This window comes from Cellulosimicrobium funkei, assembly GCF_004519295.1.
Lineage (GTDB): Bacteria > Actinomycetota > Actinomycetes > Actinomycetales > Cellulomonadaceae > Cellulosimicrobium > Cellulosimicrobium funkei.
Window position 1 is genome coordinate 1 of sequence record NZ_SOZH01000014.1, and the last position, 43,408, is coordinate 43,408.

Consider the following 43,408-nt stretch of genomic DNA (forward strand, 5'->3'; position numbering starts at 1 on the left):
TCGTCAACTGGTCCGACGCCGAGGCCCGCCTCCAGCGCGCCAAGACCCAGACCGCCGGGCTCATCGTCCCCTGACGATCCCGCCGCACGACACCCGGTCGGCGAGCACGACCCCGCTCCCCCACCACAACGAGGTTGGTCCCGCTATCCGGTGGATAGCGGGACCAACCTCGTTCTCGGCGGCCGCCCTGGGCCACGACCCGGTCAGTCCGCGGTCGCCAATAGGTGCCGCGTCGTGGCGTCGGCCCCGGGGGGCGTCGCCGGCAGCGTCTCCGGCCGTCACGACGTTCTGGCGCGCTCCGTCGCCTGCCCCACACACCGCCCCTCACACTGCCCCGCACCGCGACCACGCACCGTCCCGCGCTGGACCACTGGACGAAGACGCCACACCCGTTCAGCGAGCGAGCCGGGCGCGTCCGGGCCGCCGTCGTCGTGACGGCTTCCCCGCTCGACGTGAGGCCGCCCTGCGAACCTGCAGCCCTGCCCTGCCCTGCCGTGTCCGCTCCCGTCCGCGCGTGTGCGCTCCCGTCCGCGCGTGTGCGCTCCCGTCCGCGCGTGTGCGCTCCCGCCCGCGCAAGGGCGCTCCCGCCCGCGCAAGGGCGCTCCCGTCCGCGCGTGTGCGCTCCCGCCCGAACGGGGGCGCTCCCGCCCAGGCGTTGGCGCCCCATTCCGGCCTGGGACGCTAGAACGCCGTCAGAGCGCCACAGAGAGCGACTCCGGCACTCGGACGTGTCCCCGCAGCAACGAACGCCCTACGCCCCCGCGCAGACAGCAGGACGGCCCGACCCCCCGCGAGAGGGGATCGGGCCGTCCGGAAGCGGTGCGTCAGTGCGCGTGCTGGCCGCGGGAGAACTCGAAGACCCAGCCGACGAGGGCGATCGCACTGAGCGCGATACCCACGTAGACAAGCCACCAGCCGACCGCGAGGCCGAGGAAGACGACCGCCGCCGAGCCTGCGATCGCGAGCGGCCACCAGCTCCACGGGGCGTACACGCCCTGGTCGCCGGCACCCTGCTCGATGAGGCCGTCCGGGTCGTCCTCGGGCCGCGCGTCGATCCGCTTCGCGGTGAGCGCCAGGTACGCCCCGATCATGCCCGACAGACCTGCGGTCAGGAGGAGCGCGGCGCTGCCGACGGGCTCCCAGCCGCTCCAGAACCCGTACACCACGCCGATGAGCGCGAAGAAGGGCGTCAGGAAGATGAACAGCTTGTACTCGACCTTCACTTGCCGGCCTCCTCGTCCGTGTCACCCGTGCGCGGCTCGTCGATGATGATCGTCGACGTCGAGTCGCTGCCTGCCTGCTTGTCGCCGAGGCGGTCGAGCGCGACGCTCTTCTCACCGCGGCGGTCGGCCTCCCCGTAGACCTTCTCCAGGACGTTGGGGTTCGGCTCCGCGTGGTCCATCGCGGCGACCTCGGGGTGGTGCAGGTCGAACGCGGGCGACTCGGAGCGGATGCGCGGCAGCGACGTGAAGTTGTGCCGCGGCGGCGGGCAGGACGTGGCCCACTCGAGCGAGCGGCCGTAGCCCCACGGGTCGTCGACCTGCACCTTGGGCGCGTTGCGCCAGGTCGTGTAGACGTTCCAGAGGAACGGCAGCGTCGACGCGGCGAGGATGAACGCCCCGACCGTCGAGACCTGGTTCTCCCACGTGAAGCCGTCGGACGGCGCGTAGTCCGCGTAGCGGCGCGGCATGCCCTCGACGCCCAGCCAGTGCTGGATGAGGAACGTCATGTGGAAGCCGATGAAGAGCAGCCAGAAGTGGACCTTGCCGAGGCGCTCGTTGAGCATGCGCCCGGTGAACTTGGGCCACCAGAAGTAGAAGCCGGCGAACATCGCGAACACCACGGTGCCGAACACGACGTAGTGGAAGTGCGCCACCACGAAGTACGAGTCGGACAGGTGGAAGTCGAGCGCCGGGCTGGACAGGATGACGCCCGTGAGACCGCCGAAGAGGAAGGTCACGAGGAACCCGATCGACCACAGCATCGGTGTCTCGAACGTCAGCTTCCCTCGCCAGAGGGTCCCGATCCAGTTGAAGAACTTCACGCCGGTCGGCACGGCGATGAGCATCGTCATGAAGGCGAAGAACGGCAGGAGGACCGCGCCGGTCACGTACATGTGGTGGGCCCACACGGTGACGGACAGCGCCGCGATCGCGATCGTCGCGTAGACGAGGCCCTTGTAGCCGAAGATCGGCTTGCGGGCGAACACCGGGAAGATCTCGGACACGATGCCGAAGAACGGCAGCGCGATGATGTAGACCTCAGGGTGCCCGAAGAACCAGAACAGGTGCTGCCACAGGATGGCGCCCCCGTTCTCGGGGTTGAAGATCTGGGCACCGAGGCGCCGGTCGGCACCGAGCGCGAAGAGCGCGGCGGCCAGGGGCGGGAACGCCATGAGCACGAGGAGGCTCGTGATGAGCGTGTTCCACGTGAAGATCGGCATGCGGAACATCGTCATGCCGGGCGCGCGCATCGTGATGATCGTCGTGATGAAGTTGACCGCACCGAGGATCGTGCCGAAGCCGGCGAGCGCGAGCCCGAACACCCAGAGGTCTCCCCCGAGCCCTGGACTGAACGTCGTGTTCGACAACGGCGCGTACGCGAACCACCCGAACGAGGCGGCGCCCTGCGGCGTGAAGAAGCCGGCCGAGGCGATGAGACCACCGAAGAGGTAGAGCCAGTACGCGAACATGTTCAGTCGCGGGAACGCGACGTCCGGCGCACCGATCTGCAGCGGCATGATCACGTTCGCGAACCCGGCGAAGAGCGGGGTCGCGAACAGCAGCAGCATGATCGTGCCGTGCATCGTGAAGAGCTGGTTGTACTGCTCCTTGCTCTGCACGATCTGGATGCCGGGCTCGAAGAGCTCCGCACGGATCACGAGGGCCATGAGGCCGCCGATGCAGAAGAAGATGAACGACGTGATCAGGTACATGTACCCGATCGTCTTGTGGTCGGTGGACGTGACCCACTTGATCACGGTCCGCCCGAGGGTCTGACGCCGCGGCGCGAGACCGGGGATGACTTCGGCCTGCGCGACCATCAGTTCTCACCCTCCGTGGTAGCGGTGACAGGGTTCGGGTCCTGGAGACGGCTGAAGCCCTCCACCGGGATCTGACCCTCCTGGCCCTTCTCGCGGAGCGCCTCCATCTGCGCGTCGTACTCCGCGCGGTCGACGACCTCGACGTTGAACAGCATGCCGGAGTGGTGCTCGCCGCAGAGCTCGGCGCACTTGCCGGCGTAGACGCCCTCGCGCTCCGGGGTGACCACGAACTCGTTCGTCCGGTGCGGGATCATGTCGAGCTTGTAGAGGAACGCGGGGATCCAGAAGGAGTGGATGACGTCGCGCGACTGCAGCTCGAACCGCACCGACTCACCGACGGGCAGGTAGAGCGTCGGCAGCGCCGCCGCCGTGCCCGGGGCACCGTCGATCGTCGCGTCGTCGGTCATGGTGTCGCCGACGTCCGCCAGGTGCTGGCCCGTCTCGTAGACGTCGTCGTCCACGTAGTTGAAGTCCCAGCTCCACTGCTTGCCGATGACCTGGACCGTGAGGTCGGACTCGACGTCCTTGTCCACGATCGCGCTCATGTCGCGGTCCGTGTAGAAGAAGAGGACGAGGACCATGAGGATCGGCACGGCCGTGTACATGATCTCGAGCGGCAGGTGGTAGCGCGTCTGCACGGGGAGCTGGTGGTCGTCCTTGCGCTTGCGGTACGCGGCGACGCACCACAGCATCAGGCCCCACGTGATCACGCCGACGATGAGGGCCGCGATCCAGGAGCCGGTCCACAGCGACGTGATCCGGGCGGTCTGGTTGGTCACCTCCCCGTCCTCGTAACCGGGCAGGAACCCGCGCTGGACGGTGTCGGTGGCGCAGCCGGACGCCACCGCGGCGACGGCGACGGCGAGGGCCGTCGCCCGCAGGATGGTGCGCCGTGTGCGGCTAGGGGGTTGCGAGTGCAAGGGGGGCCTTTCACGTCACGTCCTGCCCGTGCCCGTCTTTACGAGCCCAGCACAGGACCTTCGTCCTCGACACACGAAGCCTAGCGCGGGATTCCGCCCTTCGTGGCCCGGAACGCGCTGCGGACGGGCGAGATGCGGCACACGTCGTGGCCGGTCAGGGGTGGGTTCGGCACACCCGTCCCGAGTCTGTCAGATCCTTGCCACACCGTCGGCCCACCGGGCAGCACGGTAGCGTGCCGGTGGGACCTTCGGACTCCCGGAGGCACCTCGTCGCGGGGCGCGCGAGCGCAACGATCCGACGCCGTGCGCCGGACCTCGACCGGCGCCCTGCGCCCGCTCGGGCCGTCTCAGCCCGGCCGTCCCCCGCTCCGCGACGGCCCCGCCCGCGCCCTGGAGGCCATGTGACACACACCACCCCCGATCGCCGGGTCCTTCTCGACAACGGGGGGCGCGCCCCCTGGCACCCGCTCGCGCGCGAGGCCTTCGACCGCGCGCTCGACGACGGCTGGGCCGACCCCCGACGCCTCCACGCCGAGGGCAGGCGTGCCGCGGCCCTGCTCGACGGCGCCCGCGAGGCCGTCGCCGCCGCGCTCGACGCGCGCACGGAGGAGGTCGTCTTCACCGCCAACCACACCGCGTCCCTCCACACGGCCGTCGCCGCGCTCGCCGGCGCGCGTCACCGCGCGGGGCGACGGGTCGTCGTCGGCGCCGTCGAGCGTGCCGCCGTCCTGCACGCCGCCGAGCACGGTGGCCTGGAGCGGGAGGTCGTCGGGGTGGACAGGTCCGGCCGCGTCGACGCCGCGGAGATGACCGACGCCGTCGGCCGCCCGGGCGTGGCGCTCGCCGCGCTCCAGGCCGCCAACGGCGAGGTGGGGACGCGGCAGCCGGTCGCGGCCGTGCACGAGGCGGCGCGGGGGGCGGGGGTCCCGCTGCTCGTGGACGCGGGGGCCACGCTCGGGCACGACGTCGTCCCCGAGACCTGGGACGCGCTCGCCGCCGACCCGGCGGACTGGGGCGGCGGGCCCGGCGTCGGTGTCCTCGCGGTGCGTTCCCGCGTCCGACGGCGCAGCCCGTTCCCGGAGGACGCGGACCCGTGGGCACCCGGCGGGGTGTCCGTCCCGGCGGCGTTCGCCGCCGCAGTGTCGCTGCAGGCGGTGCTGGCCGACCGGGACGCGCAGGACGCGCGGCGCCGGGCGCTCGTCGACCGCGTGCGGGCACAGGTCGCCCAGATCCCCGACGTCGAGGTGGTCGGCGACCCGGTCGACCGGCTCCCCCACGTCGCGACCTTCTCCTTCCTCTACGTGGACGGCGAGGCGCTGCTCACCGACCTGGACCGCGAGGGCATCGCCGTCGGCTCCGGGTCGGCGTGCACGTCGAGCTCGCTCGAGCCCTCGCACGTCCTCGCGGCGATGGGCGTGCTCACGCACGGCAACGTGCGCGTCGCCCTGGACCGCTCGACGACGGAGGACGACGTCGAGCGGCTGCTCGCCGCCCTGCCGGACGCCGTCGCCCGCGTGCGCGCGGCGCTGGGGGTGCAGGGCCTGTGACCGGCGATCCCCCGCCCGCGGCGTCGTCCGGCACGTCCGGCGACGCGGGCGCGGCCGGCGACGTGGTCGACGCGCGCGGGCTGCGCTGCCCGCTGCCCGTGATCCGGCTCGCGGCGGCAGCGCGCGACCTCGCACCGGGCGCCAGGCTCACGGTGTGGTCGACCGACCCGGCCGCCCGCCTCGACGTCCCCGCGTGGGCGCGGATGCGCGGGCACGCGGTCGTGGGCGAGGCGCAGCTCCCCGGTCAGGGAGAAGCCGAGGCCTGGGCGATCACCGTCGAGATCGGCGGCTGACCCCGCCGCGAGCGGGGCGCCACGACCCGCGGACGACGCGAGCCCGGCCACCCGCGGACGGGTGACCGGGCTCGTGCGGTCCGGTGGCGTGCGCGCGGCACGCCGGACGGCTCAGCTGAAGGAGCCGCCGCAGGCGCAGGCGCTGCCCGCGTTGGGGTTGTCGATCGTGAAGCCCTGCTTCTCGATCGTGTCGGCGAAGTCGATCGTCGCGCCCTCGAGGTAGGGGACGCTCATCTTGTCGACCACGACCTCGACGCCGTCGTAGTCGCGCAGCGCGTCGCCGTCGAGCACGCGCTCGTCGAAGTAGAGCTGGTAGATCAGGCCGGAGCAGCCGCCGGGCTGCACCGCGACGCGCAGGCGCAGGTCGTCGCGACCCTCCTGCTCGAGGAGCGTGCGGACCTTGTCCGCGGCCTCGTCGGTCAGGTTGACGCCGTGCGTGGCAATGTCGGTGGTCTCGCTCATCTCGTCTCCGCGCTGTCGGGGGCAGTGCTGCCCCGGTGGTGGCCGGCTTCTCGGATCTCTCGAGAGAGATCCCGTCAGGTCCTCAACACCACACGTGCCGGTGGTGTTCCCGAGTCTACGACCCCGCGCGGCAGGAAGGTCGAACGGGCCTCGCCGCACGGGGTGCGAGGACGACGACGGAGGAGCCGCACGGGCGGCGCCGTCGACCTCGGCCGACGCGCGCCTCAGCCGCGCGACCACGTGCGCGCGACGCGCTCCACGAGGTCGCGCGGGTCGCCGTCGCCCCACGCGTACGCACCGCTGAGCCCCGCGGCCGCCTGCTCGCGACGGCCCGCGACGACCGCACGCGCGACGACCACCACCGGGAGCGCGTGCCGCGCCGCCCGGCCGGCCACCTCGCGGACGGTCCCCTCGCCGAGCTCGTGCGCGCCGAGCTCGTCGGCGAGCACCACGACGACGTCCGCGTCCGCGAGCCGCGCGTCGAGCCCGACGTCGTCCGCCACGACCCGGAGCGCGGGCACGAGCCTGCCGCCCAGCGCCGCGACGGCGAAGCCCAGCCCTCCCCCGCTGCCCGCCCCCGGCAGCGCGGCGAGGCGGCGGCCCGTCGTCGCGCCCGCGAGCAGGTCGCGCCCGACGATCCCGTGCTCCCCCGGCCCGGCCGCGTCCGCGCGGTCGACGGCGGCGGCGACGTCGTGCGCGACCGCGCCGAGCGCGCGCTCGAGGTGCTGGGCCACCAGCGGGTCGACACCGCGCGCGTCGAGGGTCGCGCTCGCGCCGTGCAGACCGAGGAGCGGGACGTCGGACGCGACGGCCGCCACGAGGTGCGTGCCGCCCAGCGCGGCGCGCGCGGCGCGCACGACGTCCGCCAGCCGGACGGGCGCGACGTCCGGCGCGCCCCCGGACGCCGGCGGCTCGCCCGCGAGCGCGAGGAGCGCCCCGAAGCCCGCGTCGTGGCTCGTGCTGCCCCCGGTCGCGAGGACGACCCGGCCGGGATCCGACCCCGCCCGAGCGGCGTCGACCGCGAGCGCGAGCAGGTGCCCGACGGCGGTCGACGAGCGGGCGGGCACCGTCGTCGGCGTCCCGTCGGCATCGACGACGACGGCCTCCCCGGTGGCCGGGACCTGGGACGCGTCGACGACGACGGTCCGGGCCTGCACACCCTCGCGCGGCGAGGACGCGCGCCGTCGGACGGCGACCGGGACCTCCGCGCCGCCCGGGCCCGGCACGACGCCCGCGAGGACCTCGGGCGCGACGGGAGCGACGGCGTCGAGGAACGCGGGCCCCGACGCCGCGAGGGGCACGGTGTCCACGGCGCCGTGCGCGGACCACCACGAGGCGACGTCGGCGAGGCTCGGTCCGGCGGCAGCCGGCACGACGTCGCGGCCCGGCCACGCGCCGTCGGGCGGGGGCGGGGCGGCGGACCCGGTGAGCAGCACGCGCATGCCCGGATTGTGCCAGCCCGGGCGCGGTCCGGCGGGTCGCGCCGGGGCGCGCGGAGTCAGGGTGGGAGGGCCCTCTCCGTCTCCGCGGCGCTGTGCGACGATGGTCCCGTGAGCACCGGGAGCACCTTGCTGTCGTCCGTGGGCGGTCCGAGCACCGCACGCCCGGGCGGTTTCGTCGAGCCCAACCCGTCCGCCCTGCTCCTGCTGGGGCAGGGCCGCGACCTCGCGTCCGAGCGGGGCGTCGAGTGCGTGGGCGACCTGCCCGCGCCGAGCGACCCCGACCTGGTCGAGCGCGCCCGCGCGGCACGCGCCGCGCTGGGCGAGCGGGCGTTCGTCCTGGGCCACCACTACCAGCGCGACGAGGTCATCGACTTCGCCGACGTCACGGGCGACTCCTTCAAGCTCGCGCGCGAGGCGGCCGCCCGCCCCGAGGCGGAGTTCATCCTCTTCTGCGGCGTGCACTTCATGGCCGAGAGCGCGGACATCCTCACGTCCGACGCGCAGCAGGTCGTGCTGCCGGACCTCGCGGCGGGCTGCTCAATGGCGGACATGGCCGCAATCGACCAGGTCGAGGACGCGTGGGACGTGCTGCAGGAGGTCGGCATCGCCGACTCGACGATCCCCGTGACCTACATGAACTCCTCGGCCGCGATCAAGGCCTTCACGGGGCGCCACGGCGGCACGGTGTGCACGTCGTCGAACGCGGAGGTCGCGCTGCGCTGGGCGTTCGACCAGGTGGGCGGCGTGGACGGCACGGGCAAGGTCCTGTTCCTCCCGGACCAGCACCTGGGGCGCAACACCGCGGTCCTGAAGCTCGCGATGTCGCTCGACGACTGCGTCGTGTTCGACCCGCGCAAGCCGAACGGCGGCCTCACCGACGCCGAGCTGCGCGACGCGCGCATGATCCTGTGGCGGGGGCACTGCTCGGTCCACGGGCGGTTCTCGGCGAAGAACGTCGACGACGTCCGCGCGGCCGTCCCGGACGTCAACGTGCTGGTGCACCCCGAGTGCAAGCACGAGGTCGTCACGGCGGCGGACTTCGTCGGGTCGACGGAGTACATCATCAAGATGCTCGACGCCGCCGAGCCGGGCTCGGCGTGGGCGATCGGGACCGAGCTCAACCTCGTGCGCCGCGTCGCGCGGGCGCACCCGGACAAGCAGGTGCACTACCTCGACTCGACGGTGTGCTTCTGCTCGACGATGAACCGGATCGACCTGCCGCACCTCGTGTGGGCGATGGAGTCGCTCGTCGCCGGTCGCGTGGTGAACCGAATCGTCGTGGACGCCGACGACGCGCACTGGGCGCGCGTCGCGCTCGACCAGATGCTCGCCCTGCCGGGCCTCTAGGCGCGCGGGCAGGAGCGGTCGAGGCCCTCGGGACGCGGGGGCGCGCGGAGGTGGCCATGGGAACGGGCAACGGGACGAACGTCGGGATCTTCGTCTTCGACGAGGCCGAGGAGCTCGACGTCGCCGGGCCGTTCGAGGTGCTGTCGGCCTGGGCCGAGCACTCCGCGCTCAAGCCCCAGGTGTCGACGTTCTCGTGGGACGGCGGCGGCGTGCGGCTCGCGAAGGGCCTCCGCCTGCTCCCCGACCGCTCGGCGGACGACGTCGGCCCCCTCCACCTGCTCGTGTACCCCGGCGGTCGCGGGACGCGCCCGCTGCTCGGCGACCGCGTGCACCTCGAGTGGCTGCGCGCGATGCGGGCGCGCACCCCGGTGATCGCGAGCGTCTGCACGGGCTCGCTCGTCCTCGCCGCGGCGGGGCTCCTCGGGGGCCGGCCCGCGACGACGCACTGGGCGCACTACGACGAGCTCGCGCGGATCGACCCGAGCGTCGTGGTCGACACGGAGGCGCGCTACGTCGACGACGGCGACGTCGTCACGTCCGCCGGGGTGTCCGCGGGGATCGACATGGCGCTGCACCTCGTCGCGCGCCTGGAGAGCGCCGACGTCGCGCGCGCCGTACGGCGCGGGATCCAGTACGACCCCGACCCGCCGGTCTGATCGGGCCGAGCGGTCGGCGAGCCTGGGGTCAGCCGACCCGAGCGGTCAGCGGCGCGCGTAGCGGCCGGTGCGGTGCGCCCACACGTCGAAGAGGACGGTGCAGAACGGCGGGACGGTCGCGGCGAGCGCGAGGAAGATCGTCCAGAGCGACCAGCGGACGCGCACGGCGGCGAGCACGGCGAGCGCGACGTACACGAGCACGAGCACGCCGTGGACGGGCCCGAAGATCTCCACGCCGCGCTCGGTCGTCCCGGCGACCCACTTGAGGTACATGCCGACGAGCAGGCCGGCCCAGGAGAACGCCTCGGCGATCGCGACTGCGCGGAACGCGCGGACCTGCCACGGGTGCGGGGCGGGCGACCCGGTGTCGGCGGTGGCGGTGGGGCGAGGGGCGGGGCTCGTCGTCGTCACGGCGCGCATCCTCGCACACCGACCTGGAGGGGCGTCCCCCGCCGTCGGTGCCGGATACCCGATACCGCTGGTGCGGGGTAGTAGCCTGCCCCGGTGACCCGCCAGATCCAGCTCCTCGTCGCCAGCACGTTGCCGCGCAAGGCCGTGCCGGGGCGCGGCGTCCTCGAGCCGTCCGTCACCCGCATGCGCGTGCGCCCGGGCGACCTCGACTTCTACCTGCACGTGAACAACGGCGTGTATCTCCAGATGATGGACGTCGCGCGCAGCAACTTCATCGCCGACCTCGGCGGGTTCCCCCTGCTCAAGGACAAGGGCTGGTACCCCGTCGTCGCGGCGTCGACCATGAAGTACCGCCGCTCCCTGCAGCTCGGGGACCGCTTCGAGATCACGACGCGCGTGCTCGGGTGGGACGAGCGCGTCGTGTACCTCGAGCAGGTGTTCACACGCCGCGGGGACCTCTGCGCGCGCGGGCTCGTCGCCGGGCGCTTCCTCGCGCGCGGGTCCGGCGACCGGATCGCCGCGCCCGACGTCGTCGGGCTCCTGGGCGGCGACGTCACCTCCCCCGAGCTCCCGGACGACGTCGCGCGGTGGGCCCGGGCGGTCGACGTCGCCCACCGTGCCTGACGCCTGACGCCGCACGGCGGCGCTCCCCGGCCGACCGGGGAGCGTCGCCGCGTGCGGTCCGGCGGGCGCGGGTCAGGCGACCGCGCCGCCGAGCCGGGCGAGCAGGAGCGCCTCGGCGAGCACGACCTTCTCCAGCTCGCCGAGGTGGACCGACTCGTTCGCGCCGTGCGCGCGCGAGTCCGGGTCCTCGACGCCCGTGACGAGGATCGCCGCGTCGGGGAAGACCTCGAGCAGGTCGGCGATGAACGGGATCGACCCGCCGATGCCGATGTCGACGGGGTCCGTGCCCCACGACGTCGCGAACGCCCACCGCGCGGCCCGCATCGCCTCGGAGTCCGCCGGGGCGAGGAACGGCTTGCCCTGCTCGCCGTCGCGCACGGTCACGCGCGCGCCGAACGGCGCGTGCGACTCGAGGTGCCTGCGCAGCGCCGCCATCGCGGCCGCCGGGTCCTGGCCGGGCGCGAGCCGCACCGAGAGCTTCGCGGTCGCGCGGGGCGTGAGGGTGTTCGACGCGTGCGCGACGCTCGGCGCGTCGAGCCCGATCACGGCGATCGCCGGCTTGGTCCACAGCCGCCCGGCGATGCTGCCCTCCCCCGCGAGGACGGTGCCGTCGAGGAGCGAGGAGTCGGCGCGGAAGTCGGCCTCCGCGTAGTCCACGGTCGGCTCGTCCGCGGTGGCGAGCCCGGGCACGGCGACGTTGCCCGCGTCGTCGTGCAGGGTCGTGATCAGCCGCGCGAGCAGCGTCACGGCGTCGAGCACGGGGCCGCCGAACATGCCCGAGTGCACCGCGTGGTCGAGCACCGCGACCTCGACCTCGCAGTCCACGAGCCCGCGCAGCGACGTCGTGAGCGCGGGCACGCCGATCTTCCAGTTCGAGGAGTCGGCGACGACGATGACGTCGGCCGCGAGCAGGTCGCGGTGCTGCGTGAGGAACGGCAGGAACGTCGGCGAGCCGATCTCCTCCTCGCCCTCGACGAACACCGTCACCCCGACGGGGAGGTCGCCGATCTCCAGGAGGGCACGCAGCGCACCGAGGTGGGCCACGACGCCCGCCTTGTCGTCGGCCGCGCCGCGGCCGTAGAGGCGGCCGTCGCGCTCGGTCGGCTCGAACGGGTCGGTCTCCCACGTGCTCGCCTCGCCCGGGGGCTGGACGTCGTGGTGCGCGTACAGCAGGACGGTCGGGGCGCCGTCGGGCGCCGGGCGGCGCGCGACGACGGCGGGCGCGCCCTCGGTGCCGTCCTCGGCCCGGGCGCGCAGCACCTGGACCTCGGGCAGGCCGGCGTCGCGCAGGAGCGCGGCCACGGCGTCGGCGCTGGCGGCGACGTGCGCCTGGTCGAACGCGGCGTTCGAGACGCTCGGCACGCGCACGAGCGACTCCAGGTCGGCGCGCAGCGCCGGGAAGAGCCGGGCGACGGTCTCGCGGAGCGTGGTCGCGAGGGCGGTGCCGGGCGCGGGGGCGGTGGGTTCGGGTGAGTTCGTCACGACCAGCACGGTACGACACCGTGCGGCCCCGGACCCGCGTCCGGGCACCCCGTCGGCTCGACTACCCTGGAGGGGTGTTCTCCCGCAACAAGGCCGCCGCGACCCCCGCCGCCCCCGACCCCGTCGAGGAGGCGGCCGAGATCGAGCGCGCCGGCAAGGGCCGCCCGACCCCCAAGCGCAAGGTCTCCGAGGCCGCGAACAAGCGTCCCCTCGTGCCGAACGACCGCCGCGCCGCCGCGAAGTCCGCACGGGAGAAGCAGCGCGAGATGCGCGACCGCCAGTACCAGGCCATGCAGACCGGCGACGAGCGCTACCTGCCGCCGCGCGACAAGGGCCCGGTCAAGCGCTACGTGCGCGAGTACGTCGACGCCCGTTGGAACCTCGGTGAGTTCTTCCTGCCCGTCGCCCTCGTCTTCATCGTGTTCTCGTTCCTCACGGCGCGGAACCAGGAGCTCGCGTTCCTCACGGTCATGACGCTGTACGTCATCGTCCTGCTCACCGTCGTCGACGGCTTCATCATGTGGCGGCGCCTGCGCAAGCGCCTCCTCGCGAAGTTCGGCGACATCCCCAAGGGCACGGTCATGTACGCGGTCATGCGCGCGTTCCAGCTCCGCCGCGCGCGGCTGCCCAAGCCGACGCACAAGAAGCACGGCGTCTACCCCGAGTGACGACGGCGCCCGGCCCCGCGAGCGGCCGGGCCCGCGGCTAGGTTGGGTCCATGCCCACCTACCGCTACCTCGGCAACTCGGGTCTCAAGATCTCCGAGATCACCTACGGCAACTGGCTCACCCACGGCTCCCAGGTCGAGAACGACGTCGCGACCGCGTGCGTGCACGCAGCCCTCGACGCCGGCATCTCGACGTTCGACACCGCGGACGTCTACGCCAACACGAAGGCCGAGCAGGTGCTCGGCGACGCCCTCAAGGGCCAGCGACGCGAGTCGCTCGAGATCTTCACGAAGGTCTACTGGCCGACCGGCCCCGGCGGCCCCAACGACACCGGCCTGTCGCGCAAGCACGTCATGGAGTCGATCAACGGCTCCCTCAAGCGGCTCGGCACCGACTACGTCGACCTCTACCAGGCGCACCGGTACGACACCGAGACGCCGCTCGAGGAGACGATGCAGGCGTTCGCCGACATCGTGCGCCAGGGCAAGGCCCTGTACATCGGCGTCTCCGAGTGGACGGCGGACCAGATCCGCGCGGGCCACGCGCTCGCGCAGGACCTCGGGTTCCAGCTCATCTCCTCCCAGCCGCAGTACTCGATGCTGTGGCGCGTCATCGAGGACGAGGTCGTGCCGACGTCGCGCGAGCTCGGGCTCTCGCAGATCGTCTGGTCGCCCATGGCGCAGGGCGTGCTGTCCGGCAAGTACCTCCCCGGGCAGCCGCTGCCGGCGGGGTCGCGTGCGACCGACGACAAGGGCGGCGCGCGCATGATCCAGCGCTTCCTCACCGACGACGTGCTCACGCGCGTGCAGAACCTCCGGCCCGTCGCGGACGAGCTGGGCCTGAGCATGGCGCAGCTCGCGATCGCGTGGGTGCTGCAGAACGACAACGTCGCCGCGGCGCTCGTCGGGGCGTCGCGCCCCGAGCAGGTCGCGGAGAACGTCAAGGCGTCAGGCGTGACGATCCCGGCCGAGCTCATGGCCCGGATCGACGAGATCCTCGGGGGCGCCGTCGAGCGCGACCCGGGCAAGACGGCGGAGAACGCCCCGCAGGGCCGCGTCGCCTGACGCACGCCACCGCGCGCGACGACGGCCCCGGCGGCGCGCCGGGGCCGTCGTCGTCTCCTCACCGGCCGGACGCGGGCATGCCTCCCTCGTCCGGCCGGGGGCCTGCGGTCGCGGGGACGGGCTCCCGCGACGCGGTCCCGACGTCCGACGCAGGCTCGCCGTCCGACGCCGCCACGATGTCCGTCGCCGCCTCGGAGGCCGCGGCGGTGACGAGCCCGCGCGGCGCGAACCACCGCGCCGTGAGCTGGACGATCGGCCCGACGGCGAGCGCGTAGGCGACCGTCGCCCAGCCGAGCGTGCCGCCGAGCGCCCAGCCCAGCGTCACGACGACGACCTCGAGGAGCGTCCTCACGAGCCGCACCGACCAGCCGGTGCGCGCCACCAGGCCGGTCATGAGTCCGTCGCGGGGTCCCGGGCCGAGCCGCACGCCCAGGTAGGCCGCCGTCGCGAGGCCGTTGAGCACGATGCCCCCGACGGCCAGGGCCACGCTCGCGGCGACGCCCGGGTCGGGCACGAGGCGCGTGACGAGCGCGATGGCCGGGTCGATCGTCAGCGTGATGACGACGACGTTCGCGACCGTACCGATCCCGGGCCGCTGCCGGAGCGGGATCCAGGCCAGCAGGACCAGCACGCTCAGCGACCCGACGACGACACCGAACGGCAGCCCCGTGCGGCGGACGACGCCCTGGTGCAGCACGTCCCACGGCATCCCGCCCTGGCCCGCGTGGATCAGCAGCGCCATGGACAGCGCGTAGCCGAGCAGGCCGAGGAGGAGCTGGACGGTGCGGCGGGTGGGGCTCATGGGTGTCATCCTGACCGCCGAGTGGCATCGACATCCATAGCCAATCGCGAGAGAGTGGCCCCATGAGCCTTGCCCCGGCCGGGACGGTCGACGTCCACCGCCACCTGTCCCCCGCTGCTGCCGCGCGGCTGCTCGGCCGGTGGCACGCGGGCGGCCCCGCGTACACCGCCCTCGCCGACGCGCTGCGGGCCGCCGTCCTCGCGGGAACCCTCGCGCCGCACACGCGCCTGCCGTCCGAGCGCGACCTCGCCGTCGCTCTCGGCGTCTCGCGCACCACGACCGCCGCCGCGTACGGGCGCCTGCGCGAGCTCGGGTTCGCGCGCTCGCGCACCGGCTCGGGCACCGTCGTCGTGCTCCCCCGCCCGAGCGCGCGCCGGCCCGCGGACCGCGCGGCCGGCGGCGACGCCCCGCCCGGGCCCGCGCCGCGCACCGCGCCGATCGACCTCGCCGACCTGTCGCAGGCGACCTCCGCCGCGCCGAGCGGCCTGCACGCCGCCTACTCGCGCGCGCTGGAGCGGCTGCCCGAGTACCTGTCCGGCGGCGGCTACGAGCCGTACGGCCTCGGCGTCCTCCGCGAGGCCCTCGCCGACCACCACACACGCCGCGGCACGCCCACCACGCCCGACGAGGTGCTCGTCACCACGGGCGCCCAGCACGCCATCACCACGCTCGCCGACACCCTCCTCGGGGCAGGTGACCGCGCCGTCGTGCAGTCGCCCACGTACTACCACGCGATGGAGTCGCTGCGACGGGCGGGCGCGCGGCTGGTGCCCGTCCCCGTAGGCCGGGGAGGCCACGGGGCGCGGGGCAGCGACGACCACGACGCGCCGGGGTTCGACGTCGACCTGTTCGACTCCACGCTGCGCCAGGTCGCGCCGCGGCTCGTCTACCTCGTGCCCGACTTCCACAACCCGACCGCCTACACCCTCACGCCCGAGGAGCGGGCGGGCGTGCGCGACGCCGCGGCCCGCCACCGCGTGACCGTGGTCGGCGACGAGACGCTCACCGACCTCGACCTCGACGGCGACCCGGACGCCACCGGTCCGGTCGTGGAGCCGCTCGCGGGCGACGGCACCTCGCCGTACGTCGTCACGGTCGGCTCGGCGTCCAAGTCGTTCTGGGGCGGGCTGCGAGTCGGCTGGGTCCGCGCCCACCCGGACCTCGTCGCGCGCCTCGCGCGCACGCGGCAGTCGGCGGACATCGCCACCGCGGTGCTGGAGCAGCTCACCGTCGTCGAGCTGCTCGACGACGCCCCCGCGGTGCTCGCCGAGCGCCGTCGGACGCTCCGCGCGCAGCGCGACCTCCTGTGCGGCCTGCTCGCACGGGCGCTGCCGCAGTGGCGCGTGGACGTGCCCGAGGGCGGGCTCTCACTGTGGGTCGACCTGGGCGCGCCGGTCGCGCAAGCGCTCGCCGCCGCCGCGGCGGCCGAGGGCGTGCTCGTCAACGCCGGCCCGACCTTCACGCCCGACGGCAGCGCGGCCGACCGGCTGCGCCTGACGTTCTCCCGACCGCCCGAGCAGCTCGAGCACGCCGTGGCACGGCTCGCCGCCGCGTGGGCCCGGGTCGCGGGCTGACGGTCCCCCGGGGCGACGGCGCGCGACGGGCTCGCGCGCCCGTGTCGCCCGGGCAGGACCGGCCGGCCGTGCGTCCAGGTCAGGACGCCGACGACCCGGTCAGGGGACGCGCAGCTCCACCGTCGCCGTCGCCTGGCTGCCGTCGTGCAGAAGCCGGGCGGCGGCAGCGCCCTCTGCGGCGAGGCTCCGCCAGCTCTCGCCGAGCCACTGCTCGGCGTCGTACTGCGTCGTGAAGACGGGGCTCACCGGCGAGGCGAGCGCGCGCCCCTCGGCGTCGTCGAGCTCCCAGACCCACTGCGGCCGGATCATCGTGCCTCCTTCGCGTCGGCGCCCCGCACGTGCGCGCCGGGCTCGGGGTGCCGCGCGAGCGAGCGGTTGATCCGCGCCGCCCACAGCGGGCCCTGGTAGAGGAACCCGGTGTACCCCTGCACGAGGTCCGCGCCCGCGTGCAGGTAGTCGCGCGCGTCGTGCGCGGTGGTGATCCCCCCGACGCCGATGATCGCGCGCTGCGGCCCGAGCCGCTCGCGCAGGCGCGCGACGACGGCCAGGCCCCGCGCGCGGATGGGCGGGCCCGAGAGGCCGCCGGGCCCGCGGTCGTGCCCGATCGTCGTGTTCACGGCGACGACGCCGTCGAGGTCGAGCTCGTCCACGAGGTCAGCGACGGCGTCGACGTCCTCGTCCGCGAGGTCCGGGGCGATCTTGACGAGCAGCGGCACCCGGCCGACGCCCGCGTCCGCCGTGGCCGCGTCGGCCGCCTCGCGCACGGCCACGAGGATCGGCCGCAGCGACTCGACCTCCTGGAGGTCGCGCAGGCCCGGGGTGTTCGGGGACGACACGTTCACCACGAGGTAGTCCGCGTACGGCGCGAGCAGGCCCGCGCTCGTCGCGTAGTCCGCGGCCGCCTCCTCGGCGGGCGTGACCTTCGTCTTGCCGATGTTCGCCCCGACGAGCACGGCACGCCCGCCCCGCGTCGAGCGCAGGGCCGCGAGCCGGCGCGCGGCCGCCGCGGCGCCCTCGTTGTTGAACCCCATGCGGTTGCGCACGCCCTGGACGTCGAGCTCGCGCCACAGGCGCGGCCGCTCGTTGCCGGGCTGGGCGTGCGCCGTCACGGTGCCGATCTCGACGAACGCGAAGCCGAGCATCGTCAGCCCGCGCACCGCCCGGGCGTCCTTGTCGAAGCCGCCCGCGAGCCCGAACGGCGCCGGGAAGACCTTGCCGAGCACCTCGACGCTCCCCCGGCCCCCCGCCGCGCGGCCCAGGTAGGGCGCGAGCGCCCCCTGGACGACGTCGCGCAGCACGGGCACGCGCCCGGCGAACCCGATGAGGTCGAACGCCACGTGGTGCGCCCGCTCGGGGTCCATCCGGCGGAACACGGTGTCGAAGAGGAGGCCGTAGAGGAGCGGTCGGCGGCGGGTCATACGGCGTCCTCCGGGGCGTCGGTGACGGGGGTGGTGGGGGCGGCGGGGGGCGGGGTGGTCACGCCGGGCGCGGCGGGCCGGGTGCGCCAGAGCCACCAGAGCCCGACGAACGGCAGCACGAGCGGGACGTAGCCGTAGCCCTGGCCGAAGCCCGACCAGACGGTCGCGCGCGGGAAGGCCTCGGGGTCGGCGAGCGAGAACGCGCCGACGGTCAGGACGCCGACGAGCTCGACGCCCACGGCGAGCCACGCCATGCGGCGCGCGACGCGGCCGCCCCGCGCGAGGGCGATCGTCGCGACGACGTAGACCGCCGCCGCGAGCGCCGACAGCGCGTAGGCGAGCGGCGCCTCGTGCCAGTCGCGCAGGAGCTGGACCCCGGCGCGGGCCGTCGCGGCGAGCGCGAAGATCCCGTAGACGGCGACGAGCACCCGGCCGAAGCCGCCGTTGGTGCGGCGCTGGCCCGAACGGGGGTCCGGGCGACCGCCCGCTGCGGGCGTCGCCGCCGGGTCCGCCCCGTCGGGGGCGGCAGGTGCGCTCATGGCGAGGGCCTCCAGGTCAGGCGTTCCAGATCTGCCACAGCCGCCACTCGAGGAACGCGACCGTGAGCGCGGCGACCGCGAGCACGACGGAGCTCCAGCGCGAGCGCTCCGCGAACGCCCACAGCGCGGCGACGGGCAGGATGACGAGTGCGGTCACGAGGTAGCCCCACAGCAGCACCGGGTCGGTGGGCGCCGTCCCGGTCGCGCCGAGCACCCCGAGCACGACCGCCTGCACGAGGATCAGCCCCTCGATCACCGCGGCGCCCCACAGCTGGCGCAGGATCACCGCGCGGTCGCGCGCGACGAACACGACCGCCCAGGCGGCGAGCGCGACGCACGCCGCGACCACGAGGAGCAGGAGGGGGAGGACCACGCCGCCGAGCGTACCGGGGGCGGTGGGCGCCGCGGGAATCGTCCACAGGCCCGGCGGACCCCGCGGGCGGCCGGGGATAGCATCGCGGGGTGGCTGAACTGACCGTCTCCAGCAAGAATCCCGCCGGTGCCAAGGTCGACGCGCTCGTCGTCGGCACCCACACGACGTCCGACGGCGTCGCGATCGTCGGGGGCGACCTGCCCCGTCCGGTGGTCGCCGCCCTCGAGGACCTCGCACCCGCGCTCGGCATCACGGGCGCCGCCGACGAGGTCCGCAAGGTCCCCGCCGGTCCCGACCTCAAGGCGGGCGTGCTCGTGCTCGTGGGCCTCGGCGCCCGCCGGGCCGACGGCACGTTCGGCGCCGAGGCGCTGCGCCGTGCGGCAGGGGCCGCGCTGCGCGCGCTCGCCGGCACCGCGTCGGTCGCCGTCGCGCTGCCCGTCGAGGACGACGCGCAGCTCGCCGCCGTCGCCGAGGGCGCGCTCCTGGGCACCTACACGTTCGCGCGCTACCGCACGGGCGAGGCCGCGACGTCGGCCGGGAGCCGTCCGCCCGCGACCGTCGAGATCCTCGCGGCGAACGCGCGCAGCGCCGCCGCGAAGGCCGCCGTCGAGCGCGCGACGGTCGTCGCCGCCGCGGTCAACGCGACGCGCGACCTCGTGAACGCGGCGCCGAACGACCTGTACCCGGCCGCGTTCGCCGACGTCGCGAAGCAGGCCGTCAAGGAGTCCGGCGCCAAGGGCCTCAAGGTCACCGTGCTCGACGACAAGGCGCTCGCCGCGGGCGGGTACGGCGGTCTGGTCGGCGTGGGCCAGGGCTCGGCGCGCGGGCCGCGCCTGGTCAAGGTCGCCTACACGCCGTCGCGCCCTGCGGCGAAGGTCGCGCTCGTCGGCAAGGGCATCACGTTCGACTCGGGCGGCATCTCCATCAAGCCCGCGAAGGGCATGGAGGCGATGAAGTCCGACATGGCCGGCGCCGCCGCGGTGCTCCAGACCGTCGTCGCCGCCGCGCGCCTGGGCCTGCCCGTGGCGGTCACGGGCTGGCTGTGCCTGGCGGAGAACATGCCGTCCGGCACCGCGCAGCGCCCGTCCGACGTCATCACGATCCGGGGCGGCAAGACGGTCGAGGTGCTCAACACCGACGCCGAGGGCCGCCTCGTCATGGCCGACGGCCTCGTCGCCGCGGTCGAGGAGAAGCCCGACGTCGTGCTCGACGTCGCGACGCTCACCGGCGCCCAGATGGTCGCGCTCGGCAACCGCGTCTCGGCGGTCATGGGCGCCGACGACGTGCGCGCGGAGGTCGTCGCGGCGGCCGACGCCGCGGGCGAGCAGTTCTGGCCGATGCCGCTGCCCGAGGAGCTGGGCGCGTCGCTGAAGTCGAAGGTCGCGGACCTCGCCAACATCGGCGACCGGTTCGGCGGGATGCTCGTCGCCGGGCTGTTCCTCCAGGAGTTCGTCGGCGAGACGCCGTGGGCCCACCTCGACATCGCCGGCCCCGCGTTCAACGAGGGCTCCGCGCACGGGTACACGCCGGTCGGCGGCACGGGCGTCGCCGTCCGCACCCTGCTGGGCCTGGTCGAAGGCCGCGCCCGCCGCTGACCCGACCCCGCCGAGCAGGTGGTCCTGGTCCGTCCGGTCGCCCCGACGGACCAGGACCGCCTGCTCGCCCGGCGGGCGGCCCGGTCAGGAGCTTTTGCGCTGGCGCGAGTTCCAGTCGCGCATGCGCTGCGGGTAGCCGGTGAAGCGGACGTTGTAGACGGGCACGCCCAGCGAGCCGGCGACGTCGAACGCCGTCTTCTCGTCCGGCACGCGGCGCCGTGTCCACTCCCCCGTCGTCGCGATGAGCAGGAGCGTCGCGCCCGTGTCCGGCGTGGGCGGCTCGACGTACGCCTCGACGCCGACGCGCGTGCGCACGAACTCCTGCAGGTGTGCGAGCGTCGCGCGGCGGGCGTCCGACGGCGCGGCCGCGGCGCCGCCCGGCGACGAGGTGGTCGCGGGACGGCGGGAGAACAGGCTGGACAGCTTGGGCAGCCGGGGCACAGCGGCAGGGTACAGCGTGACCCTGGTCATACGGTGGGCGCGCTGTCTCCAGCGTCACAGCCGTACGGCCCAGGTTTCGATTGGGGAGCCCGTCCCCGAGGTGCCAAGATGGCTCCCGGAGAACGTTCACGCACCGTGGGTCAGCGGTTCCCGTCCGGCCCGCCGTCGTGCCGTGGACGCCCGCTCTCGCTCTCCCCTCGCTGAAGGAGTCGCACGTGGCCGAACCCGGCACACCATTCGACGTCGTCGTCCTGGGCGGAGGCAGCGCCGGCTACGCCACCGCGCTGCGTGCCGCCCAGCTCGGTCTCGACGTCGCGCTCGTCGAGTCGGGCCGGCTCGGCGGTACCTGCCTGCACAACGGGTGCATCCCCACCAAGGCGCTGCTCCACGCGGCCGAGCTCGCCGACGGCGCCCGCGAGGGCGCGAAGTTCGGCGTGCGCAGCACGCTCGAGGGCATCGACATGGCGGGGGTCAACGCGTACAAGGACGGCGTCGTCGCCGGTCTGTACAAGGGTCTCCAGGGACTCGTCTCCTCGCGCGGCATCACGTACGTCGAGGGCCACGGTCGCCTCGTGTCGCAGGACACGGTCGAGGTCGACGGCACCCGCTACACCGGCCGCCACGTCGTGCTCGCCACCGGCTCGTACGCCCGGTCGCTGCCCGGTCTCGAGATCGGGGGCCGGGTCGTCACGTCCGACCAGGCGCTGCGGCTCGACCGCGTGCCGAAGTCGGTCGTCGTGCTCGGCGGCGGCGTCATCGGCGTCGAGTTCGCGAGCGTGTGGAAGTCGTTCGGCGCCGACGTCCAGATCGTCGAGGCGCTGCCCCACCTCGTGCCGAACGAGGACGTGGCCCTGTCGAAGGCGCTCGAGCGCGCGTTCCGCAAGCGGGGCATCGCGTTCTCGCTCGGCGACCGGTTCGCCGGCGTCAAGGAGACCGACTCCGGGGTCACCGTGACCCTCGAGTCCGGGAAGACGTTCGAGGCCGAGCTGCTGCTCGTCGCCGTCGGGCGCGGCCCGCGCACCGCGGACCTCGGGTTCGAGGAGCAGGGCCTCACGCTCGACCGCGGCTTCGTGATCGTCGACGAGCGCCTGCACACGGGCGTCGGCAACATCTGGGCCGCGGGCGACATCGTCCCCGGCCTCCAGCTCGCCCACCGCGGCTTCGCGCAGGGCATCTTCCTCGCGGAGCAGATCGCGGGCCTCGACCCGACGCCGATCGTCGAGTCGTCCATCCCCCGGGTCACGTACTGCGAGCCCGAGGTCGCGTCCGTCGGCGTCACCGAGGCCGACGCCGCCGAGACGTGGGGGGCCGACCAGGTCGAGTCCCTCGAGTACAACCTCGCCGGCAACGGCAAGAGCAAGATCCTCGGGACGAGCGGCTTCGTCAAGCTCGTGCGCCGCAAGGACGGTCCCGTCGTCGGCGTGCACATGATCGGCGCCCGCGTCGGCGAGCTCGTCGGCGAGGGCCAGCTGATCGTGGGCTGGGAGGCGTACCCCGAGGACGTCGCCGCCCTGGTCCACGCCCACCCCACCCAGAACGAGGCACTCGGAGAGGCGCACCTGGCCCTGGCCGGCAAGCCTCTGCACGCCCACAACTGACCCCAACGATCGAAGGAGACCAGGCAGGTCATGTCTGAGAACGTGCAGATGCCGGCCCTCGGCGAGTCCGTCACCGAAGGCACCGTCACCCGTTGGCTCAAGTCGGTCGGCGACACCGTCGCCGTCGACGAGCCGCTGCTCGAGGTCTCGACCGACAAGGTCGACACCGAGATCCCGTCGCCCGTCGCGGGCACGCTCGAGCAGATCCTCGTCCAGGAGGACGAGACCGTCGAGGTCGGCGCGAACCTCGCCGTGATCGGCGACGGCTCGGGCGGTGGCGGCTCCGCGCCGGCCCCCGCCGAGGCCGAGACCGAGGCTCCGGCCCTGCAGGCCGCGCCGGAGCCGGAGCAGCCGGCCGCCCAGGAGGCGCCCGCCGCCCCCGCGCCCGCCGAGCAGCCCGCGCCGTCCGGCGACTCCGCCGGTGGCGGCGAGGAGATCAAGCTCCCGGCGCTCGGCGAGTCCGTCACCGAGGGCACCGTCACGCGGTGGCTCAAGTCGGTCGGCGACACCGTCGAGGTCGACGAGCCGCTGCTCGAGGTCTCGACCGACAAGGTCGACACCGAGGTCCCCTCGCCCGTCGCGGGCACCGTCCAGCAGATCCTCGTCCAGGAGGACGAGACGGTCGAGGTCGGCGCCGTGCTCGCGATCGTCGGCTCCGGCGCCGCCCCGGCCGCGGCCCCCGCCGCTCCGGCCGAGCAGCCCGCGCAGGAGGCCCCGAAGCAGGAGGAGGCGCCGACCGAGGCGCGCACCCCGGCGAGCGAGGCGGACGTCCCCGCGCAGGCCGCGCAGGAGGAGACGCCCGCCCCCGCGACGAGCGCCCCCGCTCCCGCCGCGGAGAAGCCGTCCGCGCCGTCGGCTCCTGGTGCGACCCCGGCCCCGGCCGCCAAGGCCGGCGGCACGTACCTCACGCCGCTCGTGCGCAAGCTCGCCGCGGACAAGGGCGTCGACCTCTCGTCCCTCACGGGCACGGGCGTCGGCGGCCGCATCCGCAAGGAGGACGTGCTCGAGGCAGCCCGCAAGGCCGAGGAGGCCAAGGCGGCGCCCGCCGCTGCCGCACCGGCCGCCCCCGCGGCCGGTGGCGCCCCGAAGAAGGCGTCGGTCCCGGCGGTCTCGCCGCTGCGCGGCACGACCGAGAAGACGAGCCGCCTGCGCAAGCTCGTCGCGAGCCGCATGGTCGAGGCGCTGAGCACACAGGCGCAGCTCACCACGGCGGTCGAGGTCGACGTCACGCGCGTCGCCGCCCTGCGCAATCGCGCCAAGGCCGACTTCAAGGCGCGCGAGGGCGCGAACCTCACGTTCCTGCCGTTCTTCACGCTCGCCGCGGTCGAGGCGCTCAAGGCCTACCCGAAGATCAACGCGACCTTCGCCGAGGACGAGATCACCTACCACGGCCAGGAGAACGTGGGCATCGCGGTCGACACCGAGCGCGGCCTCGTGGTCCCCGTCATCAAGGACGCGGGCGACCTCAACCTCGCCGGCATCGCACGCAAGATCGCCGACCTCGGCGCGCGCACGCGTGCCAACAAGGTCGGCCCGGACGAGCTCGCGGGCGCGACGTTCACGATCACGAACACCGGCTCGGGCGGCGCCGTCTTCGACACGCCGATCGTCCCGGTCGGTCAGGTCGCGATCCTCGGCACGGGCACGATCACGAAGCGCCCCGTCGTCGTGACGGACGTGGACGGGAACGACACGATCGGCATCCGCTCGACGTGCTTCATCTTCCTGTCCTACGACCACCGCCTGGTCGACGGTGCGGACGCCGCGCGCTTCCTCACCACCATCAAGAACCGCATCGAGGAGGGCGCGTTCGAGGCCGAGGTCGGCCTCTGACGGACCCGCTCCGCGGCACCCGCCGCGGACGGCGCCGGCCTGCTCCGGCGCGACGCTGACGAGGGCCCCGACCGCACGCCGGTCGGGGCCCTCGCGCGTTCTCCTTTTCCGTCCGGGGCGTGCCCCGCGGACCGTGCCGAGTCCGCCGCGGACCCGTAGCGTGTCTCCCATGGACATCGTCGTGGCGGGCTCGCACGGGCTCATCGGCACCGAGCTGCTCGAACGTCTGCGCGCGGACGGTCATCACGTGCGCCGCCTCGTGCGCCGCGCACCGCAGACCTCGGACGAGCACGAGTGGGACCCCGACTCCGGCCGGCTGGACCCGGGCGTGCTCGCGGGGGCGGACGCCGTCGTCAACCTCGCCGGAGCGGGCATCGGCGACCACCGCTGGACGACGGCGTACAAGCGGACGCTCGTCACGTCCCGCACGCGCACCACCGGGTTGCTCGCCCGCACGATCGCCGGCCTCGACTCGCCGCCGCCGGTCTGGCTCCAAGGCTCCGCCATCGGGTACTACGGCGACCGGGGCTCCCAGGTGCTCACGGAGACGTCCGCGTCGGGAGACGGCTTCCTCGCGCGGCTGGTCCGCGAGTGGGAGGCCGCGACCGCTCCCGCGGAGCAGGCGGGGGTCCGTGTGGTGCACGCCCGCACCGGCATCGTCCTCTCCCCCGACGGCGGCGCGCTCGGCCGGCTGCTGCCCCTCCTGCGGCTCGGGGTGGGCGGGCGCCTCGGCCCCGGGACGCAGTACTGGAGCTGGATCACGCTGCGCGACGAGGTCGCCGCGCTGCAGCACCTCCTCACCGCGCCCGTGCACGGTCCCGTCAACCTGTCCGCCCCGCACCCGGCGACCAACGCCGAGATCACCCGGGCGCTCGCGCGGGCGCTGCACCGTCCTGCCGTGCTCGCGGTGCCGTCGTTCGCTCTGCACGTGGCGCTCGGCGAGCTCGCGTCCGACATCCTCGGCTCCCAGCGCGCCCTGCCCACCGTCCTCGAGGCGAGCGGGTTCACGTGGTCCGACCCCGTCCTGGAGGACGCCGCGCGCGAGGTCGTCGAGAGCCGCTGACCGGCGGTCCTCACAGCCGGGCCTCCCCGCGGACGGGCCCCGTCGCGCTCGTCGACGGCTCGCTCACCCTGCGGCGCGAGCGAGGTCACCGCGCCTCGGCGACGCGCCACCCCGCGTCGGTCCACCGCACCACCAGGACGACCGTGGTCCGCGGCGTGGCGGGCACCTCCACCTCGCCCGCGGCCGTGCGCTGGTGGTGGGCCAACACCGCGTAGTCCACGGCCACCGTCGCGGCCTCGGCCCCGTGCCCCTCGTCGGCATCCGGCGGCCGGGGATCGGCGTGCCGGGCGTCGAAGACCTCGGCCCGTGCCCCGACCACGTCGACGCCGTCGAGCGCGGCGAGGAGCTCGGCGTCGCGAGCCTCCGCGGCCGAACCGGCGACCACCACCGCGGACAGGTCCCCCGCACCGTCCGCGAGCAGCTCGAGCCGCCGCGCCGTGAGGGTGCGCGCCGCACCGAGCGGGTCGGCACGGTCGAGCGTGGGGTCGGTCGCCGGGTCCACGGCCGACGCCGTGCGGGTGGTCGCGGGACCGTCGTCGCGCACGGGCGAGGGCCACGGCGTGCCGACCGCGAGCGCGACGACCACCGCCACGATGAGCCCCGCGCCACCGAGGAGGGCCGTCGTCGTGCGGCCGGACCACGGGAGTCGCTGCCGGTCCGGCCGGCGGGCGTGCGCACCGGCCCTCGCCCCGCGCCCGAGGCCGGACGGCCGCGCCGACCGCCCCGGGACCCCGCGCGGTCTACGCACCCCACGGCGGCCGGGCACCGCGGCCACGTCCTCGCGGGCCGCTCGCCGCCCCGGCACCGCTGGGCGGGGAGCTCGCCGACCCGCCAGGGCGCCGGCGACGAGGCGCGCGGGGTCCGGCATGACGATCGGCTGCGGCTCGACGGCGTCGTAGCAGCGCGCGGCGAACGTCCCGACGGCGGGACGGGCGGCCGGCTCGTCACGGAGCGCGACGGCGAGCTCCGCGTGCAGCGCAGCGAGGGCCCGCGCCTCGTCGGGGTCGGGCGGCGCCGCGTGCGCGGGGTGGCTCGACGCGGGCGGAGGGACGAGACCGAGGACCGTGCGGGCGAGGTCGCGGACGTCGTCGGCGCTCGACGCCGTCGTGGGCGCCAGCGACGGGCGCAGCACCGTCCGGCCGTCCGGGGCGACGACGACCGACGCGGCGTCCAGGGCGCCGTGGCTGCGACCCTCGCGGTGGAGCGCCGTCAGCGCCTGGGCGACCGGGACGAGGACCGTCACCGCCTCCCCGGCGCGGAGCGGCTCGCGCGCGGCGGCGAGCTCGTCGAGGCGCAGCCCGCCGAGGTGGTCGACGAGGACGGCGAGCGACGACCCGTCCGCCGCCACGACGCCGCGCACCGCCGCGAGGTGCTCGTGCTCCCCGCCGAGCCCGCGCAGGTGCTCGACGAGCGCGGCCCGTGCGCTCGGGTCCGCGGGCGCCGTGAGCAGCGCGACCTCGCACACCGTGCCGGCGGCGTCGCGCGCGACCACCCCGCCGACCGCACCCGGCTCCCGCCGCAGCGACCAACCCGCCGCCGCGAGCGCCGGCGCGAGGTCGGCGACGGACGGCCCGGGCGGGCGCGGGCGGCGGGACGACGACGGCATGCCCCCATCCCACCGCACGACACGCCCGCGCGAGCCGTCGTCCACAGGACCAGTCTGCCCTGGGCCAGGTCGGGGGCAGCGCGCCCCGTCACACGTCGAGCAGGCGACCCTCCCGCGCGCTGCGGCGCGCGGCGTCGAGAACCTCGGCCGTGCGGACGGCGTCGCGCGGGTCGACCGGCACGGGGCCGTCGTCGAGCAACCACGCGGCGACCGCGCGGTAGAAGTCCGCGTGCCCGCCGGGGGCCTGCGGCACGGGCTCGCGCTCGCGACCGCGCGTGACCCAGCCGAGGGTGCCCGCGGGCGCGGCGTCGTCGAACACCTCGAAGGGCGACGCGTCGTTCTCGAACGTCGTGACGACGTACGCCCCGCCCGTGCCGAGGACGCGCGTGCGCGGGCCGGGCGCGCCGACGACGGACCCCGCCCAGAGGCGGCTCACGACGGCGTTCCCGTCGGCGTCCGGGGCGTGGTGGAGCACGAGGAACACGTCGTCCTCGGTGGGGGTCGTGTGCGAGCGGAGCTCGGCCCACACGCCGGTGACGGGACCGAAGAGCTGCGTGGCGGAGTCGACGAGGTGCGGCCCGAGGTCGAGGAGCAGGCCGCCCCCGACGAGGTCGTTCTCCTTCCAGCGCTGCTGCGGCACGGGACGCCAGCGCTCCCAGCGGCGCTCGAACGTGTGGACCCGGCCGAGGTCGCCGCGGTCGAGCACGGACCGCAGCGTGAGCTGCTCCGGGTCCCACCGGCGGTTCTGGAAGACGGTGAGCGGCGTCCCCGCCTCCTCGGCGGCGTCGACGACGGCGCGCGAGGCCGTGGCGCCCAGGGCGAGCGGCTTGTCCACCACGACGGGGACGCCTGCGCGCACGAGCGCCGTCGCGTGGTCCGCGTGGAGCGCGGACGGGCTGGCCACGACCACGACGTCGTAGGCCGCGCGGTCGGCGAGGAGCGCCTCGACGTCGTCGTGCAGGTGCACGCCGGGCCAGTCCTCGGCGGCGGCGGCGCGTCGCTCCGGCGAGCGCACGACGACGGCCGTGACGGTGTGCCCGGCCTCGCGCACGAGACGGGCGTGGATGCCGCGGCCGGCCCCTCCGTACCCGACGATCCCGACCCTGAGCGTGCGTGCGGCGGTGTCCATGCCGACCAATCTAGCGGCGTCGCGGCCGGGCGCCGGGGGTGCGCGGGGCACGTCGGGCGCGGCCCGGAGCACTCCGGGCGACCTGGCAGAATGTGCGCGTTGGTCCGATATGGAGCGCTGCGTACCGTCTCGCGGGGGTCGGGCCGAGAATCGGTTTCGGGAAGGTCGACCCTTGAGCACCACGAGCCGCCAGGTCCCTCGTCGGAGCGTCCTGCGCTACGTCCTCATCGCCCTGGCGATCGCGATCGTCGTCGCGAACGTCATCAACCAGCGGTCCGTCGCGGCGGACACCGACCCGGAGCCGGTCGCCGGGAGCGCGCTCGAGGCCCTCGCCGGCCTCGAGGTCAAGGGCCCCGGCCCGGACACCGGCTACGAGCGCGCGCTGTTCGGTCCGGCGTGGGCCGACGTCGACGGCAACGGGTGCGACACCCGCAACGACATCCTCGCGCGCGACCTCACGGACCTGACCTTCTCGACCCGCGGCGACGTCTGCGAGGTCCGGACCGGGACCTTCCACGACCCGTACACGGGCGAGACGATCGACTTCCGCCGCGGCAACACCACGAGCGCGGCGGTCCAGATCGACCACGTCGTGCCGCTTCTCGACGCGTGGCGCAAGGGCGCTCGCGCCTGGGACGACGAGACGCGCCGGCAGTTCGCGAACGACCCCCTCAACCTGCTCGCGTCCGACGGCCCGGCGAACCAGTCGAAGGGCGCGCGCGACGCGTCGGCGTGGCTGCCCCCGAACCACGCGTTCCGGTGCCCGTACGTCGCCCGGAAGATCGCCGTGAAGGCGGCCTACGAGCTCTCGGTCACGCCGTCGGAGTCCGAGGCGATGGCGCGCGTGCTGGCGGACTGCCCGGCCGAGCCGCTGCCGGCGGGCTGAGCCGGTTCCGCCGGTCCGCGGTCCAGGCGCCCGAGGGCGCTCGGCCACCAGGCGCGACGTCCGACGTCGTGCACGAGGGCAGGCACGAGGAGCGACCGCACCACGAGGGTGTCGACGAGGACGCCGAACGCGACGATGAACGCGAGCTGGGCGAGGAAGAGCAGCGGGATGATCCCGAGCGCGGCGAACGTGGCCGCGAGCACGACGCCCGCGGACGTGATGACCGACCCCGTGACCGCGAGGCCGCGCAGCACGCCGCGCCGCGTCCCGACGCGCAGGCTCTCCTCGCGCACCCGCGTCATGAGGAAGATCGAGTAGTCCACGCCCAGCGCGACGAGGAAGCAGAACGCGTAGAGCGGGACGGCCGGGTCTGCGCCGGGGAAGTCGAGCACGTGGTTGAAGACGATCGCGGCGACGCCGAGGGCGGCCCCGAACGAGAGCACGTTCGCGAGCATGAGCAGCACGGGCGCGAGCACGGACCGCAGCAGCAGGATGAGGATCAGCAGGATCACGACCAGCACGACGGGCACGATGACCCGCAGGTCGCGCTGCCCCGCGAGCTGGGTGTCCAGGCGCTCGGCCGCGGCACCGCCGACGACGGCCTCGGGCGAGACCTCGTGCACGGCGTCGCGCAGCGCCGAGACCGTCTCCACGGCCTCCTGGCTGTCGGACGGCGCCTCGGTCGTGACGTCGACGCGCACCTGCCCGTCGACGACGAGCGGGTCGCCCTGCGCGGGCGCCCCGGGGGCGACGGCGGGCTGGTCGGTGACGGGCGTCGCGGCGGCGACGCCGTCGGTGCCCTCGGCCGCGGTGACGACGGCGTCGAGGTCCGCCTCGGGCGCGATGACGGTTGCCGGCTGCGCGGACACGCCCTCGAAGTGCGCGGTGAGCGCCTCCTCGCCCGCGACGGAGTCGACGTCCGCGAGGAAGACCTCCGAGTCGCCGGTCCCCTCGGCGTCGAGCGTCGGCACGAACGCCGCGCACGCGGCCAGCACGAGCGCCGTGACGATCCACACACGCCGGTCGTGCCGCCCGACGAAGCTCGCGACGCGCGACCACACGCCGTGCCCGTCGATGCTCACGCTGTTCTCGTTCTCGGGCGACGCCTGGGCGACGGCGGCCTCGTGGGCCGCGTGGTCGGCGTCGTACCGCGGCATGCGCGGCCAGAACAGGGCGCGCGACCGCTGCCCCGCGACGAGCAGGAGTGCCGGCAGGAGCGTGAGCGCGGCGACGAACGCCGCGGCGATGCCGATCGCCGCGACGGGGCCGAGGCTGCGGTTGGACGACAGGTCGGACAGGAGCAGGCAGAGCAGACCCGCGATGACGGTGCCGGCGCTCGCCGCGATCGGCTCGACCGAGGCCCGCACGGCACGACGCAGCGCCGTCGCCGTCGACCGGACGAGGCGCAGCTCTTCGCGGTAGCGGGCCACCACGAGCAACGAGTAGTCGACCGCGGCCCCGACGACGAGGATCGAGAGGATGCCCTGGGACTGCCCGTTGAGCGTCAGGACGTCCGCCGCCGCGAGCTCGTAGACGACGAGACCGGCGAGCGTCAGCGCGAGCACGGCCGTGAGGATGACGATGAACGGCAGGATCGGCGAGCGGTAGACGACCGCGAGGATGACGAGCACCGCACCGAGCGCGACGAGCAGCAGCACGGTGTCGATCCCGCCGAAGGCCGTGACGAGGTCGGCGACGAACCCGGCGGGGCCGGTGACCCACACGTCGAGCGACGTGCCGGCGAGGCCGCCGTCGGCCGCGTCCGCGGCGGCGAGGTCGCGCAGCGCGCCGACGGCGAGCTCGCTCACGCTGCTCTCGTCCGCCCCGATGCGGTCGGACGCGACGGACGCGTCGAGCGAGACGACGACGAGCGCGGCCTCCCCGTCCTCGGACGGCACGAGGACCGGGTCGGCGATCGAGACGTCACCCACGGTCGCGGGCTCGTCGCCTGAGGTCCCCTCGAGCGGTGCGGTGGGGACGGCCTGCGCGTAGGCGTCGAGCGCCGCGAGGTCGTCGGGCGTGAGCGCGCTCCCATCGCCAGTCGTCGCGACGACGAGCGCGGGCAGCGTCTCGGAGTCGGTGAATTCCTGCGCGACCTCGGCGGCGCGCGTCGACTCGGCGCTCGCCGGCAGGAACGCCGCGGCGTCGTTGGTCTGCACGCTGCTCAGACGACCCTGCGCCTGACCACCCAGTGCGCCGATGGCCATCCAGAGACCGATGACTGCGACAATGATCAGTCCGCGGAGGAACCCGCCCGTCCGATTGCTCAGCATGCTGAGGAATGGTGCCATGGTGGAGGGAGGAATGCACGTTGGAGCTTGCACCGAGGGACCGCACCGGGCCGCACGTCGACCCGGACGTCGGCGACCCCACCCCCGGCGACCCCCAGGAGTGGGCCACCGGCCGGCTGCTCTTCGCCGTCGCGCGCCGGATCGAACGGGAGTGGAACGCCCACCTCGGGCAGTGGGACCTCAACCACGCCGGCTTCCCCGTGCTCATGCACCTGCTGTCCGGGCCTCGGTCCCAGCGCGTCCTCGCGGACGAGTCGGGCGTCACCGAGCAGACCATGAGCCGGATCGTGGCGCGGCTCGAGCGGGCCGGCTACGTGACGCGCACCGACGACCCTGCCGACCGCCGCCGTCGGGCCGTGGCCATCACCGACGCCGGCCGCGTGGCCGGGCTCGCCGCGGCGCGCCGCCGCCCCGCGGAGGACCTCGCGACCCGCGGCCTCGACGACGACCAGATCGCCGCCCTGCGCGCGGCGCTCCTCACGCTCCTCGAGACCCTCCCCCGCACACCGGGCGACGAGCGTTAGCCTGGCCCGATGGACCTGCTCGCGCTGCCGGGGATCACGGACTACCACGAGGCCTGGGACCTGCAGCGCGCGGTGCACGACGACGTCGTCGCGGGCGCGCGGCCGGACACCCTCGTCCTCGTCGAGCACCCCGACGTCTACACGGCCGGGCGCCGCACGAACCGCTCCGACCGGCCCGACGACGGCACGCCCGTCGTGGACGTCGACCGCGGCGGGAAGATCACCTGGCACGGTCCCGGCCAGCAGGTCGTCTACCCGATCGTCCGGCTCGCCGAGCCCGTGGACGTCGTCGCGTACGTCCGGGCGCTCGAGGAGGCCGTCATGGCGGTCTGCACCCGCCTCGGGCTCGCGACGATGCGCGTCGAGGGCCGCAGCGGGGTCTGGGTCGCGGCCGACGCGTCCCGCCGCGAGCGCAAGGTCTGCGCGATCGGCGTGCGGGTCGCGCGCGGCGTGACGATGCACGGGCTCGCGCTGAACTGCGTGCCCGACCTGTCGCGGTTCGAGCGGATCGTCCCGTGCGGCATCGAGGACGCGGACGTGACGTCGCTCACGGCCGAGCTCGGTCGCGAGGTCACGCTCGCCGAGGTCGCACCGCTCCTCGTCGACGCGCTCGGGACGGCACTCGGCCCGCTGCTCGCGGCCGACGCTCCGGACGCCCCGCCGGCCGCGCTCGCGGGATAGGCTGGAGGCTCCAGGGAATCCTCGCGCGCCGGAGTACGGGTGGGTCGGCGCGCGGTAGGACGTACCCCGAGGACCTGGACCGCATGACCACCACCCCCGCGCGCGCGGCGTCGCGCCCCCGCACCCCCGCACCTCCCCCGCCCGACGGCGTGCCCGTCCGCACGGGCTACGCCCGGCTCCCTCAGCTCGCGGGCCGTGCGTTCCTCCCTGTCGCGTTCCTCGCGCGCCTGCCGTTCTCCATGCTGACGATCGGGACGCTGCTGCTCGTGTCGTCGACCACCTCGTCGGTCGCGCTCGGGGGCCTCGCGTCCGCCGCGACGGCGCTCGGGACGGCGCTCGGCGGCCCGACCCAGGGCGCGCTCGCCGACCGTGTCGGCCAGCGTCGCGTCCTGCTCGTCTGCGTGCCGGTGGCGACGGTCGCCGTGCTGGCCCTCGTGCTCTCGGCGTCCGCACCGGGCGCCACGGCCGCGGTGCTGCTCGCCGCGGCGGCGACGGGCGCGAGCGCTCCCCAGGTCGGTCCGCTGGCCCGCGTGCGCTGGCTGCGCCTCGCAGCCGACGAGCCGCGCACCGTCGAGGCCGCGATGAGCTACGAGAGCACGGCCGACGAGGTGAGCTTCGTCCTGGGGCCCGCCCTCGTGGGCGTCCTCGCATCGGCAGGCTCGCCGCAGGTCGCGGTGCTCGCTGCGGCCGGCGGCATCGCCGTGTTCGGCGCCGCGTTCGCGCTCCACCCGACAGCGCGCGCGACCGCGCCGCACGGCACCGGCCCGCACGGCACGACGGCCGGTGCCGCGGACGCCGGCGGGACGGCCGCGCTGATGCGGCGCGAGGCGGTCGTGCTCGTCGGGATGCTCGCCATGGGCCTGCTGTTCGGCGGGACCCAGGCCGCGCTCACCGCGCTCACGCGCGACGCGGGCGTGCCGGGCAGCGCAGGGCTCGTGTACGCGGTCATGGGCGTCGGCTCCGCGATCACCGCGCTCTCCGTGGTCGCCCTGCCCCGGCGCTGGGGGCTGCGCAGCCGCTGGATCACGTTCGCGGCAGGGCTCCTGGTGGGCACCGCCGGTCTCGTGCTCGCGGCCGCGGGCGGCTCGTTGACCGCGGTCGTCGTCGCCGTGGCGGCGACCGGCCTGTTCGTCGGGCCGGTCATGGTCACGGTCTTCACGGTCGCCGGCGAGCGCGCGCCGGCCGGGCGCACGGCGTCGGCCATGACCCTCGTGGCCAGCGCGAACGTCGTCGGTGTCGCGATCGGCGCGTCCGGGGGCGGCGCGCTCGCCGACACCGTGTCGACGACGAGCGCGTTCGCGCTCCCCGTCGTCGCGGCGGTCCTGCTCGTCGTGACCGGGGTGTCGCTGACGTCACGTCCACAGGGTGAGCGACGCACGGGAGACGACGAGCGCGAGCGCGTAGTCTGACCGGAGTCCGGCGTCGTACCAGGGCGCGCACCCGAACGGTGCGCCGCCCGCCCGCTTGGTGGGCGCGACGTCGGCGCTCACTCGCCACGACGACCGGGAGACACCCGTGACGATCGCACCTGAAGGACGGCGCATGCTGCGGGTCGAGGCCCGCAACGCCGCGACGCCGATCGAGAAGAAGCCCGAGTGGATCAAGACCCGCGCAACCATGGGCCCGGAGTACTCCGAGCTCAAGGGGCTCGTGAAGCGCGAGGGTCTGCACACGGTCTGCGAGGAGGCGGGCTGTCCCAACATCTTCGAGTGCTGGGAGGACCGCGAGGCGACCTTCCTCATCGGCGGTGACCAGTGCACGCGCCGGTGCGACTTCTGCCAGATCGACACGGGCAAGCCGGCCGACTTCGACGCGGACGAGCCGCGCCGCGTCGCGGAGTCCGTCCAGGCGATGGGCCTGCGCTACTCGACCATCACGGGCGTCGCGCGCGACGACCTGCCCGACGGCGGTGCCTGGCTCTACGCGGAGACCGTCCGCCAGATCCACGCGCTCAACCCCGGCACCGGCGTCGAGCTGCTCATCCCGGACTTCAACGCGATCCCCGAGCTGCTCGACGAGGTGAACGACTCGCGGCCGGAGGTGCTCGCGCACAACCTCGAGACGGTCCCGCGCATCTTCAAGCAGATCCGTCCCGGCTTCCGGTACGAGCGCTCGCTCTCCGTGCTCACGCGGGCGCGCGAGGCGGGGCTCGTCACCAAGTCGAACATCATCCTCGGCATGGGCGAGACGATCGACGAGGCGAAGGAGGCGCTGCAGGACCTGCACGACGCCGGCTGCGACCTCGTGACGATCACGCAGTACCTGCGCCCGTCGCTGCGGCACCACCCCGTGGACCGCTGGGTCAAGCCGGAGGAGTTCGTCGAGCTGTCGGACGCCGCGGAGGAGATCGGCTTCCTCGGCGTCATGTCCGGCCCGCTCGTGCGGTCGTCGTACCGCGCCGGGCGGCTCTGGGGCCAGGCCATGACGCGCCGCGGCATGGAGATCCCCGCCGCGCTCGCGCACCTCGCCGAGCCGACGACGTCCCGCCAGGAGGCCGCGAGCCTGCTGGCCCGCGCACCCCACTAGACTGACCGGCATGGCCCGCAAGAACTCGGACAGCACCGGCGCGCCCGCCGCCGGCGAGCAGGTCGCGAAGCAGAAGAAGCCCAAGAAGCAGCGCTGGTACCACCAGGTGTGGGCCGCCTACCAGATGACCCGCAAGCAGGACCCGGCGGTCACGTGGGTCATGCTCGGCGTGTTCGTCGGCATCCTCGCCGTCGCGCTGGGCATCGGCCTGTGGTGGGGCCAGTGGGTCTACACGCTCATCGTCGGCATCCCGTTCGCGGCGCTGGGCGCGATGTTCGTCCTCACGCGCCGCGCCGAGCGCGCCGCCTACCAGCAGATCGAGGGTCAGCCCGGCGCCGCGCGCGCCGCGCTCGGCACGATCCGCCGCGGGTGGACGTTCGACGAGGAGCCCGTCGCGATCGACCCCCGCACCCAGGACCTCGTGTTCCGCGGCGTCGGGCGCGCGGGTGTGGTGCTCGTGAGCGAGGGCCCGCCGCACCGCGCCAAGCGTCTGCTCGACGCCGAGCGCAAGCGCGTCGCGCGGGTGCTGCCGAACGTGCCGGTCACCACGATCCAGGTCGGCGACGGCGAGGACCAGGTGGCGCTGCCCAAGCTCCCCCGCGCCGTCCAGAAGCTCAAGCCGACCCTCACGAAGCCCGAGACGGCGGAGGTCTCCAAGCGCCTGCGCGCGCTCGGCGTCTCGCGCCTGCCGATCCCCAAGGGGATCGACCCGACCCGGGCCCGCCCGGACCGCAAGGGCCTCAAGGGGCGCTGACGCACCCCCTGCACCACGACCGACGCCCGGTCGGCGAGGATCTTCCCTCTGCCGGCCGGGCGTCGTCGTGCGTGGGGTAGGGATCCGGCCGCCCCGGCCGCCCGGGGTCAGGAGCGGACGAGGACCGTGCCCGCGGCCCGGTCGTGCAGTCCGCGACCGTCGGCGTCCCACACGACCGCCGGGATGACGAGGCAGAGCAGGACCGTGCGCAGCACGCCGCGACCGAGACCCACCATGCGGGCCGGCTCGGCGAGTCGCCGGACCCGGATCCCCATGACGCGGTGGCCGACGGTGAACCCGAGCGTGCTCACGAGCAGCACGTTCTCGATCGCGAAGACCAGCGGCTGCGACCAGACCGGCAGCGCCGAGATGCCCTCGAAGAACCCCGGGGCCGCGGGCCGGAAGAAGAGGAACGCGACGAGGGTCGCGAGGACCCAGTCGATGACCAGCGCGACGACGCGCCGACCGAGCGTCGCGAGGGAGCCGGGGCCGTCCGGCGGGAGTCCGAGCCGCGCACCGCGACCGCTGTTCTGGCCGCCCGGGGCGCCCTCGAGCCACGAACCCATGTCCTCGCGTGAAACCACGGGACCAGCGTACGTGCCACGCGGTGGACGGGACCGCCCGCCGGCGGCCGGACGGCGGTATCGTGCCGAACGGCACACCGACCCCACGTCGGCTGCCGCGCGCCCTCGTGTCGCACGATCGTCACACGGGGACGCGGGACGTAACACGACCGAAACAAGGGGTACACCGCAGGGAAACCGCCCCGGCCTAGGTTCGTGGGCGCCACGTCAGCGGCTCGTCCGCCGCGCAGCCCGACGGCACCACCCGATCAAGGAGCAACGGATGTTCAACAACGCGGAGGAGGCAATCGCCTTCACGCGGAACGAAGGCGTCGAGTTCGTCGACGTCCGGTTCTGCGACCTGCCCGGCATCATGCAGCACTTCAACATCCCCGTCTCGCAGTTCGACGAGTCGGCGTTCGAGGACGGCCTGATGTTCGACGGGTCGTCGATCCGCGGCTTCCAGGCGATCCACGAGTCGGACATGAAGCTCGTGCCGGACGTCAAGACCGCGTTCGTGGACCCGTACCGCAAGCGCAAGACGCTCGTCGTGAACTTCTCCATCGTCGACCCGTTCACGGGCGAGCCGTACTCGCGCGACCCCCGCAACATCGCGGCCAAGGCCGAGGCGTACCTGCGCTCCACCGGCATCGCCGACACGGCGTTCTTCGCGCCCGAGGCCGAGTTCTACCTCTTCGACGAGGCGCGCTTCGCGACGAACCAGCACTCGAGCTTCTACTACCTCGACTCCGTCGAGGCGGCGTGGAACACGGGCCGCGAGGAGGAGGGTGGCAACCTCGCGTACAAGACGCGCTACAAGGGCGGCTACTTCCCCGTCTCCCCGTCCGACCGCTTCGCGGACCTGCGCGACGAGATGTGCGCGACGCTGGAGAAGGTCGGCCTCGAGGTCGAGCGCGCGCACCACGAGGTGGGCACCGCCGGCCAGCAGGAGATCAACTACCGCTTCAACACGCTGCTGCACGCGGCCGACGACCTGATGAAGTTCAAGTACGTCATCCGCAACGAGGCGTTCGAGGCCGGCAAGTCCGTCACGTTCATGCCGAAGCCGATCTTCGGCGACAACGGCTCGGGCATGCACTCGCACCAGTCCCTGTGGAAGGACGGCAAGCCGCTGTTCTTCGACGAGAAGGGCTATGGCGGTCTCTCCGACCTCGCGCGCTGGTACATCGGCGGCCTGCTCAAGCACGCGCCGTCGCTGCTCGCGTTCACCAACCCGTCGGTGAACTCCTACCACCGCCTGGTCCCGGGCTACGAGGCCCCCGTCAACCTGGTCTACTCGGCCCGCAACCGCTCCGCGTGCATCCGCATCCCGGTGACCGGCTCGTCCGCCGCCGCGAAGCGCGTCGAGTTCCGCGTGCCGGACCCGTCGGCCAACCCGTACCTCGCGTTCGCCGCGCAGCTCCTCGCCGGCATCGACGGCATCAAGAACCGCATCGAGCCGCCGGAGCCGATCGACAAGGACCTGTACGAGCTGCCGCCCGAGGAGCACGCGCAGATCCAGCAGGTCCCCGGCTCGCTCTCCGAGGCGCTGGACAACCTCGAGGCCGACCACGAGTTCCTCACGCAGGGCGACGTGTTCACGCCGGACCTCATCCAGACGTGGATCGACTACAAGCGGGCCAACGAGATCGACCCGATCCGCCTGCGCCCGCACCCGCACGAGTTCGAGCTCTACTACGACATCTGATCGGTCCTGCGCGTCTGACCTGCGCAGACGCTAGCCGGACGATGCCGTAGTCCGCAGAGAGTCCGCACGAGCCGCCAACACTGCACCAACGGCGGCCCGTGTGGACTCTTCTGTGTCCGGCCACAGGTGGGCGTAGGTGTCGAGCGTCGTCTTCGCGGACGCGTGCCGCAGCCGCGCCTGGACCACCTTCACGTCTGCACCCGCCGCGATGAGCAGCGACGCGTAGTAGTGCCGCAGGTCGTGGAACCGGAACACGGACGGGAGCCCAGCGGCAACCCGGGCGTCACGCACCGCGCGGGTGATCTGCCACGGCCCGACCTGCTCCTGCAACTCGGTCGTCAGGAACGTCCCGTCCGACGGATACTCCTTGAGGTGAGTCGCCAGCTCGAGAGAGAGCTCGCGCGCGATCGGAAGCGGGTTCTTCGACTCGTCGGTCTTGAGCGGCTCGGCGGGGTACTGAACCGTCGGTGAGATGACGCCGCGCATGAAGTCGACGTCGGCGACCCGCAGCCCGCACACCTCCGCGGTCCGCAGCCCAGCGAACGCGCCCAGCAGGATCGCGGGGCGCAGCTCAAGAGGCATCGCGTCGTGCAGCGCCCACACCTGCTCCGTCGACGCGATGAACGCGCGCTGCTTCCCCGCCGGCGGCGCCGTCCGCCGCGAGCACGGGTTCCTCGGGATCATCCCGTCGTGCACCGCGTCCGTGAGGATCTGCGACAGCCGGGCGTGCAGCGCGTACACATAGGACTGCGCCGCTCCCCCGTCCTTCAACGACGCCACCCACGTCTTCACATGCGACGCCCGCAGCCCCTGCAGCCGGTGCCCGCCGAGCCCCGCCTTGATCTGCGCGATGTGCGTGCGCGCCTGCCTCACCGTCGAGGCCTTCTTCACGCTGTAGCCCTCGAGCCAGGAGTCGCACCACTCCCCCACGGTCACCTTCGCCTTCGATGGATCCGTGTACGTGCCCGTCACGATCGACGCAGTGACCTCGTCCAGCCACCCTTGCGCGTCGACCTTCCGCTCGAAGTGACGGGCATGCTCCTTACCCGCGGCGTCGCGGTAGCGCGCACGCCACTTGCCATTAGGCCTCTTCTTGACGCTGACCATCGTCACCCTTGTCGTCAGCAGGCGTGGGGTTCTGAGTCCATCGGGGACTCTCCCGGCCCTTGAAGAGCTCAATCTCCTCCGTCGGGTCTTCGTCCTCAGCGAACCTCTTCCTCCATCGACGGTTCGCCTCCTCGATGGCGTACTCAAGCGCGTCCTCGGCTAGCCAACTGTCAACGAGAGCTAGATCTCCGACTCTCAGATCGAGATCTTCGTCGCGTGCTCGCGAGTACAGGAAGGCGAGATCAAGCTGGCGGTTTCGGAAGTCAACCATTGCGTCCACGACGGACTCCCATGCCTCCTTCGCTGCTCGCCCGGCCTGACCCAGCTGTGAGTGAGTGCTCGGACGCAGCAGATGCCATTCGATCCCACCGACCGAATCCCCCTTGAGGACATGAAGCACGTCGACCGCCTCAGCGACGCGCAGTGGCCGCTCCCCCTTCTCGATCGCCCAGACCGTCGCCTGTGACCACTTCCACCCGCGGTCGCGCATCTGCTTGGCGAGGGCTGCCTGCGTCATCTCCCCTCGGAGGACGGTGAGGTTCTGTCCCGCAAGGACGTCCCGAGGGTCGGCTTCCTTCTCATCGCTCATGGTGCACCAGGGTACTAGATGGGTTAGTTGCGGTGCACTAGGTGGCGTGGTCTACTAGAAGTGTTAGTTGATCTCGACATGGAATCGAGGTGAACCTGTGGAGGTTCTGCTGTCGCTCGCCGAGGTCTCGGACCGGTACGGGATCCCAGCGGAGACGCTGCGCTGGTACCGAAAGGTCGGTCGCGGGCCGAAGAGCTTCAAGCTCGGGCGCCGGATCCGCTACCGCGAGACGGACTGCGAGGCGTGGGTACAAGCCCAGTACGACGCCGAGAACAACAAGGTGCTGGCGCAGTGAGAGCGACGGCCCCGAACACAAGGAAGGCCCCCGACAACGCCGTTGCACCGGCAGTCGAGGGCCCTTCCCACACGGACCGTTGCACCGGTCCGTCGATCGAAATTCCCACCCACTCGAATGAGGAGAACCCGATGGACACCATCGTCCAGCAGGTCAACGAGGCCGTCAACGTGACGCCCGTCGCCAAGCCCACCACCTCATGCGCCCTCTCGTGGTGCGCCCACAACTGCGAATGGGAGCCCGATGGCAGCGGCTGGTCCCGCTACCACCAGGGTGACGTCGACAACGAGATCCGCATCATCGCGTCCGAGTTCTGCTACGGCGACTCCGAGGATGGCGTAGACCCCGCCGAGATCTCGATCTTGCATCCGGACTTCATCGGCCTTCCCCCGGCCATCGGAAAGCTCGCGACCGCCCTGGCCCGCGCGTCAGCCCTCGTCCACTGCGCAGGCGAGCAGGAGTCGGAGACCACTCGGTACGAGGACGGCACCCCCGACGAGTACTGGGAGACCGTCACCAAGATCGGCGTCGTAAGCACCGGCGAGTGGACCTGCGAGTCCGTCGAGGGAGTCGAGCAGGCCACGGCCGTTCGTGTCCAACGCCAGGGCGCCGTGCACAACGACGGCAGCGACCTCATGAACGACGGCATCCGAGTCGACTTCGAGGTCGACATGTTCGGGTCCCACTTCCTGAGCGCCGAGGCGGCGCGCCAGTTCGCCGGACTGCTCCTGACCGCTGCCGACGCTCTGGAGGCCTCCTGATGAGCGACGACGTGGACGACCTCCTCGACGGGATCGACGAAGCATTGGCGGAGATCGACATGCTCGCCCTGGCGGACGCCGTCGGGGTCCTCCGGGGCGGCCCGATCGAGCTAGGCAGCGATGACCCGTCGATTCCGGACAGCGACGAGCAGCGCCACCACCGTCAGCGACTCGCCGCGCAGCGTGCACGACTCGTCGACCAACGTCGCCGCATCGCTCGGTCGCTCGACCGGCAGATCGCCACCGCCTCCCGTGAGGCCACCTTCGACGCCGTTCGCGACCTCGTCGAGTGGCTCATCTCCACCCCGTCCCTTGCCGAGCTGCGACGCCGACGAACCGAAGCGTACGAGCGGCTCGACCGCCAGACCCCCAGGAGCAACCCGTGACCGACGTCATCGACTTCCCGCCCCGCTACAACCCGTTCAAGCTCCCGCTCCGCCGTGACGATGAGGGCAACGTCGTCGTCTACCTGCCGTATACGACGACTACCGCACCGTTCGACTGCGGCCGGTGCGGGACCGAGTTCAACAACGGCTGCACCGTCATCACCGAGCCGAAGAACCTCTCCATGTACGTCTGCCGCACCTGCGCGAACGACGACCCTCAACTCCGCGTCTGGCAGCAGTTCGCCGACATCGCCAACCAGGTCGACCGACTCTTCGAGCCCGTCGGCGACGTCCAACAGCGCCAGATCCTGCTCAACATCATCGCGTCGCACACGTCGTGGATGGCGAACTGGCGGTGGGAAGAGGACGAGCCGATCTCCATCCAGCAGCCCCGCGGTGAGTTCGACGACGAGGACGAGCTCGACCCGTTCAACGCCTCCTGACATCAGCCACGGCCCCGGCCTCCCGGTCGGGGCCGTGGCACATCCCGACCTACCTCCCAGGAGGCGCCCCCTTGAACGACCTCGAGACCATCGGCAGAGACCTCGGCGCGTACTTCACCGCCGACGAGCTCCTCGCCACCCACTTCCCCGACCCGCGCTGGGCCGTCGAGGGCCTCATCCCCGAAGGTCTCACGCTCCTCGCCGGCGCCCCGAAGCTCGGCAAGTCCTGGCTCGCGCTCGGCCTCAGCCTCGCGATCGCCGCTGAGGGGTATGCGCTCGGCAAGATCCCGACTCAGGGCGGCAACGTCCTGTACTGCGCGCTCGAAGACACCCCGCGGCGCATCAAGTCCCGACTCACCAAGATGCTCGACGGCACCGTCGCTCCGCCGCGCCTGGCTGTCATGACGAACTTGCCCACCATGCCGCGCGCGACCGACCTCATCTCGGGGTGGCTTGAGGACCACCCCGAGGCGCGGCTCGTCGTGGTCGACGTCCTCGGGAAGATCCGCCCGATGTCGGCCGCGAACGCCGACCGCTACGAGGGCGACTACAAGGTCGTCGGAGAGCTCAAACGCCTTGCCGACGCACACCGTGTCGCCGTCGTGCTCGTGACGCACGTGCGCAAGATGGCCGACGGCGACGTGTTCAACATGGTCTCCGGCTCGACCGGCCTGACCGGAGCTGCCGACACCACGATCGTCCTCGCGCGGGCGCGCGGAGACCATGGCGCATCCCTTCACATCACCGGGCGTGATGTCGAAGAGTCGGAGTACGCCCTTACGTTTGACCCCACGCTCGGAGCGTGGACTCTCGACGGCGACGCACTACAGGACGCGGCGCAGCGAGCGAGCGAGAAGAAGACCAGCGTCGGGCTTGGCGACCGGTCCGCAGAGATCGTGCGGATCGTCGGGCAGAACCCTCAGGGCATCGGCCCGACGGCGCTGGCGATCGCGCTCGGGATCGAGCCCAAGGACGCCGGGAACTACCTGCTCCGCCTGGAGAAGGGCGGGCGCATCGCCAAGGCAGGAAGGGGCCTCTACACCCCTGTCGAAACCGTCGAAACCGTCGAAACGAGCCCGCAGTCCGGATCAGGATTCGACACACTCGACGGTTTCGACACCCCCTCAGAGGGGGAGGTCGCCTGATGGCCGGAGCAGCGTTCTTCCGCCCGCGGGTAGTCAGCGCGTGCGCCGACTGCATGGCCGACGTCGAGCTCGTCGAAGACGCCGCCAACGTGCTGGTCCTCTGGGTTCGACACGACGACACCTGCCCAGCACTGCGACGACGAGAGGGGTCCGTATGAGCGCCACCAGCCGTCCCGAGACCGTCGACCAGCACGGCACCCGCCACCGGTACGGCTGCCGCATCCCGGGCTGGACCAGCGAGCCGTCCCCACTGCGCGGGTGGCACATCTGCCGATGCTCCGAGTGCGGGGCTGTGCGCCTCGTACGAGCGCGAGGAAGTGGTCGATGAGCGAACCCAAACCGCCCAGCGCCTACCTCCACGGCGAGGGCCCCGAAGCGGTCGTGATCGTGCCCGTACGGATCGCTGCATGGCTCGCGACCCGGACCAACCTCTCGGCCATCAGGATCAGCGCGCGCGGCACTGACCCCGAGGTCTACGCGGTCCTCGCCGCACTCCATCGAGGTGGGCTGCAGTGGCAGACCCAAGCCACCGGAAGCGCCCAGCGGAAGGAACCGGAAGTCCCGGCACCCTCGAAGTGGGTCAGCACCAGCAAGGCCGCAGACCTCCTCGGCATCACAGACCGAGCCGTCCGCCTCGCGATCGAGGAAGAGCGGCTCCCTGCTGAGAGGCACGGCCGCAACTGGCGCATTGCCCGCACAGACATCGAGCAGTACCGCGCCGCACGACGAGCGGCCTGAGACGGGGACTGCTGCAGGATCCGTTGACACGGGTTTGGTGGTGATCATGCCGCAAGCGCGGCGTTCTGGGCGGTGAAGGCG

The 43,408-nt window shown here is 73.6% G+C and carries 44 protein-coding genes; 25 read left to right on the forward strand and 19 right to left on the reverse strand.

All coding sequences use genetic code 11. The features are described 5' to 3' along the window. Positions 1–824: 824 nt before the first annotated feature. The 3 genes from E1O70_RS19245 to ctaC are packed head-to-tail and all read right to left on the reverse strand — an operon-like array spanning position 825 to position 3,963. The gene (locus tag E1O70_RS19245) at positions 825–1,223 is read right to left on the reverse strand and encodes a cytochrome c oxidase subunit 4 (RefSeq protein ID WP_061269462.1); all 399 of its coding nucleotides are present in this window, start codon (positions 1,221–1,223) and stop codon (positions 825–827) included. Then, entirely contained in the window at positions 1,220–3,043 is a 1,824-nt protein-coding gene (gene ctaD / locus E1O70_RS19250) for an aa3-type cytochrome oxidase subunit I (RefSeq protein ID WP_021482036.1), read from the reverse strand. Before ctaD ends, E1O70_RS19245 begins: the two co-directional genes overlap by 4 nt. Continuing rightward, complete coding sequence (ctaC, locus tag E1O70_RS19255; RefSeq protein ID WP_021482035.1) at positions 3,043–3,963, reverse strand: aa3-type cytochrome oxidase subunit II; 921 nt, start codon at positions 3,961–3,963, stop codon at positions 3,043–3,045. Before ctaC ends, ctaD begins: the two co-directional genes overlap by 1 nt. A gap of 401 nt (positions 3,964–4,364) precedes the next feature. Here ctaC and E1O70_RS19260 point away from each other — a divergent pair, with 401 nt between their 5' ends. After that, positions 4,365–5,510: a cysteine desulfurase family protein gene (locus E1O70_RS19260; protein ID WP_061269463.1), complete on the forward strand. Its 1,146-nt coding sequence runs from the start codon at positions 4,365–4,367 to the stop codon at positions 5,508–5,510. Then, positions 5,507–5,803, forward strand: a complete 297-nt coding sequence (locus E1O70_RS19265) for a sulfurtransferase TusA family protein (RefSeq protein WP_082774868.1) — start codon at positions 5,507–5,509, stop codon at positions 5,801–5,803. Before E1O70_RS19260 ends, E1O70_RS19265 begins: the two co-directional genes overlap by 4 nt. Positions 5,804–5,914: 111 nt before the next feature. Here E1O70_RS19265 and erpA read toward each other — a convergent pair whose 3' ends face one another. Together erpA and E1O70_RS19275 are read right to left on the reverse strand one after the other, a co-directional pair. After that, positions 5,915–6,265: an iron-sulfur cluster insertion protein ErpA gene (gene erpA, locus E1O70_RS19270; RefSeq protein ID WP_043658948.1), complete on the reverse strand. Its 351-nt coding sequence runs from the start codon at positions 6,263–6,265 to the stop codon at positions 5,915–5,917. A 224-nt stretch (positions 6,266–6,489) separates the two neighbouring features. Further along, positions 6,490–7,707 (reverse strand): glycerate kinase, encoded by a 1,218-nt coding sequence (locus tag E1O70_RS19275; RefSeq protein WP_128957488.1) that lies wholly within the window; start codon positions 7,705–7,707, stop codon positions 6,490–6,492. Positions 7,708–7,845: 138 nt separating this feature from the next. Between E1O70_RS19275 and nadA the strand changes: the two genes are divergently transcribed. Both nadA and E1O70_RS19285 read left to right on the forward strand, forming a co-directional pair. Beyond that, positions 7,846–9,054, forward strand: a complete 1,209-nt coding sequence (gene nadA, locus E1O70_RS19280; protein WP_061269434.1) for a quinolinate synthase NadA — start codon at positions 7,846–7,848, stop codon at positions 9,052–9,054. A gap of 56 nt (positions 9,055–9,110) precedes the next feature. Next, complete coding sequence (locus E1O70_RS19285; RefSeq protein ID WP_061269430.1) at positions 9,111–9,710, forward strand: DJ-1/PfpI family protein; 600 nt, start codon at positions 9,111–9,113, stop codon at positions 9,708–9,710. Between the two features lie 45 nt (positions 9,711–9,755). Here the strand turns inward: E1O70_RS19285 and E1O70_RS19290 are convergent, their stop codons facing one another. Beyond that, positions 9,756–10,121: a DUF3817 domain-containing protein gene (locus E1O70_RS19290; RefSeq protein ID WP_240696777.1), complete on the reverse strand. Its 366-nt coding sequence runs from the start codon at positions 10,119–10,121 to the stop codon at positions 9,756–9,758. Positions 10,122–10,214: 93 nt separating this feature from the next. On the opposite strand from E1O70_RS19290, the gene E1O70_RS19295 reads away from it, so the two are divergent. Next, positions 10,215–10,745, forward strand: coding sequence for an acyl-CoA thioesterase (locus E1O70_RS19295; protein WP_061269429.1), 531 nt, complete (start codon positions 10,215–10,217; stop codon positions 10,743–10,745). Between the two features lie 72 nt (positions 10,746–10,817). Here E1O70_RS19295 and E1O70_RS19300 read toward each other — a convergent pair whose 3' ends face one another. Next, complete coding sequence (locus tag E1O70_RS19300) at positions 10,818–12,227, reverse strand: dipeptidase (RefSeq protein ID WP_061269432.1); 1,410 nt, start codon at positions 12,225–12,227, stop codon at positions 10,818–10,820. 74 nt (positions 12,228–12,301) lie between these two features. On the opposite strand from E1O70_RS19300, the gene E1O70_RS19305 reads away from it, so the two are divergent. Then, positions 12,302–12,895: a DUF3043 domain-containing protein gene (locus tag E1O70_RS19305; protein ID WP_043658508.1), complete on the forward strand. Its 594-nt coding sequence runs from the start codon at positions 12,302–12,304 to the stop codon at positions 12,893–12,895. Positions 12,896–12,945: 50 nt separating this feature from the next. Further along, positions 12,946–13,959, forward strand: coding sequence for an aldo/keto reductase family protein (locus E1O70_RS19310; RefSeq protein WP_061269428.1), 1,014 nt, complete (start codon positions 12,946–12,948; stop codon positions 13,957–13,959). A gap of 58 nt (positions 13,960–14,017) precedes the next feature. Here E1O70_RS19310 and yczE read toward each other — a convergent pair whose 3' ends face one another. Further along, complete coding sequence (yczE, locus tag E1O70_RS19315) at positions 14,018–14,761, reverse strand: membrane protein YczE (RefSeq protein ID WP_082774858.1); 744 nt, start codon at positions 14,759–14,761, stop codon at positions 14,018–14,020. A gap of 62 nt (positions 14,762–14,823) precedes the next feature. On the opposite strand from yczE, the gene yczR reads away from it, so the two are divergent. Continuing rightward, on the forward strand, positions 14,824–16,335 hold the full coding sequence (gene yczR, locus E1O70_RS19320) for a MocR-like transcription factor YczR (protein ID WP_082774857.1): 1,512 nt from the start codon (positions 14,824–14,826) through the stop codon (positions 16,333–16,335). A gap of 99 nt (positions 16,336–16,434) precedes the next feature. Here the strand turns inward: yczR and E1O70_RS19325 are convergent, their stop codons facing one another. The 4 genes from E1O70_RS19325 to E1O70_RS19340 are packed head-to-tail and all read right to left on the reverse strand — an operon-like array spanning position 16,435 to position 18,665. Beyond that, positions 16,435–16,644: a hypothetical protein gene (locus E1O70_RS19325; protein ID WP_061269427.1), complete on the reverse strand. Its 210-nt coding sequence runs from the start codon at positions 16,642–16,644 to the stop codon at positions 16,435–16,437. Next, complete coding sequence (locus tag E1O70_RS19330; RefSeq protein WP_061269426.1) at positions 16,641–17,753, reverse strand: quinone-dependent dihydroorotate dehydrogenase; 1,113 nt, start codon at positions 17,751–17,753, stop codon at positions 16,641–16,643. Before E1O70_RS19330 ends, E1O70_RS19325 begins: the two co-directional genes overlap by 4 nt. Beyond that, a complete protein-coding gene (locus E1O70_RS19335) occupies positions 17,750–18,292 on the reverse strand; it encodes a hypothetical protein (RefSeq protein WP_240696778.1) in 543 nt (180 codons plus the stop codon). The genes E1O70_RS19330 and E1O70_RS19335 overlap by 4 nt, the downstream gene beginning before the upstream one ends. Before the next feature lie 16 nt (positions 18,293–18,308). Further along, on the reverse strand, positions 18,309–18,665 hold the full coding sequence (locus tag E1O70_RS19340) for a hypothetical protein (protein WP_034652936.1): 357 nt from the start codon (positions 18,663–18,665) through the stop codon (positions 18,309–18,311). Between the two features lie 89 nt (positions 18,666–18,754). Here E1O70_RS19340 and E1O70_RS19345 point away from each other — a divergent pair, with 89 nt between their 5' ends. Next, positions 18,755–20,260, forward strand: coding sequence for a leucyl aminopeptidase (locus E1O70_RS19345; RefSeq protein WP_034652934.1), 1,506 nt, complete (start codon positions 18,755–18,757; stop codon positions 20,258–20,260). Between the two features lie 84 nt (positions 20,261–20,344). Here E1O70_RS19345 and E1O70_RS19350 read toward each other — a convergent pair whose 3' ends face one another. After that, complete coding sequence (locus E1O70_RS19350) at positions 20,345–20,701, reverse strand: oxidoreductase (RefSeq protein ID WP_370670926.1); 357 nt, start codon at positions 20,699–20,701, stop codon at positions 20,345–20,347. A gap of 215 nt (positions 20,702–20,916) precedes the next feature. On the opposite strand from E1O70_RS19350, the gene lpdA reads away from it, so the two are divergent. The 3 genes from lpdA to E1O70_RS19365 all read left to right on the forward strand — a co-directional run bounded on the left by lpdA (position 20,917) and on the right by E1O70_RS19365 (position 25,195). Next, positions 20,917–22,299: a dihydrolipoyl dehydrogenase gene (lpdA, locus tag E1O70_RS19355; protein ID WP_061269200.1), complete on the forward strand. Its 1,383-nt coding sequence runs from the start codon at positions 20,917–20,919 to the stop codon at positions 22,297–22,299. A 30-nt stretch (positions 22,300–22,329) separates the two neighbouring features. After that, entirely contained in the window at positions 22,330–24,132 is a 1,803-nt protein-coding gene (gene sucB / locus E1O70_RS19360; RefSeq protein ID WP_061269199.1) for a 2-oxoglutarate dehydrogenase, E2 component, dihydrolipoamide succinyltransferase, read from the forward strand. A 169-nt stretch (positions 24,133–24,301) separates the two neighbouring features. Further along, a complete protein-coding gene (locus tag E1O70_RS19365; protein WP_009864240.1) occupies positions 24,302–25,195 on the forward strand; it encodes a TIGR01777 family oxidoreductase in 894 nt (297 codons plus the stop codon). An 85-nt stretch (positions 25,196–25,280) separates the two neighbouring features. Here E1O70_RS19365 and E1O70_RS19370 read toward each other — a convergent pair whose 3' ends face one another. After that, entirely contained in the window at positions 25,281–26,801 is a 1,521-nt protein-coding gene (locus E1O70_RS19370) for a protein kinase family protein (RefSeq protein WP_128957487.1), read from the reverse strand. Positions 26,802–26,889: 88 nt separating this feature from the next. Next, positions 26,890–27,930, reverse strand: a complete 1,041-nt coding sequence (locus tag E1O70_RS19375) for a Gfo/Idh/MocA family protein (protein WP_061269197.1) — start codon at positions 27,928–27,930, stop codon at positions 26,890–26,892. Positions 27,931–28,102: 172 nt separating this feature from the next. Between E1O70_RS19375 and E1O70_RS19380 the strand changes: the two genes are divergently transcribed. Next, positions 28,103–28,816, forward strand: coding sequence for an HNH endonuclease family protein (locus tag E1O70_RS19380; protein WP_061269196.1), 714 nt, complete (start codon positions 28,103–28,105; stop codon positions 28,814–28,816). Here E1O70_RS19380 and E1O70_RS19385 read toward each other — a convergent pair. Beyond that, complete coding sequence (locus E1O70_RS19385) at positions 28,729–31,023, reverse strand: MMPL family transporter (RefSeq protein ID WP_240696779.1); 2,295 nt, start codon at positions 31,021–31,023, stop codon at positions 28,729–28,731. The genes E1O70_RS19380 and E1O70_RS19385 overlap by 88 nt on opposite strands. Positions 31,024–31,127: 104 nt before the next feature. Between E1O70_RS19385 and E1O70_RS19390 the strand changes: the two genes are divergently transcribed. From E1O70_RS19390 to E1O70_RS19410, 5 genes are all read left to right on the forward strand, one after another. Further along, positions 31,128–31,631 (forward strand): MarR family winged helix-turn-helix transcriptional regulator, encoded by a 504-nt coding sequence (locus tag E1O70_RS19390; RefSeq protein ID WP_061269194.1) that lies wholly within the window; start codon positions 31,128–31,130, stop codon positions 31,629–31,631. A 9-nt stretch (positions 31,632–31,640) separates the two neighbouring features. Continuing rightward, the gene (lipB, locus tag E1O70_RS19395) at positions 31,641–32,312 is read left to right on the forward strand and encodes a lipoyl(octanoyl) transferase LipB (protein ID WP_061269193.1); all 672 of its coding nucleotides are present in this window, start codon (positions 31,641–31,643) and stop codon (positions 32,310–32,312) included. 83 nt (positions 32,313–32,395) lie between these two features. Continuing rightward, on the forward strand, positions 32,396–33,721 hold the full coding sequence (locus tag E1O70_RS19400) for an MFS transporter (RefSeq protein WP_061269192.1): 1,326 nt from the start codon (positions 32,396–32,398) through the stop codon (positions 33,719–33,721). A 106-nt stretch (positions 33,722–33,827) separates the two neighbouring features. Beyond that, entirely contained in the window at positions 33,828–34,838 is a 1,011-nt protein-coding gene (lipA, locus tag E1O70_RS19405; protein ID WP_031315287.1) for a lipoyl synthase, read from the forward strand. Positions 34,839–34,848: 10 nt separating this feature from the next. Beyond that, positions 34,849–35,592: a DUF4191 domain-containing protein gene (locus E1O70_RS19410; protein WP_021480396.1), complete on the forward strand. Its 744-nt coding sequence runs from the start codon at positions 34,849–34,851 to the stop codon at positions 35,590–35,592. A 107-nt stretch (positions 35,593–35,699) separates the two neighbouring features. Here the strand turns inward: E1O70_RS19410 and E1O70_RS19415 are convergent, their stop codons facing one another. After that, positions 35,700–36,176 (reverse strand): RDD family protein, encoded by a 477-nt coding sequence (locus E1O70_RS19415; RefSeq protein ID WP_043656555.1) that lies wholly within the window; start codon positions 36,174–36,176, stop codon positions 35,700–35,702. 262 nt (positions 36,177–36,438) lie between these two features. On the opposite strand from E1O70_RS19415, the gene glnA reads away from it, so the two are divergent. Continuing rightward, complete coding sequence (gene glnA, locus E1O70_RS19420) at positions 36,439–37,863, forward strand: type I glutamate--ammonia ligase (protein ID WP_061269191.1); 1,425 nt, start codon at positions 36,439–36,441, stop codon at positions 37,861–37,863. A gap of 30 nt (positions 37,864–37,893) precedes the next feature. Here glnA and E1O70_RS19425 read toward each other — a convergent pair whose 3' ends face one another. Further along, positions 37,894–38,970 (reverse strand): site-specific integrase, encoded by a 1,077-nt coding sequence (locus tag E1O70_RS19425; protein ID WP_061269201.1) that lies wholly within the window; start codon positions 38,968–38,970, stop codon positions 37,894–37,896. Beyond that, positions 38,945–39,559: a hypothetical protein gene (locus E1O70_RS19430; RefSeq protein WP_061269190.1), complete on the reverse strand. Its 615-nt coding sequence runs from the start codon at positions 39,557–39,559 to the stop codon at positions 38,945–38,947. Before E1O70_RS19430 ends, E1O70_RS19425 begins: the two co-directional genes overlap by 26 nt. 97 nt (positions 39,560–39,656) lie before the next feature. Between E1O70_RS19430 and E1O70_RS19435 the strand changes: the two genes are divergently transcribed. The 6 genes from E1O70_RS19435 (at position 39,657) to E1O70_RS19460 (ending at position 43,327) form a co-directional block, all read left to right on the forward strand. After that, positions 39,657–39,854: a helix-turn-helix transcriptional regulator gene (locus tag E1O70_RS19435; RefSeq protein WP_061269189.1), complete on the forward strand. Its 198-nt coding sequence runs from the start codon at positions 39,657–39,659 to the stop codon at positions 39,852–39,854. Between the two features lie 131 nt (positions 39,855–39,985). Next, on the forward strand, positions 39,986–40,615 hold the full coding sequence (locus E1O70_RS19440) for a hypothetical protein (RefSeq protein ID WP_061269188.1): 630 nt from the start codon (positions 39,986–39,988) through the stop codon (positions 40,613–40,615). After that, positions 40,615–41,001, forward strand: coding sequence for a hypothetical protein (locus tag E1O70_RS19445; RefSeq protein WP_061269187.1), 387 nt, complete (start codon positions 40,615–40,617; stop codon positions 40,999–41,001). The genes E1O70_RS19440 and E1O70_RS19445 overlap by 1 nt, the downstream gene beginning before the upstream one ends. Then, the gene (locus tag E1O70_RS19450; RefSeq protein ID WP_061269186.1) at positions 40,998–41,444 is read left to right on the forward strand and encodes a hypothetical protein; all 447 of its coding nucleotides are present in this window, start codon (positions 40,998–41,000) and stop codon (positions 41,442–41,444) included. The genes E1O70_RS19445 and E1O70_RS19450 overlap by 4 nt, the downstream gene beginning before the upstream one ends. Before the next feature lie 71 nt (positions 41,445–41,515). After that, positions 41,516–42,589, forward strand: a complete 1,074-nt coding sequence (locus E1O70_RS19455) for an AAA family ATPase (RefSeq protein WP_061269185.1) — start codon at positions 41,516–41,518, stop codon at positions 42,587–42,589. A 324-nt stretch (positions 42,590–42,913) separates the two neighbouring features. Continuing rightward, the gene (locus E1O70_RS19460; protein WP_061269184.1) at positions 42,914–43,327 is read left to right on the forward strand and encodes a helix-turn-helix domain-containing protein; all 414 of its coding nucleotides are present in this window, start codon (positions 42,914–42,916) and stop codon (positions 43,325–43,327) included. The last annotated feature ends 81 nt before the right edge of the window (positions 43,328–43,408 follow it).

Bases quoted from the DNA above. Each gene is read 5' to 3' on its own strand.
- ctaD (WP_021482036.1), bottom strand. From the start codon at position 3,043: ATGGTCGCGCAGGCCGAAGTCATCCCCGGTCTCGCGCCGCGGCGTCAG.
- erpA (WP_043658948.1), bottom strand. From the start codon at position 6,265: ATGAGCGAGACCACCGACATTGCCACGCACGGCGTCAACCTGACCGAC.
- E1O70_RS19275 (WP_128957488.1), bottom strand. From the start codon at position 7,707: ATGCGCGTGCTGCTCACCGGGTCCGCCGCCCCGCCCCCGCCCGACGGC.
- E1O70_RS19285 (WP_061269430.1), top strand. From the start codon at position 9,111: ATGGGAACGGGCAACGGGACGAACGTCGGGATCTTCGTCTTCGACGAG.
- E1O70_RS19310 (WP_061269428.1), top strand. From the start codon at position 12,946: ATGCCCACCTACCGCTACCTCGGCAACTCGGGTCTCAAGATCTCCGAG.
- yczE (WP_082774858.1), bottom strand. From the start codon at position 14,761: ATGAGCCCCACCCGCCGCACCGTCCAGCTCCTCCTCGGCCTGCTCGGC.
- yczR (WP_082774857.1), top strand. From the start codon at position 14,824: ATGAGCCTTGCCCCGGCCGGGACGGTCGACGTCCACCGCCACCTGTCC.
- E1O70_RS19325 (WP_061269427.1), bottom strand. From the start codon at position 16,644: ATGATCCGGCCGCAGTGGGTCTGGGAGCTCGACGACGCCGAGGGGCGC.
- E1O70_RS19330 (WP_061269426.1), bottom strand. From the start codon at position 17,753: ATGACCCGCCGCCGACCGCTCCTCTACGGCCTCCTCTTCGACACCGTG.
- E1O70_RS19335 (WP_240696778.1), bottom strand. From the start codon at position 18,292: ATGAGCGCACCTGCCGCCCCCGACGGGGCGGACCCGGCGGCGACGCCC.
- sucB (WP_061269199.1), top strand. From the start codon at position 22,330: ATGTCTGAGAACGTGCAGATGCCGGCCCTCGGCGAGTCCGTCACCGAA.
- E1O70_RS19365 (WP_009864240.1), top strand. From the start codon at position 24,302: ATGGACATCGTCGTGGCGGGCTCGCACGGGCTCATCGGCACCGAGCTG.
- E1O70_RS19370 (WP_128957487.1), bottom strand. From the start codon at position 26,801: ATGCCGTCGTCGTCCCGCCGCCCGCGCCCGCCCGGGCCGTCCGTCGCC.
- E1O70_RS19375 (WP_061269197.1), bottom strand. From the start codon at position 27,930: ATGGACACCGCCGCACGCACGCTCAGGGTCGGGATCGTCGGGTACGGA.
- E1O70_RS19385 (WP_240696779.1), bottom strand. From the start codon at position 31,023: ATGGCCATCGGCGCACTGGGTGGTCAGGCGCAGGGTCGTCTGAGCAGC.
- lipB (WP_061269193.1), top strand. From the start codon at position 31,641: ATGGACCTGCTCGCGCTGCCGGGGATCACGGACTACCACGAGGCCTGG.
- E1O70_RS19400 (WP_061269192.1), top strand. From the start codon at position 32,396: ATGACCACCACCCCCGCGCGCGCGGCGTCGCGCCCCCGCACCCCCGCA.
- E1O70_RS19410 (WP_021480396.1), top strand. From the start codon at position 34,849: ATGGCCCGCAAGAACTCGGACAGCACCGGCGCGCCCGCCGCCGGCGAG.
- glnA (WP_061269191.1), top strand. From the start codon at position 36,439: ATGTTCAACAACGCGGAGGAGGCAATCGCCTTCACGCGGAACGAAGGC.
- E1O70_RS19425 (WP_061269201.1), bottom strand. From the start codon at position 38,970: ATGGTCAGCGTCAAGAAGAGGCCTAATGGCAAGTGGCGTGCGCGCTAC.
- E1O70_RS19430 (WP_061269190.1), bottom strand. From the start codon at position 39,559: ATGAGCGATGAGAAGGAAGCCGACCCTCGGGACGTCCTTGCGGGACAG.
- E1O70_RS19440 (WP_061269188.1), top strand. From the start codon at position 39,986: ATGGACACCATCGTCCAGCAGGTCAACGAGGCCGTCAACGTGACGCCC.
- E1O70_RS19445 (WP_061269187.1), top strand. From the start codon at position 40,615: ATGAGCGACGACGTGGACGACCTCCTCGACGGGATCGACGAAGCATTG.
- E1O70_RS19460 (WP_061269184.1), top strand. From the start codon at position 42,914: ATGAGCGAACCCAAACCGCCCAGCGCCTACCTCCACGGCGAGGGCCCC.